At 72.1% G+C, this 56,221-nt stretch carries 49 protein-coding genes and 1 pseudogene (2 of these 50 only partly in view); 29 read left to right on the top strand and 21 right to left on the bottom strand.

All coding sequences use genetic code 11. The features are described 5' to 3' along the window. Positions 1–440: the 3' portion of an ROK family protein gene (locus ACFY1L_RS20500; protein WP_388825834.1), read on the top strand. It extends 718 nt beyond the left edge of the window; only the last 440 of its 1,158 coding nucleotides appear in the window; its start codon lies beyond the left edge, outside the window; the stop codon is at positions 438–440. A 104-nt stretch (positions 441–544) separates the two neighbouring features. On the opposite strand, the gene ACFY1L_RS20495 is transcribed toward ACFY1L_RS20500, so the two are convergent. Together ACFY1L_RS20495 and ACFY1L_RS20490 are read right to left on the bottom strand one after the other, a co-directional pair. Further along, complete coding sequence (locus tag ACFY1L_RS20495) at positions 545–1,306, bottom strand: GntR family transcriptional regulator (protein WP_388825832.1); 762 nt, start codon at positions 1,304–1,306, stop codon at positions 545–547. Between the two features lie 156 nt (positions 1,307–1,462). Further along, positions 1,463–2,347: an RNA polymerase sigma-70 factor gene (locus ACFY1L_RS20490; RefSeq protein WP_388825829.1), complete on the bottom strand. Its 885-nt coding sequence runs from the start codon at positions 2,345–2,347 to the stop codon at positions 1,463–1,465. 111 nt (positions 2,348–2,458) lie between these two features. Between ACFY1L_RS20490 and ACFY1L_RS20485 the strand changes: the two genes are divergently transcribed. Together ACFY1L_RS20485 and ACFY1L_RS20480 are read left to right on the top strand one after the other, a co-directional pair. Further along, positions 2,459–3,112 carry an NADPH-dependent F420 reductase gene (locus tag ACFY1L_RS20485; RefSeq protein WP_388825826.1) on the top strand — a complete coding sequence of 218 codons (654 nt, stop codon included), beginning with the start codon at positions 2,459–2,461 and terminating at the stop codon, positions 3,110–3,112. Positions 3,113–3,221: 109 nt separating this feature from the next. Then, entirely contained in the window at positions 3,222–4,052 is an 831-nt protein-coding gene (locus ACFY1L_RS20480; RefSeq protein WP_388825823.1) for an alpha/beta fold hydrolase, read from the top strand. Between the two features lie 93 nt (positions 4,053–4,145). On the opposite strand, the pseudogene ACFY1L_RS20475 reads toward ACFY1L_RS20480, so the two are convergent. Next, a pseudogene (locus tag ACFY1L_RS20475) lies at positions 4,146–4,934 on the bottom strand (EamA family transporter); the annotation flags it as partial. A gap of 47 nt (positions 4,935–4,981) precedes the next feature. On the opposite strand from ACFY1L_RS20475, the gene ACFY1L_RS20470 reads away from it, so the two are divergent. The 5 genes from ACFY1L_RS20470 to ACFY1L_RS20450 all read left to right on the top strand — a co-directional run bounded on the left by ACFY1L_RS20470 (position 4,982) and on the right by ACFY1L_RS20450 (position 13,856). Continuing rightward, entirely contained in the window at positions 4,982–6,448 is a 1,467-nt protein-coding gene (locus ACFY1L_RS20470; protein ID WP_388825819.1) for a PLP-dependent aminotransferase family protein, read from the top strand. 187 nt (positions 6,449–6,635) lie between these two features. After that, positions 6,636–8,219 carry an alkaline phosphatase D family protein gene (locus ACFY1L_RS20465; RefSeq protein WP_388825816.1) on the top strand — a complete coding sequence of 528 codons (1,584 nt, stop codon included), beginning with the start codon at positions 6,636–6,638 and terminating at the stop codon, positions 8,217–8,219. Positions 8,220–8,360: 141 nt separating this feature from the next. Then, entirely contained in the window at positions 8,361–9,764 is a 1,404-nt protein-coding gene (locus ACFY1L_RS20460) for an SWIM zinc finger family protein (protein WP_388825813.1), read from the top strand. Further along, a complete protein-coding gene (locus tag ACFY1L_RS20455; protein WP_388825810.1) occupies positions 9,761–12,412 on the top strand; it encodes a DUF6493 family protein in 2,652 nt (883 codons plus the stop codon). The genes ACFY1L_RS20460 and ACFY1L_RS20455 overlap by 4 nt, the downstream gene beginning before the upstream one ends. 133 nt (positions 12,413–12,545) lie before the next feature. After that, positions 12,546–13,856, top strand: a complete 1,311-nt coding sequence (locus ACFY1L_RS20450; protein ID WP_388825807.1) for a GNAT family N-acetyltransferase — start codon at positions 12,546–12,548, stop codon at positions 13,854–13,856. On the opposite strand, the gene ACFY1L_RS20445 is transcribed toward ACFY1L_RS20450, so the two are convergent. Further along, the gene (locus tag ACFY1L_RS20445; protein ID WP_388825804.1) at positions 13,834–15,081 is read right to left on the bottom strand and encodes a trans-sulfuration enzyme family protein; all 1,248 of its coding nucleotides are present in this window, start codon (positions 15,079–15,081) and stop codon (positions 13,834–13,836) included. The two genes, ACFY1L_RS20450 and ACFY1L_RS20445, sit on opposite strands and share 23 nt — an antisense overlap. A gap of 59 nt (positions 15,082–15,140) precedes the next feature. On the opposite strand from ACFY1L_RS20445, the gene ACFY1L_RS20440 reads away from it, so the two are divergent. Together ACFY1L_RS20440 and ACFY1L_RS20435 are read left to right on the top strand one after the other, a co-directional pair. Beyond that, on the top strand, positions 15,141–15,611 hold the full coding sequence (locus ACFY1L_RS20440) for an Lrp/AsnC family transcriptional regulator (RefSeq protein ID WP_361272158.1): 471 nt from the start codon (positions 15,141–15,143) through the stop codon (positions 15,609–15,611). 97 nt (positions 15,612–15,708) lie between these two features. After that, entirely contained in the window at positions 15,709–17,400 is a 1,692-nt protein-coding gene (locus tag ACFY1L_RS20435) for a DUF885 domain-containing protein (RefSeq protein WP_388825801.1), read from the top strand. Between the two features lie 9 nt (positions 17,401–17,409). On the opposite strand, the gene ACFY1L_RS20430 is transcribed toward ACFY1L_RS20435, so the two are convergent. Together ACFY1L_RS20430 and ACFY1L_RS20425 are read right to left on the bottom strand one after the other, a co-directional pair. Beyond that, positions 17,410–18,255: an SDR family oxidoreductase gene (locus ACFY1L_RS20430; RefSeq protein WP_388825798.1), complete on the bottom strand. Its 846-nt coding sequence runs from the start codon at positions 18,253–18,255 to the stop codon at positions 17,410–17,412. A gap of 91 nt (positions 18,256–18,346) precedes the next feature. Further along, positions 18,347–18,859, bottom strand: coding sequence for an immunity 21 family protein (locus ACFY1L_RS20425; RefSeq protein WP_388825795.1), 513 nt, complete (start codon positions 18,857–18,859; stop codon positions 18,347–18,349). Between the two features lie 78 nt (positions 18,860–18,937). Between ACFY1L_RS20425 and ACFY1L_RS20420 the strand changes: the two genes are divergently transcribed. Then, positions 18,938–19,723, top strand: a complete 786-nt coding sequence (locus tag ACFY1L_RS20420; protein ID WP_388825792.1) for an ATP-grasp domain-containing protein — start codon at positions 18,938–18,940, stop codon at positions 19,721–19,723. A gap of 16 nt (positions 19,724–19,739) precedes the next feature. On the opposite strand, the gene ACFY1L_RS20415 is transcribed toward ACFY1L_RS20420, so the two are convergent. Further along, positions 19,740–20,216 (bottom strand): rhodanese-like domain-containing protein, encoded by a 477-nt coding sequence (locus ACFY1L_RS20415; protein ID WP_388825789.1) that lies wholly within the window; start codon positions 20,214–20,216, stop codon positions 19,740–19,742. Between the two features lie 94 nt (positions 20,217–20,310). Between ACFY1L_RS20415 and ACFY1L_RS20410 the strand changes: the two genes are divergently transcribed. Next, the gene (locus ACFY1L_RS20410) at positions 20,311–20,757 is read left to right on the top strand and encodes an Lrp/AsnC family transcriptional regulator (protein WP_388825786.1); all 447 of its coding nucleotides are present in this window, start codon (positions 20,311–20,313) and stop codon (positions 20,755–20,757) included. A 24-nt stretch (positions 20,758–20,781) separates the two neighbouring features. Here ACFY1L_RS20410 and ACFY1L_RS20405 read toward each other — a convergent pair whose 3' ends face one another. The 7 genes from ACFY1L_RS20405 to ACFY1L_RS20375 form a co-directional block, all read right to left on the bottom strand. Then, a complete protein-coding gene (locus ACFY1L_RS20405; protein WP_388825783.1) occupies positions 20,782–21,513 on the bottom strand; it encodes a phosphotransferase in 732 nt (243 codons plus the stop codon). A gap of 96 nt (positions 21,514–21,609) precedes the next feature. Beyond that, a complete protein-coding gene (locus tag ACFY1L_RS20400; protein WP_388825780.1) occupies positions 21,610–24,600 on the bottom strand; it encodes an AAA family ATPase in 2,991 nt (996 codons plus the stop codon). Continuing rightward, the gene (locus ACFY1L_RS20395) at positions 24,597–25,760 is read right to left on the bottom strand and encodes an exonuclease SbcCD subunit D (RefSeq protein ID WP_388825777.1); all 1,164 of its coding nucleotides are present in this window, start codon (positions 25,758–25,760) and stop codon (positions 24,597–24,599) included. Before ACFY1L_RS20395 ends, ACFY1L_RS20400 begins: the two co-directional genes overlap by 4 nt. Before the next feature lie 117 nt (positions 25,761–25,877). After that, positions 25,878–26,504: a YigZ family protein gene (locus ACFY1L_RS20390; protein ID WP_388825774.1), complete on the bottom strand. Its 627-nt coding sequence runs from the start codon at positions 26,502–26,504 to the stop codon at positions 25,878–25,880. A gap of 25 nt (positions 26,505–26,529) precedes the next feature. Beyond that, positions 26,530–27,084 carry a SixA phosphatase family protein gene (locus ACFY1L_RS20385; RefSeq protein ID WP_388825771.1) on the bottom strand — a complete coding sequence of 185 codons (555 nt, stop codon included), beginning with the start codon at positions 27,082–27,084 and terminating at the stop codon, positions 26,530–26,532. After that, on the bottom strand, positions 27,081–27,806 hold the full coding sequence (locus ACFY1L_RS20380; protein ID WP_388825768.1) for a hypothetical protein: 726 nt from the start codon (positions 27,804–27,806) through the stop codon (positions 27,081–27,083). Before ACFY1L_RS20380 ends, ACFY1L_RS20385 begins: the two co-directional genes overlap by 4 nt. Before the next feature lie 156 nt (positions 27,807–27,962). Next, positions 27,963–28,775, bottom strand: coding sequence for a GntR family transcriptional regulator (locus tag ACFY1L_RS20375; RefSeq protein ID WP_388825765.1), 813 nt, complete (start codon positions 28,773–28,775; stop codon positions 27,963–27,965). Positions 28,776–29,070: 295 nt separating this feature from the next. Between ACFY1L_RS20375 and ACFY1L_RS20370 the strand changes: the two genes are divergently transcribed. The 6 genes from ACFY1L_RS20370 (at position 29,071) to ACFY1L_RS20345 (ending at position 35,823) form a co-directional block, all read left to right on the top strand. Continuing rightward, positions 29,071–30,504, top strand: a complete 1,434-nt coding sequence (locus ACFY1L_RS20370) for a cellulose binding domain-containing protein (protein WP_388825763.1) — start codon at positions 29,071–29,073, stop codon at positions 30,502–30,504. A 147-nt stretch (positions 30,505–30,651) separates the two neighbouring features. After that, positions 30,652–31,059 carry a CoA-binding protein gene (locus ACFY1L_RS20365; RefSeq protein WP_388825760.1) on the top strand — a complete coding sequence of 136 codons (408 nt, stop codon included), beginning with the start codon at positions 30,652–30,654 and terminating at the stop codon, positions 31,057–31,059. A 109-nt stretch (positions 31,060–31,168) separates the two neighbouring features. After that, a complete protein-coding gene (locus ACFY1L_RS20360; protein ID WP_388825757.1) occupies positions 31,169–32,125 on the top strand; it encodes a formylglycine-generating enzyme family protein in 957 nt (318 codons plus the stop codon). Positions 32,126–32,260: 135 nt separating this feature from the next. Beyond that, positions 32,261–33,898 carry an APC family permease gene (locus tag ACFY1L_RS20355; RefSeq protein ID WP_388825754.1) on the top strand — a complete coding sequence of 546 codons (1,638 nt, stop codon included), beginning with the start codon at positions 32,261–32,263 and terminating at the stop codon, positions 33,896–33,898. A 73-nt stretch (positions 33,899–33,971) separates the two neighbouring features. Then, positions 33,972–35,195 carry a 4-hydroxybenzoate 3-monooxygenase gene (locus ACFY1L_RS20350; RefSeq protein ID WP_388825751.1) on the top strand — a complete coding sequence of 408 codons (1,224 nt, stop codon included), beginning with the start codon at positions 33,972–33,974 and terminating at the stop codon, positions 35,193–35,195. A gap of 76 nt (positions 35,196–35,271) precedes the next feature. Next, complete coding sequence (locus ACFY1L_RS20345; protein WP_388825748.1) at positions 35,272–35,823, top strand: DUF1353 domain-containing protein; 552 nt, start codon at positions 35,272–35,274, stop codon at positions 35,821–35,823. Between the two features lie 10 nt (positions 35,824–35,833). Here ACFY1L_RS20345 and ACFY1L_RS20340 read toward each other — a convergent pair whose 3' ends face one another. Continuing rightward, positions 35,834–36,193 carry an ArsR/SmtB family transcription factor gene (locus ACFY1L_RS20340; protein ID WP_388825745.1) on the bottom strand — a complete coding sequence of 120 codons (360 nt, stop codon included), beginning with the start codon at positions 36,191–36,193 and terminating at the stop codon, positions 35,834–35,836. 62 nt (positions 36,194–36,255) lie between these two features. Between ACFY1L_RS20340 and ACFY1L_RS20335 the strand changes: the two genes are divergently transcribed. Then, positions 36,256–37,329, top strand: coding sequence for a cation diffusion facilitator family transporter (locus ACFY1L_RS20335; protein WP_388825742.1), 1,074 nt, complete (start codon positions 36,256–36,258; stop codon positions 37,327–37,329). 15 nt (positions 37,330–37,344) lie between these two features. On the opposite strand, the gene ACFY1L_RS20330 is transcribed toward ACFY1L_RS20335, so the two are convergent. Continuing rightward, positions 37,345–37,902, bottom strand: a complete 558-nt coding sequence (locus ACFY1L_RS20330; protein ID WP_388825739.1) for a YbaK/EbsC family protein — start codon at positions 37,900–37,902, stop codon at positions 37,345–37,347. Positions 37,903–37,935: 33 nt separating this feature from the next. Next, on the bottom strand, positions 37,936–38,508 hold the full coding sequence (locus tag ACFY1L_RS20325; RefSeq protein ID WP_388825736.1) for a helix-turn-helix domain-containing protein: 573 nt from the start codon (positions 38,506–38,508) through the stop codon (positions 37,936–37,938). Between the two features lie 129 nt (positions 38,509–38,637). Here ACFY1L_RS20325 and ACFY1L_RS20320 point away from each other — a divergent pair, with 129 nt between their 5' ends. Then, positions 38,638–39,495, top strand: a complete 858-nt coding sequence (locus ACFY1L_RS20320; protein WP_388825733.1) for an EamA family transporter — start codon at positions 38,638–38,640, stop codon at positions 39,493–39,495. Position 39,496: 1 nt separating this feature from the next. Here ACFY1L_RS20320 and ACFY1L_RS20315 read toward each other — a convergent pair whose 3' ends face one another. Continuing rightward, complete coding sequence (locus ACFY1L_RS20315; protein ID WP_388825730.1) at positions 39,497–40,264, bottom strand: acyltransferase; 768 nt, start codon at positions 40,262–40,264, stop codon at positions 39,497–39,499. A gap of 179 nt (positions 40,265–40,443) precedes the next feature. On the opposite strand from ACFY1L_RS20315, the gene ACFY1L_RS20310 reads away from it, so the two are divergent. Both ACFY1L_RS20310 and ACFY1L_RS20305 read left to right on the top strand, forming a co-directional pair. Further along, positions 40,444–41,103 carry a hypothetical protein gene (locus ACFY1L_RS20310; protein ID WP_388825727.1) on the top strand — a complete coding sequence of 220 codons (660 nt, stop codon included), beginning with the start codon at positions 40,444–40,446 and terminating at the stop codon, positions 41,101–41,103. Beyond that, positions 41,100–41,552: an RDD family protein gene (locus ACFY1L_RS20305; RefSeq protein WP_388825724.1), complete on the top strand. Its 453-nt coding sequence runs from the start codon at positions 41,100–41,102 to the stop codon at positions 41,550–41,552. The genes ACFY1L_RS20310 and ACFY1L_RS20305 overlap by 4 nt, the downstream gene beginning before the upstream one ends. Here ACFY1L_RS20305 and ACFY1L_RS20300 read toward each other — a convergent pair. After that, positions 41,540–42,952 carry an MFS transporter gene (locus tag ACFY1L_RS20300; protein ID WP_388825721.1) on the bottom strand — a complete coding sequence of 471 codons (1,413 nt, stop codon included), beginning with the start codon at positions 42,950–42,952 and terminating at the stop codon, positions 41,540–41,542. The genes ACFY1L_RS20305 and ACFY1L_RS20300 overlap by 13 nt on opposite strands. Positions 42,953–43,141: 189 nt before the next feature. Between ACFY1L_RS20300 and ACFY1L_RS20295 the strand changes: the two genes are divergently transcribed. From ACFY1L_RS20295 to ACFY1L_RS20280, 4 genes are read left to right on the top strand one after another with little or no spacing between them, the layout of a single operon-like run. After that, positions 43,142–43,561: a hypothetical protein gene (locus ACFY1L_RS20295; RefSeq protein WP_388825719.1), complete on the top strand. Its 420-nt coding sequence runs from the start codon at positions 43,142–43,144 to the stop codon at positions 43,559–43,561. Between the two features lie 18 nt (positions 43,562–43,579). Continuing rightward, the gene (locus ACFY1L_RS20290) at positions 43,580–44,548 is read left to right on the top strand and encodes a polyphosphate kinase 2 family protein (RefSeq protein ID WP_388825716.1); all 969 of its coding nucleotides are present in this window, start codon (positions 43,580–43,582) and stop codon (positions 44,546–44,548) included. After that, positions 44,545–47,277 (top strand): cation-translocating P-type ATPase, encoded by a 2,733-nt coding sequence (locus ACFY1L_RS20285; RefSeq protein WP_388825713.1) that lies wholly within the window; start codon positions 44,545–44,547, stop codon positions 47,275–47,277. The genes ACFY1L_RS20290 and ACFY1L_RS20285 overlap by 4 nt, the downstream gene beginning before the upstream one ends. A 19-nt stretch (positions 47,278–47,296) precedes the next feature. Continuing rightward, a complete protein-coding gene (locus tag ACFY1L_RS20280; protein ID WP_388825710.1) occupies positions 47,297–49,063 on the top strand; it encodes a SulP family inorganic anion transporter in 1,767 nt (588 codons plus the stop codon). Positions 49,064–49,075: 12 nt separating this feature from the next. Here the strand turns inward: ACFY1L_RS20280 and ACFY1L_RS20275 are convergent, their stop codons facing one another. Continuing rightward, positions 49,076–50,563 carry an alpha-amylase gene (locus ACFY1L_RS20275; RefSeq protein WP_388825707.1) on the bottom strand — a complete coding sequence of 496 codons (1,488 nt, stop codon included), beginning with the start codon at positions 50,561–50,563 and terminating at the stop codon, positions 49,076–49,078. Beyond that, the gene (locus ACFY1L_RS20270; RefSeq protein WP_388825704.1) at positions 50,560–53,241 is read right to left on the bottom strand and encodes a glucosidase; all 2,682 of its coding nucleotides are present in this window, start codon (positions 53,239–53,241) and stop codon (positions 50,560–50,562) included. The genes ACFY1L_RS20275 and ACFY1L_RS20270 overlap by 4 nt, the downstream gene beginning before the upstream one ends. A gap of 213 nt (positions 53,242–53,454) precedes the next feature. Between ACFY1L_RS20270 and ACFY1L_RS20265 the strand changes: the two genes are divergently transcribed. The 3 genes from ACFY1L_RS20265 to ACFY1L_RS20255 form a co-directional block, all read left to right on the top strand. Beyond that, positions 53,455–54,006: a DUF1269 domain-containing protein gene (locus ACFY1L_RS20265; protein WP_388825701.1), complete on the top strand. Its 552-nt coding sequence runs from the start codon at positions 53,455–53,457 to the stop codon at positions 54,004–54,006. Further along, complete coding sequence (locus tag ACFY1L_RS20260; RefSeq protein ID WP_388825698.1) at positions 54,006–54,488, top strand: DUF1269 domain-containing protein; 483 nt, start codon at positions 54,006–54,008, stop codon at positions 54,486–54,488. Before ACFY1L_RS20265 ends, ACFY1L_RS20260 begins: the two co-directional genes overlap by 1 nt. A gap of 123 nt (positions 54,489–54,611) precedes the next feature. After that, on the top strand, positions 54,612–56,221 hold the 5' portion of the coding sequence (locus tag ACFY1L_RS20255; RefSeq protein ID WP_388825695.1) for a LuxR C-terminal-related transcriptional regulator. It continues 916 nt past the right edge of the window; only the first 1,610 of its 2,526 coding nucleotides appear in the window; the start codon lies at positions 54,612–54,614; its stop codon lies beyond the right edge, outside the window.

Genomic DNA, 56,221 nt, shown 5'->3' with positions numbered 1-56,221 from the left:
GAGGCGCGGCCGGCGAGATCGGCGCGCTGCACCTGCTGGGCCGCGAGGTGACCCCGGAGACCCTCCTGTCCACCACCGACGAGCCGCTGCACCCCCTCGACGAGCAGGCCGTCGCCGCGGTTTTCGCGCAGGCCCGCGAGGGCGACCAGCGGGCCCGCGCGGCCGTCGACCGGTTCATCCAGCGGCTCGTCCACGACGTGGCCGCGCTGGTCCTGGCCCTCGACCCGGAACTCGTCGTCGTCGGCGGCTGGGCGGCCGGCCTCGACGGCGTACTGGAGCCCCTGCGCAGCGAACTGGCCCGGTACTGTCTGCGCCCTCCGAAGGTGACGCTGTCCCTCCTCGGCGAGGCCGCGGTGGCGACGGGAGCGCTCCGGCTCGCCCTCGACCACGTGGAGGAGCAGCTGTTCGCGGTGGAGGGCACGGTGACGGCGCGACGCTGACGGGCGGCTTCACTGCACCACGCCGACCACGCGACACCCTTCAGGTGAAACGGCTCGCGCCCCGGAGGAGTTCCGGGGCGCGGTCGATGTGGCGGCAGGGCGGCTCAGGAGGCCCGGCGCTCGGGGTTCGGGTGGATCTCCACGCCGCCGGAGTCGCCGAAGGTCAGCCGGCAGGTGTCCGCGCGATACGTGGCGACGGAGAGCGCCGCGGTGCGGCCGTCGGCGATGAAACGGGTGGTGACGACGAGGACGGGCGCCCCGGGGAGCCGGTCCAGTTCCTTGGCGTCGTCCGCGCGGGCCGAGCCGAGCTCCACGGAGCTGTCCCGGCCCTCCAGCTCCAGCCGCTGCAGCTCGCGCAGCACGGCACGCGCGCGTGCCGGTCCGGACGGTGCGTCTATGGCGGAGAGGTCGGGCACCGACGACGCCGGGATGTACAGCAGTTCCGCGGCGACGGGCTGGCCGTGCGTCATGCGCGAGCGGCGCACCGTGTGCACGGACTCGTCCGGGTCGATCTCCAGTGCGGCGGCGACCGCGGCGGGCGGCGCCGTCACGGTGCAGTCGACGGCCTGCCACACGTCACCGGCGGCCCCCGGCCAGGCGTGCTGCTCGGTGCCTACGGCCACGCCCACGCGCGGCGGGGCGACGGTCGTACCGACACCGCGGCGGCGCTGCAGCCTGCCTTCCAGTTCGAGCTGCTCCAGAGCCTGGCGAAGCGTGGCGCGGGCGACGCCGAAGCGGGCGGCGAGGTCGCGCTCGTTGGGCAGGATCTCGCCCACGGAGAACTCGGAGTCCAATGCCTCACTGAGCACGGTCTTGAGGTGCCAGTACTTCGGTTCCGGCACCGATTCCAGCTGCGTGGTCCCCACCCTGTCCTCCGCAATCGCCGTGGTCCGGCGGCGTTTTAGCGCCCTTGTTTATTAAAGGTTGTTGCACTTATCTGCGACCATAGGGCGGCCCAAACCCTTGGTCAAGACCAATCCTCGATCCCACCGGGAAAGACAGAGAGCGGTTGCAGCGGCCCCTCAGGTCGCGGTCAGTGACAGCAGCTTGTCGGGGTTGCGGATGATGTAGACCGTCTGGATGCGGCCCTGGAAGACGTCCAGCTGGAAGACGCTGTCGGGCTTGCCGGCGGACAGCGCCACGAGGGCGGGGCCGCCGTTGAGCTCCATGAAACGAAAGGACGGGTCCGGTACGCCCTTCCGGGCGGCCCCGATGAGGAAGCGGCCCACCTTGTCGGCGCTCTCCAGGACCCGCAGCGGCGCCCGCGACTTGCCGCCGCTGTCGCCCACGAGCCGCACGTCGGGCGCCAGCAGCGCCAGGAGCCCGTCCAGGTCGCCCTCCCCCGCGGCGGCGAGGAACCGCTCAGTGAGCTCGCGACGCCGGGCGGGATCGACCTCGTAGCGCGGCCGCCGCTCCTCGACGTGCTTGCGGGCCCGCCCGGCGAGCTGGCGCACGGCCGGCTCGCCGCGGTCGAGCATGGCGGCGATGTCCGCGTACGGGTAGCCGAAGGCTTCCCTGAGCACGAACACGGCCCGCTCCAGTGGCGACAGCGACTCCAGGACGACGAGGACGGCCAGGGAGACGGAGTCGGCGAGCACGGCCTGCTCGGCGGTGTCCGGGACGGTGTCCCCGAAGTCGGTCACGTACGGCTCGGGCAGCCACGGACCGACGTACGCCTCGTTGCGGGCCTTGACCTGGCGCAGCCGGTCGATGGCGAGGTGTGTGGTGATGCGCACCAGGTAGCCGCGCGGCTCGCGCACGTCGCTTCGGTCGGCGCCGGACCAGCGCAGCCAGGCCTCCTGGACCACGTCCTCGGCGTCGGCCACCCGCCCGAGCATCCGGTAGGCGACCCCCAGCAGGACGGGGCGGTGCTCTTCGAAGACGTCGGTCCCGGTGTCCGTGGTCACCGCCCCATCCCATGCGACGCCTACGGCCATGTCTAGGAAAAATCCGCGTGTCCCGGAGCAGAATGACCCAGAGCCGCCCAGCGCGGGCGGCTGCGCCTTGCGGAGGTAGCCATGCGGTACGCGGTACTGGGCACGGGCGATGTGGGCCGTACGCTCGCCGGCAAGCTGGCGGAGCTCGGCCACGAGGTGACCTTGGGTTCCCGCACCAAGGACAACCCGACCGCCCTGGAGTGGGCGCAGAGCGCCGGTGCGGGCGCGCGGGCCGGCACGTTCGAGGAGGCGGCCTCGTCGGCCGAGGTGGTCGTGGTCGCCGTCGGCGGGCGGGTGGCACTGGCCGCACTCGAGGCGGCCGGGGCGGCGAACCTCGACGGGAAGGTCGTCATCGACGTCTCCAACCCCCTGGCCTTCGAGGAGGGGGAGCTGCGGCTGGCCCCCGTCGAGTCGGACAGTGTGGGCGAGCAGATCCAGCGCACGTTCCCGCACGCGCGCGTGGTGAAGGCGCTCAACACGGTCAACTGCCAGGTGATGGTGGACCCCTCGCTGGTGCCGGGCGAGCACCAGCTCTTCGTCTGCGGCGAGGACGCCACCGCCAAGGAGCAGGTCACCGCGCTGCTCGGGGAGTTCGGGTGGCCGCCGCACCGGGTGCTCGACCTGGGCGGAATCCGGGCAGCACGCAGCGTGGAGATGATGCTCCCCCTGTGGCTCGACCTCTTCCGGCATTTCGGGCACGGGGAGTTCAACCTGGAGGTGCGCAGGGCGCGTTGAGGGCCGTACGACCGCGAGGTCGACCCCAACCAGGGGCTACCCGTCGGTAGCAATTGCTGACAAGCTGTCTACACGGCGTCCGTCAGCGAGCCCCAGACGAGGAGCACCCATGTCCGCCACCGTCTCCTTCAAGGTCCCCTCTGCGGGTGGCCCGCAGCCCGTGACCGTCTCCTACGCGCGCGTGGGCAGCGGCGAGCCGCTGCTCCTGCTGCACGGCATCGGTCACCACCGGCAGGCCTGGGACCCGGTGGTGGACATCCTCGCGACCGAGCGCGATGTGATCGCCGTGGATCTGCCGGGGTTCGGCGCCTCTCCGGGGCTGCCCGACGGGCTCGCGTACGACCTGCCCACGACGACCGCCGTGTTCGGAGCGTTCTGCGAGGCGCTGGAGCTCGAACGCCCGCATGTGGCGGGCAACTCGCTCGGCGGGCTGCTCGCCCTGGAGCTGGGCCGCGAGAAGCTCGTGCGGTCCGTGACCGCGCTGTCCCCGGCCGGGTTCTGGTCGGAGGCCGAGCGGCGCTACGCCTTCGGCGTCCTGCTCACGATGCGGCGCATCTCCCGGCGGCTGCCGCTGCCCCTGGTCGAGCAGCTGTCCCGCTCGGCGGCCGGCCGCACCGTGCTCACGAGCACGATCTACGCCCGCCCCAGCCGCCGTTCACCCGAGGCCGTGGTCGCCGAGACGCTGGCGCTTGCCCAGGCCACCGGGTTCGACGACACCCTCCGGTCCGGCAGCGCCGTCCGGTTCACCGACGACATCCCCGGGCTTCCGGTCACCGTGGCCTGGGGCACCCGGGACATGCTGCTCGTGCGCCGTCAGGGGGTGCGCGCCAAGCGGATCATCCCCCGCGCCCGTCTGGTGCGGCTGCCCGGCTGCGGGCACTGCCCGATGAACGACGACCCGGCGCTGGTCGCCCGCGTCATCCTCGACGGCAGCCGCTGACCTGCCGCGCCGCCGGGTCAACGCGCCGGATCCCAGGGCGACTCCGGCGCCGACCAGGGCGCTGCCGACGGCCTGTGCGGCCCCGTAGGAGCCCGTTCCGACGAGCGGGGCCGTGCAGGCGGCGGCGACCGGGATGAGGCCGGAGAACAGCGTGGCGCGCTCCGCGCCGATCCGCTGCATGCCCATGTACCAGCACACGAATCCGACGACCGTGACGACCGCCGCCTGCCACAGCAGCGCGGCGGCCTCGGTGCCGTCGGGCCGCCGCAGCCACGCCGTGCCGTCCACGACCAGCCCGGCCGCCGCGGACTCGACCGCCGCGATGCCGCACACCGTGGCGGACAGCAGCCGCGGCCCCAGCGGCCGCAGCACGGGCACCGCGAGGACCGCGAAACCGACCTCACCGGCCAGCGCGCACGCCGAGAAGGCGATGCCCACGCCGTCCGTACGCCCCCAGCCCTGCACCGTGAAGGCACCGACGGCGACCAGCAACGCCCCGTACAGGACCAGGCGTTGGGGCCTGCGCCCCTCCAGGAGCGGGACGACGACGGCCACGACCACGGGCGCGCAGCCCACGAAGACGCCCGGTACCGCCGGTTCCGCGGTGCGCTCGGCGGCGATCACGGCCAGGTTGAAGCCGACCATGCCGACGGCGGCGAGCAGCGCCAGGCGGGCCCACTGGCGGGGCACGAGCGCCCGCAGCCGCGCCGCGGCCCCACGGCCGGCCAGCGGGGCGAGCAGCAGACACGCCAGGCCGTAGCGCAGGAACTGGCCGCCCGCGTACGGATAGTGGCCCAGAACGCTGTTGGCCGTGAAGGACCCTCCGACGAGGACACAGGCGAGCGCGGCGAGCAGGGCTCCGCGCGTGGTGGTGGCGTTCATGGCAGCGACGCTAGGTAGAGCAGCGGTCCGGTTTAAGGTCCATTTCCATGACGCCATCGGAGACCAATCGGGACGGCACTCCAGCTTCCGGCCCGGAGCAAGGGCACGCCGCCTCGCCCGCCTGGGAGCTGCTGCTGCCGGCCGCCTCCGCTCCGGCACGCACGCGTGGCCGCTCATTGCAGGCGGCACTGCGGGAGGCGGTGCGGTCGGGGAGGCTGGCGCCGGGCACGCGGTTGCCGTCGAGCCGGGATCTCGCCGCCGACCTCGGGGTGTCGCGGGGGCTGATCACCGAGGCGTACGAGCAGCTGACGGCGGAGGGCTATCTGCGCAGCGGGCGTGGCGCAGGCACTTGGGTCGGCGGTGCCGTGCGGGCCGCGCCTGCACGCGCGCGTGACCTCGCCCCGCACTCCCCCGGCACGCAGGCCGACTTCGTGCCCGGCACGCCGGACCTGTCGCTGTTCCCGCGCACGGCCTGGGCCGCGGCGCACCGCGCGGTGCTGGCGGACCTGCCCCACCGGGATCTCGGTTATCCCGACCCGCGCGGGCTGCCGCAGCTGCGTACGGCACTGGCGGAACTGCTGGCGCGGCGCCGGGGCGTGGTCGCTGACCCGGAGCGGATCGTGGTCGTCTCCGGGGTGGCCCAGGCGACGACGCTGCTCGGATTCGCGCTCCACGCGCGCGGGTTGCGCACCGTCGGCGTGGAGGATCCCGGAAGCCCTCAGCACAACGCGCTGTACGCCTCGGCCGGCGTCACCACCGTGCCGCTGCCTCTGGACGAGGACGGACTCGTCGTCGGGCCGTTGCGGGAGTCGGGCGTGCGGGCCGTCGTGACGACGCCCTCCCACCAGTTCCCCACCGGGATCGCGTACTCCGCCCGCCGCCGCACCGAACTGCTCGACTGGGCGCGGTCGGTGGACGGGTTCGTGCTGGAGGACGACTACGACGGCGACTTCCGCTACGACCGTGCTCCCGTGGGCGCGCTCCAGGGGCTCGACCCGGAACACGTGGCCTACACGGGCTCGGTCAGCAAGTCCCTCGCGCCGGGCCTCAGGCTCGGCTGGCTGCTCGTACCGGAGACGTTGGCCGGCGAAGTCGTCGAGCGCAAGCGGACCATGGATCTCGGCCATCCCACCCTGGACCAGGCGCTGTTCGCCCGCTTCGTGGAGCGCGGCGACTACGACCGCCAGCTGCGCCGCTGCCAGCGCGCCTACCGGGAGCGGCGCGACGCACTCGTGGCCGCCCTGGACGAGCACTTCCCGGGCTCACAGGTGGCGGGGATCGCCGCGGGACTGCACGTCATCGCCGCGCTGCCGGCACGGTACGGGCCGCAGGAGCGCTTCCTCGCGCGCGTGGCCGCGGCAGGTGTGGCGGTGCGTCCACTGACCGACTACACGCACGCGCGTGGCGGGCACGAACGGAGCGAGGGCGTACTGCTGGTCCTGGGGTACGCACACCAGTCACCGGCACGGATCCGGGCGGGTGTACGGCTGATGGCCGAGGCGACCGCCGCATGACCACGGGGTGACCGGCGCGGGAAACGCGCGGGTGGCTCATCCCTTTCGCCACCGGAATCCCCCTTGTCGTGCGCCGGTTCCCTTGTCCCTGCGGTCAGTTGTTCACTTGTGGTTTCCGTGTGCGCTGCGGCGCACCAGTAGTTGTGGCATCGCACACTGGCCGGATCCCGTCCCTGGAGGCGCATCCATGTCACACCGTCCGCTCCCCGGCCGCCGCAGCGTGCTGCGCGGCTCGCTCGCCGCGTCGGCGGCCCTGACCCTGCCCACCGCCCTCGGCGCGGCGCCGGCGTTCGCCCTGTCCGGACGTCCCAAGGCGGGTTGGGGCGTGCAGGCCGGAGACGTGACCACCGACTCCGGGCTGGTGTGGGTGCGTTCCGACCGGCCGGCCAGGATGATCGTCGAGACGTCGGCGACCGAGTCGTTCCGCAACCCGCGCAGATGGCACGGTCCGCTGCTCGGCGCGGACTCGGACTTCACCGGCACGACCCGGCTGCGCGGGCTCCCGTCGGGCGAGCAGATCCACTACCGGGTGCTGCTCGCCGATCCTGACGACCCGCGCCGCACCGGCGAACCGGTGGCCGGCACCTTCCGTACGGCGCCCGTGAAGCGGCGCAGGGGCGTGAAGTTCGTGTGGTCCGGCGACCTGGCGGGACAGGGCTGGGGCATCAACGAGTCGATCGGCGGCTACCGCATCTTCGACGCCATGGCGAAGGTCGACCCGGACTTCTTCCTGTGCAGCGGCGACAACATCTACGCCGACGGCGTGATCTCGGCGACCCAGGCGCTCCCCGACGGCAGCCTGTACCGGAACGTCACCACCGAGGAGAAGTCGCACGTCGCGGTCTCCCTGGCCGACTTCCGCGGCAACTTCCGCTACAACCTGCTGGACGAGGCGCTGCGCCGGTTCAACGCCCAGGTGCCGAACGTCATCCAGTGGGACGACCACGAGGTCCGCAACAACTGGTACCCGGGCGAGGTCATCGGTACCGGCACGCCCTACCCGGCCGGCACGAAGCTGGACGACCTGGCCCTGCGCTCGCGGCAGGCGTTCTCCGAGTACTTCCCGATCTCCACCGTCAGCGGGCGGCCGGACGGCCGGATCTACCGCGTCGTCAACCACGGTCCCCTGCTGGACGTGTTCGTGCTCGACATGCGGACGTACCGCAACGCCAACTCGCCCGACAACCAGACCACCGACCCGCAGGGCATCCTCGGCGCCGAGCAGCTGGAGTGGCTCAAGCGCGAGCTGTCCCGTTCGCGTGCCGTGTGGAAGGTCATCGCCGCGGACATGCCGCTCGGTCTTGTCGTGCCCGACGGAGTCGAGGGCAAGGCGAACATCGAGGCCGTCGCGCAGGGCGACCCGGGCACGCCGCTGGGTCGCGAGCTGCAGATCGCCGAGCTGCTGCGGTTCATCAAGCACCGCAGGATCACCGGCACGGTGTGGCTGACGGCCGACGTGCACCACACCTCGGCGCAGCACTACGACCCGTCGCGGGCCGCGTTCAAGGACTTCGAGCCGTTCTGGGAGTTCGTCTCCGGCCCGCTCAACGCCGGCGCCTTCCCGGCCAACGCGCTGGACGGCACGTTCGGCCCGGACCGGGTGTTCGTAAAGGCGCCGACCGCGTCGAACGTCTCGCCGGCCGAGGGCTACCAGTTCTTCGGCGAGGTCGACATCGACGGCGACAGCGGCGAGCTGACGGTGCGGCTGCGCGAGTACGACGGCACTGTGCTGTTCACGCAGACGCTGCAGCCGGGGCGGGTCGGACAGTAACTCCCGTACGCTCTCATCAGGGCCGCGCACCGGCGTCATCCCCCGGTGCGCGGCGCCGTTCCGTGCCCGCGAACTCCCCTTCCGGCAGGGCGTCTTCGCAGGTCAGGGCCGATTGTCAGTGGTCGCCTCTACGGTTTTTCCATGACGCGATCTTTGCAGGCCGTGGCCTATTGCCGACCCTCCGCGCTGGAGTCCTCGGCGGGTGAGCGACGCCTGGGACTCGAGACCTCCCGGGGCGCGACGCCGTCCGGAGTCGAGGACCATCCCCGGTTCTTCGCCGGGTTCCTGACGAGCCCTCAGGTCGCCTCCGCCGGGCTGTTGGCGGTGGCGGACGTGGCCGCCGCGCGCTACTACCAGCGGCAGCTGCGCGCCTCGCTCGACCCGGTGGTGACGGGCAACGGGGACCGGCTGCGCTTCGAGTCCTTCTCGGGCTGCGGCGGGGTGTACGCCCGCCTGGACGTGCTGGAGGCGGGCCTGGACGGCGGCGAGGTGGGGCACGGCACGACCAACGTCGACGTCAACAACCCGCTGCGCGAGGCTCTCTCCCGCATCGGCTCGGACGACCCGCTCCATCTGCGCGTCGGCCCCGAGGAGTTGGCGGTCACCACGCTGGACGGCCCGGTCGTGGAGAAGAAGGTGCCGCTGCCCGACCGCTGGCTGCGCGGATTCGCCGAGGCCCAGGTCATAGCGGCCGGCTTCGACCTGCGCGCCGAGCTGCCCGCGGGCGAGGCCGTCCGGTTCCTGCGTGCCCTGCCCCGCGGGGGTGGGCGGGGCGTTTCGGCCGGGCCGCGCTGGGTGGTGCCCGCGGGCCGCACTCTGCGGCCGACGACGCGGGCGGTGCCGGGCGCGGTGTGTCTGCCCGGCCCTGAGCGACTGATCGCGCTCCAGCGCGTGCTGCGACACGCGACGGCCCTGCGGGTGTACGGCCCCGCGGCCACCGGCAGCGCCTCCGCGGCGAGCGCCTGGGAAGCCGTGCTGCCGGGGATGCGGCTGACGCTGACCCTCTCGCCGGACGCCTCGCGCGGCTTCTCCGGCGAGGGCGGCGTCCTCGACGCGCTCGCCACCGACGAGGCCGCCGAGGACGCGGAACTCGTCTCGGTGCTCCTGGCGTGGGAGCCTCGCATCGACGTGGCCGACCTCGCCGCCTCCTCGGGGCTCACGGCCGAGCGGGTGCGGGCGGCCCTGGTCCGGCTGGGCACGTCGGGCCGCGTCGGCTACGACACGGCGGAGGCGGCCTACTTCCACCGCGAACTGCCCTACGACGCCGAGCGCGTGGAGCGCCACAACCCCAGGCTGCGCTCGGCCCGGGCGCTGGTGGCCGCCGGCGCGGTCGCCCTGGACGGCGCCCTCGGGACGGTGACCGCGGAGGACGGGCATGTGCACCGGGTGCGGGACGAGGCGGGGGTGTTGAGCTGCAGCTGCCTGTGGTGGGCGAGGTACCGGGGCGGGCGCGGGCCGTGCAAGCACGCGCTGGCGGTGCGGATGGTGCGGCGGGGTGCCGCGGTGGAGCAGGACAGGACGCGGGTCGACGGGGGTGTGCGATGAGTTCGCTGATGGAAGCGGTACGGGCGGGGCACACGGCCACGGTGGTCGACCTGCTCGACGAGATGACGGACGCCGAACGGCGGTCTGTCGTCCCCGAGTTGAAGGCCCTTCGCAAGGAGCTGAGGACGGCACCCTGGGAGGCGGATGCTCGCCGCGCCTACTCGCCGCTGTTCGTGGCCGGGGTGGCCTGCCAGACCGGTGCCGCGGCCGTCGCGACCTGGATCGCCGCGGCCGACATGCGCTGGTCGCAGACCTCGCCGGCCCTGCTGCTGCGCCTCCTCGGCGACCGCTCCCAGGAGTGGCTCGCCGACCTGACGCACCGGCTCGCACAGCGGCCGGCCACGTCCGGGGTGCCGTACGAGCTGATGGCGGGCCTGGTGTGGCTGTCGGGCTGCCCGGTGCCGGCCACGGACGCCTACGTGCGGGGCTGGATGGGCCACCTGAGCTGGGCCGTGCAGCGCAAGGGCACGCTGCTCGACCGCCTGCGGCCGGATCCGCATCTGCCTCAGCTCGTGGCCGCGCTCTTCGAGACGAACGACATCGGGGGTCTGCTCGAGTGGCCGCGCGGGGAGGGACCGGACAGTTGGACCGGGGCGCTCGTCCGCCTCACGGCCGAGGGGGTCCTGGACCGCAAGGTGATGGTCGACGCCTGTGTGGCACGCCTGCTGCGGGGTGGCACAACCACCGAACACCGCGTGTTCCTCCGACTGTTGAAGCTGCTCGAGCTCACTCGGGACGAGGAGCGGGAGCGGACCGCCGACTGGCTGGCCCTCGCCTCCGATGCGGTCTCTCCGGTGGCCTCGCACGCCCAGTCGCTGCTGGCCGCGCCGGCCCTCGACGGCGAGCTGGCGCCGCGTCAGCTGGCGGAGATGTCGGCGGCGGTGCTGTTCCGCACCGAGAAGAAGCTGGTGCGCGCCCAGCTCGTGCTGCTCGGCAAGGTCCTCACCCGGGACGCGGGCACGGCCGAGGAGTTGCTGCCCGCGGTCGCGCAGGCCTTCGGGCACGAGGATTCGGACGTCCAGGAGCGGGCGCTGAAGCTGGTGGAGCGGCACGTCAAGAAGGTCGAGAACGCCGACGTGCACGCCGAACTGGCTGCGGAGGCCGAGCAGTTGATTCCTGGACTGCGGGCCCGGGCGGCTCAGCTGCTGGGCACCGCGCCCGCGGCGGCGGCCCCGGTGGCGTACGAGGAGGTACTCCCGCCCGTCCCTGTGCTCACGCGCCTCGCCCCGGCTCCCGTCTCCGCGGCCGAGGCCGCCGAGGAGGTGGGGGCGGCCATGGCGTCCGAGCCCGGTGTGGCCGGGTTCGAGCGGGCGCTGGACGGCCTGGTGCGCCATGCGTACCGCGACCGGGAAGCCCTGCTGGAGGCACTCCAGCCCGTGCTCGCGCGCCGCTGGTGGAACAGCGCGGACTACGACTCCGAAAGCCGCTTCGACGGGGCCGACTTCGCCGTGTCGGACGCGGAGGACGGCCTGGACCTCCTCCTCGCCACCCTGCGCGGCAGGGTCCGCCTCAAGACACTGCACGCGTTCGTCCAGCACGGGTCCACGGCCCGCGAGTGCGGGCACAGCGGTCTCGCCCGGGCTTTCGCGGCCCGGCTGTGGGAGGTGGCGTACCGGCTGCAGACCGATCCGCTGCCGTTCCTGCTGTCGACCCCGACGTGGAGCACGGGCCTCCTGGAGCCGGACGAGCTGGTGGACCGTCTCGACGAGTACCGGCGCCTGGGCGCGCGGGTGTCGCCGGCGGACTTCGCGCAGGCGTTGCTGCGGGTGCGGCGCGCAGACCGGGCGGCTGCCGTGCGGGCCGCCGAGCGCGCGGCCGCCCTCGGCACGCCGGAGGGCACACGGCTCACCGACTGGCTGAGCGAACCGGGTCCCGGGCTGCCGACGGCCAGACGACGGATCTTCGGCAGTCGCATCCTGCTCGAGTGCGGTGAACTCCTGGAATTGCAGCAGGATTTCCCGGCGGAGTACCGGCCTCTGGGCCGACCGGTGAGCGTGTACGGGGACCGCTGGTACTGCTACCACTGGAGCGACGCCATACGGCAGCACTGGCTTGCCCTGCTCCCCGAGCGGCGCGAGCTCGTGGCCGCTCGGATGCTGCGGGACCTGTCCGCCGTGGCCGTGGACGATGCCCGGGGCGCCGCCGCCGTCCTGCCCCAACTGGCCGAGTCCGGCGGCGAGGCGGGCGAGGCCGTGCATCGGTGCCTGGCGTACGGGCTCGGCGCGCGGCATCCGGAGGACCGGCTCGCCGCCGTGGACGCGCTGCTGACACTGGCTGCACGCGGGCAGCTCGACACGGCGCGGCTGGGCGCGGATCTCGGGCAGCTGGTGCGGCGCGGGGCCGTGAAGCCGCTGCGGCTCGCGGAGTCGGCGAAGGTCGCGGCGGCCACCGGGGCCAACGCCACCATCTGGGAGATGCTGCGGCACACCCTGCCCGTCCTGCTCGCGGAGCTCGCGACCAACGGCACGGCGGCGTCGGCCCGCGGGCTCGGGGAACTGCTGGCCGTGGCAGCAGAGTGCGCCGAGCGGTCCGGGGCGCGGGGGGAGATACCGCACCTGGCGCAGACGGCGGACCGGCGCGGTTCCTCACGGCTGGTGACGCAGGCCCGTCGGCTGCGCAGCGCGCTGTCGCCGGAGGCGGCCGCCTGATGTGAGCGTGACGCCGCGCAAGACAACCGTATAAAAATCAACAAAAGGAGCATAACGACACTTTACCGATCAGTCACAAAGCGTTCGTGATCACGCAACACCCTTCCTTCACAGTGACTGCATGACTCGAGAAATGTCTGATGTGACGCCTGCGAAGCACAGCCGTCCCGCGCACCACTGGCAGAGGAGCGTCGGCGAACTCGCCGCCCTGGTCCACACATGGTGGTCACGCCGCCACGGTCACGCGCCGCCGGCGGACGATACCGGTGCCCGGCCACTGTCTCAGGAGCAGCAGGCCGGGCCGTCCGAGTCGTCGGTGCAGGCGCCGGAGAGCCTGCCCGGGGAGAGCACTCTGTGGCGGATGCGGACGACGGTGAAGGACGAACCGGGGTCGCTGGCCGCGCTCTGCACGGCGCTCGCCGGGCAGCGGGTCGACATCCTCAGCCTGCAGACGCATCCCCTGGCCGAGGGCACGGTGGACGAGTTCCTGCTGCGGGCCCCCGGTGGGCTCATGGCGTCCGAGCTCACCCGGGTGGTCTCGGGGGCAGGCGGCGTGGACACCTGGATCGAGCGGGCCGACGCCCACGACCTGGTGGACGCGCCGACCCGGGTGCTGGGCCTGGCCGCCCGCACCGCCCTGGACGCGGCCGAACTGCCGCTGGCGCTGCGGCAGTTGCTGGGCCGGTGCACCATCCGCCAGCTGCCCGGTACGCCGGTCGGCGGAGGGCGCGGGCCGGACGGTGTGCCGGTGGAGGGAGTTCTCGAGGACACGGTGCTGCGGCTGCGGGCGCCGGAAGGTGGAGTGATCACCGTGGAGCGGCCGTATCTGCCGTTCACGCCGGCCGAGTTCGCCCGGGCGCGGGCGCTGGTGGAGCTGGACGCCCGGCTCGGGCCGCGGGTGCCGCACAGCCAGGACGTGCTGACGCTGCCCGAGGGCAACGAGATCACCGTGCGGCGGGCCGATCCGCGCGACCTGGAGGCCGCGAAGGAGATGCACGAGCGGTGCTCCGCGCGGACGCTCGGGATGCGGTACCACGGGCCGGTCGGTGACGCCGCCCGCTATCTGAACCACCTGCTCAGTCCGCGGTTCGGCCGCACGCTGGCGGTGCAGACCACCTCGGGGCGTCTGGTCGGTCTCGGTCACCTGTTGTGGGACGGGGACGAGACGGAGGTGGCGTTGCTCGTCGAGGACAAGTGGCAGCGGCGCGGTATCGGTGCGGAGTTGCTGGAGCGGTTGGTGGCGATGGCGGTCGAGGCGGGGTGCGAGAGCGTGTATGCCGTGACCCAGGCGTCCAACACCGGGATGGTTGCGGCGATGCGGGGGTTGGGGCTCCCCCTCGACTATCAGATCGAGGAGGGGACCCTGGTGATCACGGCTCGGCTGGACGGGGACGCTCCGCTGGGCGAAGGTGCGGTTCGGGTTACCAACGCCGAAGCGCCGTAGGGGTTGGGTGGTCGTCGGCGTCTGCGGGTGCGTTGTGGATTGTGGCGCCCCGCGGCGGGGCTGCAGATCGACACAGCCCCGCGCCCCTGTCGGGGCGCGCCGGCGCCCCCAATGCCCTGTCCAGGTCCGTCCATAGGTCCTCGACGTCCTCCAAGCCCACCGAAAGCCGAAGCAACCTGTCGCTCACCCCGGCGCCCCGCCGGTCGTCCGCGTCCACGATGCGGTGGCTGATGGATGCCGGGTGCTGGATGAGGGTGTCCACGCTGCCCAGGCTGACCGCCGGGGTGATCAGGTGGACGCCGGCGATGACCTCGTGCGGGTCGCCGGCGGTCTCGAAGGCGATCATCGCGCCGCCGATGCGTGGGTAGTGGACGCGGGTGACGCGTGGGTCGGCGGCGAGGCGGCGGGCGAGTTCGGCGGCGTTCGCGGAGGCCGCCTTCACCCGCACCGGCAGGGTCGCAAGGCCGCGCAGCAGCAGGTAGCCGGCGAGCGGGTGCAGGACGCCGCCCGTGGCGAAGCGGACCTGCCGCAGCCGTCCGGCGAACTCCTCGTCGCAGGCCACCACGCCCGCCATCACGTCGCCGTGTCCGCCGAGGTACTTGGTGGCGCTGTGCAGCACCAGCCGGGCGCCGAGCGAGGCGGGGCGCTGGAGCACGGGCGTGGCGAAGGTGTTGTCCGCCAGCAGCGGGACCGAGCCGCAGGCATGGGCGACGGCCCGCAGGTCGAGTTCGGCGAGCGTCGGGTTGGCCGGGGACTCGACCATCACCAGGCCGGTGTCCGGGCGCAGGGCGTCCGCGATGCCGGCCGGGTCGGTCCAGGTGACCTCGGAGCCGAGCAGCCCGGCGGTCAGCAGGTGGTCACTGCATCCGTACAGCGGTCGTACGGCCACGACGTGCCGCAGACCCATCGACGCCCGTACGAGAAGGACGGCGCTCAGCGCGGCCATCCCGCTGGCGAACGCGACCGCTGACTCGGTGCCCTCGAGGCGGGCCAGCGCGGTCTCGAAGCGGGCGACGGTCGGGTTGCCGAGACGGCCGTAGACGGGCGGGCCCTCGGGCTCGGCGCCGGTGGTGGCGAAGGCGTCGATGCGGGCGGCCTCACCGCGGCTGTCGTACGAGGGATAGGTGGTCGACAGGTCGATCGGCGGCGCGTGCAGTCCCTGCCGGGCGAGGTCGTCGCGGCCCGCGTGCACGGCTTCCGTGGCCAGAGCTCTCGTGGCGTCCATGCGGGAAGAGTGAACAACGACCGGGTCACAGGAATCGAACACCGTGCTACGTTCGACCGATGGCCGAATCTGTCGTACTGGATCCGGTGGATCTTCATCTGCTGCGGCTGCTGCAGAACGACGCCCGGACCACCTACCGAGACCTCGCCGCCCAGGTCGGGGTCGCGCCCTCGACGTGCCTGGACCGGGTGACCCGGCTGCGCCGTTCCGGCGTGATCCTCGGGCATCAGCTGCGACTCGATCCGGCCAAACTCGGGCGAGGGCTGGAAGCCTTGCTGTCCGTGCAGGTCAGGCCGCATCGGCGGGAGTTGGTGGGGCCGTTCGTGGAGCGGATCCGGGCGCTGCCGGAGTCACGGACCGTCTTCCACCTCACGGGCCCGGACGACTATCTGGTCCATGTCGCCGTCGCGGACATGGCGGATCTGCAGCGGCTGGTCCTGGACGAGTTCACGTCGCGTCGCGAAGTGGCCCGGGTGGAAACGCGATTGATATTCCAGCAGTGGGACTGCGGGCCGCTGCTCCCGCCGTAGAGCCTCGGGGCCTGTCCGGCGGATTCCGGCGGACGCGCCCTACGCCCTCGGCTCAATCCGGGTGACGTGCGGCGGGCCGTCGTACGAGGATGGCCGCATGTCTGAGATCAAGAGCCCGCTGCCCCGCGAAGTCGCCGACGCGTACGTCGACGAGCTCGTCGCCCTCGATCCGATCACCGGCACCTTCCTCGGCGTGAAGGAGAGTTCCAGCAGGTTGCCCGACCTCTCGCCCGCGGGCGAGGAGGCGCAGGCCGAGCTGTCGCGCCGGACGCTGGCCCGGCTGGCGGAGGCGGAGCGGCAGCCCGGAGCGGACACTGATGTCGAGCGCCGGTGCGCGCGCCTGTTGCGCGAGCGGCTGCTCGCCGGGCTCGCCGTGCACGAGGCCGAGGAGGGCCTGCGTGCCGTCAGCAATCTGAGCTCCCCCGCCCATGCGGTGCGCCAGGTGTTCACCGTGACGCCGGCGCAGTCGGAGGAGGACTGGGCGGCGATCGCCGAGCGGCTGCGCGCGGTCCCGGCCGCGCTGGAGGGCTACCGGGAGTCCCTCGCCCGCGGCCTGGAGCAGAAGCTGTACGGCGGGCCGCGCGCCACCGCCACGTTCGTCGGGCAGCTCGGCCAGTGGGCCGACGCGGACGGCGAGGGGCACGGCTGGTTCGAGCAGTACGCGGCCGCCGGACCCGAGGCGCTGAGGTCCGAGCTGGACGCGGCGGCCCGCTCGGCCACCGAGGCCGTCGTCGCGCTGCGCGACTGGGTGCGGGACGTGTACGCGCCGGCGGTCGAGGGCGCGCCCGACGTGGTGGGCCGTGAGCGGTACGCCCGCTGGGTGCGCTACTTCAACGGCACCGATCTCGACCTGGACGAGGCGTACGCGTACGGCTGGTCCGAGTACCACCGGCTGCTGGGCGAGATGAAGGCCGAGGCCGAGAAGATCCTGCCCGGCGCGGCCACGCCGTGGGTGGCGCTGGCGCACCTGGACGAGCAGGGCACGCACATCGAGGGCGTCGACGAGGTGCAGCGCTGGCTGCAGTCCCTGATGGACGAGGCGATCGACAAGCTCGACGGCACCCACTTCGACCTGGCCGAGCGGGTGCGCCGGGTCGAGTCCCGGATCGCGCCTCCCGGCAGCGCGGCGGCGCCGTACTACACGCCCCCGTCGGACGACTTCTCCCGCCCGGGCTGCACCTGGCTGCCGACCATGGGCCAGACCCGCTTCCCGATCTACGACCTCGTGTCCACCTGGTACCACGAGGGCGTGCCCGGCCACCATCTGCAGCTGGCGCAGTGGAAGCACGTGGCCGAGAACCTCTCCCGCTACCAGGCCAGTGTGGGCATGGTCAGCGCCAACGCCGAGGGCTGGGCGCTGTACGCGGAGCGGCTGATGGACGAGCTGGGCTTCCTCACGGACCCGGAGCGCCGGCTGGGCTATCTGGACGCGCAGATGATGCGTGCCGCGCGAGTGATCATCGACATCGGCATGCACCTGGAGCTGACGATCCCGGACGACTCGCCCTTCCACCCGGGGGAGCGCTGGACGCCCGCGCTGGCGCAGGAGTTCTTCGCGGCGCACAGCAGCCGTCCCGCGGACTTCGTGGAGAGCGAGCTGACCCGGTACCTGTCGATGCCGGGTCAGGCCATCGGCTACAAGCTGGGCGAGCGGGCCTGGCTGCTGGGCCGTGAGAAGGCGCGCGAGCGGCAGGGCGACGGCTTCGACCTCAAGACCTGGCACATGGCCGCCCTCTCCCAGGGCTCGCTGGGCCTGGACGACCTGGTGGACGAGCTGTCCGAGCTGTGACGCACGAGGTCAACGCCGGAAGCCGCCTTCGGAGTTGATGACCTCACCGGTGATCCAGTCCGCCTCGTCCGTGGCGAGCCATGTGATGAGGCGGGCCGGGTCGTCCGGCATGCCCCAGCGGCCGGAGGGGAAGCGCGCGGCGATCGCCTCGTACGTCTCCCCCGTCGCGTAGCCCGTGTCCACGGGACCGGGGTTGACGGTGTTCACCGTGATCCCCTGCTCGGCGAGCGTGGTCGACAGGGAGCGCGTGATCGAGGCGAGGGCGCCCTTCTGCAGGGCGTAGGCGATCTCGCCGGGCATGCCGTCCGCGATGTCCTGGCCGGAGGTCATCATCACGACGCGTCCGCCAGGGGTACGGGACGGCAGTTCGGCGCGCAGTCGGGCGTACGCCTGGACGAGGAGCAGCACCGAGCGCGTGTCGACCGCCCAGTGGGCGTCGAGCATCGCGGCGTCGATCGTGTCGAGGGTGCCGTCGCTGCCGCTGAGGGCGTGGTTGGCGACGAGGATGTCGAGCCGGCCGCCGAGCGCGGAGGCGGCCGTGGCGATCAACTCGGCGGGCACGGCCGGGTCGGTGAGGTCGCCGGGGCCCGCGACGACCCGCGCCGCGGGGTCGCCGAGTGCCGCACGCACGGAGGCGATCACGTCCTCGGGCCGGTCGGCTCCCCAGGGCATGGCGGTGTCGTGCGGCACGTGGTGGTGCAGATAGACGCTCGCCCCGTACGCAGCGAGCCGCCGGGCGACGGCGTGTCCGATGCCGGCGCGTCTGCTGGCCCCGGTGACCAGGGCGGTACGGCCGCGCAGCGGCAGGGGGTCGCGGCGCAGGTCTTCGGGGGCGGGGTGCGGGAGTCGGGGCATGGACGACCATGATGGGGACCCCGCCGACTCGGCGCACGCGATTATCCGCGCGGGAGCGCCGAGTTGCCTGCTACATCGGCTGCCGCAGGTGCTACGGAAGCCGCCGCAGTTGTACGAGGCCCACCCAGGTCTCCGGTCCCGGCTGGACGTTGGCCGCGCGCACCGCGTATCGCCCCGGTTCGAGTACGACCCTCAGGCGGTCCGTCCGCTCGGTCTCGCCGCCGGGCCAGGCCGAGTCGAACAGCACGACGGCGCCCGGGACCTCCCAGCGGACCTCGTCCTCCCAGTCCGCCGTGGCGAGGGCGGCCGGGACGCCGGCCAGGAGTTCGTCCTCGGAGTTCGCGGCGCACCACCGTACGAAGGTGCCGTGTTCCGGCAGGTAGGCGGTCGAGGCGGGCTCGTCGCCGAGGACCAGGGCGGCCGAGTCGCCGACCGGGAGCAGACCGACGACCCCGTCGACCTCGCAGGCCCGGTCGTAGTCGGAGGCGGTCTCCTCGCCGTCGGCCCCGGCCCAGAAGGGCAGCACCGTCTCCGGCACCGCTATGAGCGGCCCACCGCCCGACTCGACCCACTCCAGCGCACCGGGATCCGCGTATCGCACCATGGCGCAGAACCGTACACGCACGGCGCTCGCACAAATTCGCTGTCCCCCAACCCTCCTCATGCGCCACTCTCGACCCTCATGACCGGCCGCACTCTTTTCCTCTCCCCGCGCGTGACCGCGACGGGCCACGCCCTGGCCCGTGCGGCGCGCGCTCGCGCCCTGCATGTCGAGACGCTGCGCGACTGGCGGGTGCCCGAGCAGTGGAGCGGGGGCGCGTCGCTGTACGCCGGTCCCCTCTTCGCGGACACCGTCGCCGGGGGGCTCGGTCTCGGGCTGCTGGAGGCTCCGGCGGACTGGCTGGCCCGGCTGCCGTACGAACTCACCTGCCGGGATGTCGAGTTCACGACGGTCGCCGAGGCGCGGCGGCTGCGGCGGCCCGCCTTCGTCAAGCCGCCGAACGACAAGAGCTTCCCCGCCCGTGTCTATCCGGACGGGAGCGGGCTGCCGGGCCCCGACGCGGTGGACGACACCGAGCCGGTGCTGGTGAGCGACATCGTGGCGTTCGCCGTCGAGTACCGGCTGTTCCTCCTCGACGGCGAGGTCCGCACCGGCAGCCGGTACGCGACGCGCGGCGAACTCGACGTCGCCCCGCTGGCGGAGGACCCGCGACGGGATGAAGTGCTGGCGTTCGCCGGGCAGTTGGCCGCATCGCAGCTGCCGAGCGCGATCGTGGTGGACGTCGGTGTGCTCGACGGCGACCGCTGGGCCGTCGTCGAGGCCAACGCGGCCTGGGCCAGCGGGCATTACGCCTGTGACGCCGACGCTGCGCTGGACGTGGTGCTGCGCGCGGCCCGCCCGGCGGCGGAGTTCGCCGCGGCGGACCGGCGGTTCCTGCGGCCACTGCCCGAGGTCGTACGGGACTGAGCAGTACGGCGGTGGTTCAGCAGCCGCAGTCCTCCGCGTCCACCGGTGCCGTCAGCGGGTCGGCGGCGCGGTGGTCGCGGCCCTGCCAGGTCTCGTACTCGAAGCCCTCGCGCGCCCAGTACTCGAAGCCGCCGAGCATCTCCTTGACCCGGTAGCCGAGTTCGGCGAGGGCGAGTGCGGCGCGGGTGGCGCCGTTGCAGCCGGGGCCCCAGCAGTACGTGACCACCGGCACCGTCCTGTCGAGGAGCTGCTCGGCCTGCTCGGGGATGAGCGCGGTCGGCAGGTGGATCGCGCCGGGGATGTGGCCCTGGTCCCAGGACGCGGTGGAGCGGGAGTCCACGACGACGAACCCGGGGTCGCCGCCGGCCGCGAGCGCGGCGGCGACGTCGGACACGTCGGCGTGGAAGGCGAGGCTCGCGCGGAAGTGGGCGGCGGCCTCGGCCGGGTCGGCGGGCGCGACGCGGAGTACGGGGTTCACGGTGTCAGTGGTCATGGTCAGGAATCTATGCCGGTCGGACGGTCATCCGAAGTGAGGATCCCTGGGGTTCCCCTTGATCTGCCGGGGAATCCCCTGCTATCTCTCGGCCATGACCACGTTTTCCCCGGACGCCACCGACTGGCGCATTCTCGACGTCCTCCAGCGGGAGGGCCGGGCCAGTTTCGCCGAGCTGGCGCGGGCCGTCTCCATGTCGCCGAGCGCGGTGACCGAGCGGGTGCGGCGGCTGGAGGAGGCGGGTGTCATCCAGGGGTACGCCGCCGTCGTGGACCCGGAGCGGCTGGGGCTGCCGATCCTCGCGTTCGTGCGCCTCAGGTATCCGAACGGCAACTACAAACCGTTCCACGACCTGGTCGCCGTGACGCCGGAGATCCTGGAGGCGCATCACGTGACGGGCGACGACTGCTTCATCATCAAGGTCACCGCCCGCTCCATGCGCCATCTGGAAGAGGTGTCGGGCAAGATCGGCGCCCTCGGCTCGGTGACGACGAGCGTCGTCTACTCGTCACCGCTGCCCCGGCGCCCGCTCGGTCACTGAGCCTCCGCCAACTTGAACACGCGCTCACTGCACTGAGCGTTCCAAGGCAGCCCGATGATCGGAAACCCACTGACAGGCCATCTGAACCTGCCTCACCGCCCCAGCGTCACGGAGCCGGGCCATGGCGGGGTCGCCCGCATCGGCCTGGGTCTCGATGCCCCGCCGGCACCGGTCCTGCCACCACAGGATCGTGGACACCAGGCGTTGCCGGTCGGGCAACCCGTAGCTGTCAACGATCAGCCTCATGCGTCGGGCTGCCTTCTCGACGTCGGTGACCGAAGGGCCCAGATCGAGGTACTGCCAGCAGACATGAGCGACGTCGTGGATCCGCGCGCCTGGTGCCGCAAGGTCCCAGTCGATGAATGCCACTGGGCGAAGCCCGCCACCGGACAGCTGATAGACCGTGTTCTTGGGCGACAGGTCGTTGTGGCACACGACCTCTTGGTCTCCGGCGAGCGGCGTGCCGGCCGTCAGGTCATGGAACTCACGCACGAGCCGGGCGACCGTCACCAGACTCTCGTCCGACGACACAGCAGCAGGTTGTCGCGGCTCCCATGCCACGTGGCCATCGAGGTAAGCGAGGACTTCACGGCCCTCGTCGTCCACACCGAGATACCGCGGAGCACCACCCCAGCCACTGGCTTCGAGCAACCTCAGCAGATCACCCACGAACCTCGCCGAGGCTGGACGACGCACCGTGTCCCCGACGCGAACGACCGCATTGACGAAGCCTCCGGGCAAGAACGACTCAGGCATCCATCCACCCTGCCTGATCGCTACCTCTGGCTCTCACAACTTGCCGACAGACGAGCACACCAGCCCTTCGACCTGCGACGTCAAGTTGGCGGAGGCTCACTGACCGCGCTGCCGCACCACCGACCCCGATCTGCCCTTCACGACCTCGAGTTGGGCATGGATGCGCCGTCTCAGGTCGGCCACGTGGCTGACGATGCCGACGCTGCGGTCGCGTTCGCGCAGGGAGTCGAGCACGTCGAGGACCTCGTCGAGGGTCTGGTCGTCGAGGCTGCCGAAGCCCTCGTCGATGAAGAGGGTGTCCAGGCGGCCCCCGCCCGCCTCGTCCGTGACGACGTCCGCGAGGCCGAGGGCGAGCGCGAGGGAGGCGAAGAAGGTCTCGCCGCCCGACAGGGTCGCGGTGTCCCGCTCGCGCCCGGTCCACGCGTCCACGACGTGCAGGCCGAGACCGCTGCGGCCGCGTCCGGCCCGGTCGTCGGAGTGGACGAGGGTGTAGCGGCCGGACGACATGCGCTGCAGCCGTACGGTCGCGGCGGCGGCCACCTGTTCCAGCCGGGCCGCCAGGACGTACGACTCCAGGCGCATCTTGCGCTCGTTCTCCGCGGAGGTGCCCGCGGTGAGGGAGGCCAGGCGGGCCACCCGGTCGTACTCCTCGCGCAGCGGGGCGAGCCGGCGTACGCCCGCCGCCGACCGGGCGGACAGGCGGTCGAGGTCACTGCAGCGCCCGGCGGCCGCGTCGCGCGCGGAGGCGGCATCGCGCAGCCCCCGCGCCGCGACGGCAGCGGCCCGTTCCGCTGCGGCCGGCTCGGCGGCCGGCTGCTGGGCGGCCGCCGCGGTGTCGGCCTCGGCGAGGACGGCGCGCACGGCGGCCTCCTCGGACTGCCGGGCGTCCAGGCGGTGTTGGAGCTCGCGATGGGCGGCGTCGTCCAGGAGTGCGGCGGCCGCGGCCTGTGGGGTGTCGAAGCCGGCGCGGAAGGCCGCGTCGGCGAGCCGGGCGTCGGCGTCCTTGAGCCGCTGGGCGGTGTCCTCGGCGACGCGCGCGGTGTCGGCGGCCTCGGTGAGCAGGGCGACCCGGCGCTCCAGCTGCGCGGCGCGCGCGGCCACACTGTCCGCGGCGCCCCGCGCCTGCGCCAACTCCTCTTCCAGACCCGCCCGTTCGCTGTCGAGCCGCTCCCGGTGGCCCACGCGTGAGGCGGCTCTGACGGCCGCCTCCTGTCGCACGGCGGTCCGCTGCTCGTGCTCGTGCTCCGTCCGCCGCAGCTCCTCACTCGCGGGGTGCAGCTCGGAGGCGGCACCGCGCGCCTGCGTGTACTGCCGCTCCAACTCCTGGACCTCTTCGGCGAGTCGGTCCGTGGGCGTGTCGCCCGCCTCGGCGGTGGCGGCGGCCAGCGCCTCCCGTACGACGCCCAGGCGCCGCTCGTCCTCGGTGCGCTGTTCGTCGGCGCGCTGGTAGGCGGCGAGGGCGCGCTCCTCCGCCTCGCGGTCGACGTGCCCGGCGACCTTGCGCGCGGGGGCGGGGTGCTCGGTGGCTCCGCAGACGGCGCACGGCTCGCCGTCGGTGAGGTTCGCGGCCAGCTCGGCCGCGATGCCGTTCAGGCGCTGTTCCTTGAGGTCGAGCCAGTGGGCGCGGGCCTCGGTGGCACGTTCGCGGGAGGCGAGCACCCGCGCGTGGGCCTTTTCGGTGTCGCGGGCGAACTGGTCGCGCTGGCGCGCGGCACCGAGCCTGCGCTGTGCGGGCTCGCGCTGCACGGCGAACTGCTCGGCCCTGGTCGCGGCCTCCTGCGCGGTTTCGATCCGGGTCTGCAGTGCGCTCCGGGTGGTCACCCAACCCGCAAGCCAGGCCTCGGCCTCCTGCAGGACGTCCTCGTCGGCGCGCTCCCGCCGGTCGAGGTCGGCGCGCTCCGCGACGAGCTCGGCCAGCCGCTGCTCGGCGCGACGGGCCGACTCCAGGCCGCCGAGCTCCTCGGCGGTACGCCGTGCGGCGGCGGCGAGCCCGGCCGCACCGGCGCCGGCGAAGGTCTCGGGCAGCACCGTACGCGCACGTGCCTCGGCGGCGGCCGCCCGCCGGTGCTCGGCGTCGGCGGCCTCCCTCAGCTCCAGCGCGGGTGCCACCGCCTCGGCCTTGCGGGCCCGCTCCATCCGCGCCTGCGCCTCCCGGTATGCGTCGGCGCCCTCCTCCAGCCGGGCGGCGCGCTCCCGGGCCTCCGTGAACCGCCGCTGCAACCGGGCCACTTCGCGTACATCGCCCAGCGCGCGCTCGGCGGCCGCCTGCGCGGACTCCGCTGCCGTGAGTCGGCAGTGGGCGATCGTCAGCTGTTCGCGGGCGGTGCTGCGGGCGACTGCGGCGGCGCTGATGACGGCCTCGGCCAGGCCGGGCTCGCCCGGTGCCAGCTCCGGCAGTTCCATGACACCGCCCGCCGCCTGCTGCATCCGGTGCGCGTCGGCCAGCAGCGCGGCGTCCCCCTCGCGCACCTGGGCCTCAGCGGCGCGGCGGCGCTCGGCGAGGCGCTTTTCGACCTCGGCGAAGCGGTGGGTGTCGAAGAGGCGGCCCAGCAGCTTGCCGCGGGCTTCGGCGTCGGCGCGCAGGAAGCGGGCGAAGTCGCCCTGGGGCAGCAGCACGACCTGGCAGAACTGCTCACGGCTCATGCCGAGCAGCTGCGTGATCTCCTCGCCGATCTCCTGGTGCGAGCGGCTGAGGTCCTTCCAGGCGCCGGCCGCGGTGTCGTACTCGCGCAGCCAGCTCTGGGCCTTGTCGACGGTCGTGCCTTTGCCGCGCAGCTTCGGGCGCTCCCAGGGTGGCTGCCGGGTGACCTCCAACCGGCGCCCCGCGACGGTGAGTTCAAGGGTGACCTCGGTGCGGGTCGTCGCCGAGGCGTGGTCGCTGCGCAGGTTCATGCCCTGGCCGCTCTGCCGGGCGCCGGGCACGGCGCCGTACAGCGCGTAGCACACGGAGTCCAGGACGGAGGTCTTGCCGGCTCCCGTCGGCCCGTGCAGCAGGAACAGCCCTGCGGCCGACAGTTCGTCGAAGTCGACGGACTGGGAGCCGCCGAAGGGTCCGAACGCCGTGATGTCCAGCCGGTGCAGCCTCATCGCGCCACCTCCCGCACGGCCTCGTCGGCGCGCACCGCGTCGAACGCGTCCCGCAGCACGGCCTGTTCGCGCTCGTCGGGTCCGGCGCCGCGCACATGGCCGACGAAGTCCTCCGCGATCTGCTGGTCGCTGCGGCCCGCGAGCCGCCTGGCGTACGACACGTCGGGGTCGTCCGGCGCCCGCTCCGGGTCGAAGACCAGGCTGAGCGTGTGCGGGAAACGTTCGGTGAGCCGGGCCATGGGATCGGCCGGGCGGACCGGGTCGGTCAGGGTGGCCTCGACCCACGCCTCCTCGTGCCGCGCGAGCCCGGGGTCGGCGAGCAGGTCCTCCAGGGTGCCGCGGATGCGGGCCAGCGCGCGGGGCACCGGGCAGTCGATCCGCTCGGCTCCGGCGAAGCCGTCGGCGTCGAGGTCGACGAGCCACATGGTCTTGCGGTGGTCGGTCTCCGAGAACGAATACGGCAGCGGGGAGCCGGAGTAGCGGACCCGCTCGGTGATGGTCTGACAGCCGTGCAGATGGCCGAGTGCCGCGTAGTCCACGCCGTCGAAGACCCCGGCGGGCACGGAGGCGACCCCGCCCACGGTGATGTCCCGCTCGCTGTCACTGGCCTCGCCGCCCGTGACGAAGGCGTGCGCGAGGACGACCGACCGAGTTGCACGCGCGCGTGTGGCGAGGTCAGCGCGGACGCGGTCCATGGCGGCGGCGAGCACGGCCTCGTGGCCCGCCTTTTCCACCCCGAACTCGTCCTTCACCAGCGCCGGTTCGAGATACGGCAGCCCGTAGAACGCCACGTCCCCGTGCGCGTCGGAGAGCACCACCGGCGTCCCGCACGCCGACGGCTCGGTCCGCAGATGGATGCCCGCGCGCCCGATGAGCCCGGCGCCGACGCCCAGTCGGCGGGCCGAGTCGTGGTTCCCGGAGATCATCACCGTCGGCACGCCCAGGTCGGCGAGCCGGTGCAGGGCGTCGTCGTACAGCTCGACCGCGGCGAGCGGCGGCACCGCCCGGTCGTACACGTCCCCCGACACGACCACCGCGTCGACGCCGCGCTCACGCACGGTCGTGACGAGGTGGCCGATGAACTCGGCCTGGGCACCGAGCATGCTCACTCGGTGGAACGCCCGGCCGAGATGCCAGTCGGAAGTGTGCAACAGCCTCATGATCCCCGACCCTAACGGCCGGGTCTGACATCACGGGCGGTTACTCCCGTATCGGCCCGTCATGGGCCGTCATGAGCCTTGCCAGGACAGTCCGTTACGTCCGTTTCGCTCCGAACGTCAGGCGTCTCCGTAGGCCTCCCCGCCCAGTTCGAAGCCGGCCGTTCCGGCGGTCGCGTCGGCGAGCCAGGCGCGGAAGGCGTCGACGTCGGCGTCCGGCAGTGCGATCTCGATCGTGACGGCCTCTGCGTAACGGACGTCGCGCACCTCGCGCCCCGTCGAGCGCAGGTCGTTCTGAACCTTTCCGGCGCGCTGGTGGTCGACCGTCACCGTTGCCAGCCGGAACCGGCGGCGGGTGAGGGTGCCGAGGGTGTCCAGGGCCTCGCCGACCGCGCCGCCGTAGGCCCTGATGAGTCCGCCCGCGCCGAGCTTGACCCCGCCGTAGTAGCGGGTGACGACGGCGACGACGTACCGCATCTCGCGGCGCAGCAGCATCTGCAGCATGGGGACGCCCGCGGTGCCGCCCGGTTCGCCGTCGTCGCTCGCCTTCTGGACGGCGGCGTCGGCGCCGATGACGTAGGCCCAGCAGTTGTGGGTGGCGTCCGCGTGCTCCTTGCGCACGGCGGCGATGAAGGCCTGGGCCTCCTGCTCGGTGGCCGCCGGTGCGAGGGTGCACAGGAAGCGGGAGCGGTTGACCTCGGTCTCGTGCACGCCCGCGTGGGCGACCGTGCGGTACTCGTCCTGCATCGGGCCAGCCTATGCGGCGCGCGGGCTACTTCTTCCCGCCGCCCTTCCTGCCCCTCGGCACGATCATGCTCGTCAGCAGCGCGGTACCCGGGCCGAGCGCCTGCCAGGTGGTGCCGTGCCAGGCCAGCACCGCGATCGCCGAGGTCGGGAACTTCACCTTCACCTCGTCCAGCGCGTCGTCGAGGCTGTCCTCGGCCAGTTCGAGGACGAGTTCCTCGAGACCGGGGTTGTGCCCGACCAGGAGCAGCGTCTCGACCTCGGCGGACACCTCGTGCACGACGGCCAGCAGGTCGGACACCTCGGCGGCGTAGAGCCGCGGATCGTGCCGTACGGGCGGTGGGGTGCCCCACTGGGCGGAGGCGAGGTCCCAGGTCTGGCGGGCGCGTACGGCGGTGGAGCACAGGGCGAGGTCCGGAAGGCAGTCGATCTCGGCGAGCGCGCGACCCGCGGCCGGGGCGTCCCGGCGACCGCGGGCCGCGAGCGGGCGCTTGTGGTCGTGGACGCCCGCCGGCCAGTCCGACTTGGCGTGCCGCAGGACGACCAAGCGACGCAGCGGGCCGGCTCCCGCGCGCGCGATCATGCCGGGGTTCCGAGGTCGCGGGTGAGGTCGAGGCCGAGCAGCCGGTCGGCGTAGGCGTACGTCTCGAAGCGGGCGCCGTCCGGCAGGCCGGGTGCGGACTCCACCCAGGTCAGCACGTCGAGCACGGCGGGCACGTCCAAGTCGTCCTCCCAGGCGGTGCGCAGGCGTGTGCGCGCCTCGTCGGGGATGGGCCGAGACGGCTGCCGCGCCCAGGCGGCGACCGCACGGCGTCGGCGTACGAGGGTGTCATGGGCCTCGCTCAGGACGGCCGCGTCGAGCCGCATGGGCGTGCTCCGGTGCGGGGAAAGCAGCGCCAGGCGCAGCGCGGTCGGGTCCGCGACCTGCGCCGCGTCCGGCACGTCCGAGTGCACAGGAGCGACGGCGACCCGCACCCCGTCGGGGGTCGAGCCGCCCTCCTGCACCACATGGATGACCTGTGCCTCGCCCAGGCCGGGGCCGATGTCCCTCCTGTCCTCGAGGGGCCGGATGCCGAGCGCCGCGACCGCGACCCGCAGTTCCGCGTGCTGCCGCTCGCCGGTCAGCACTCCCCACACCGGGGTGCCGCCGAGTTCCAGGGCGCGTACGAGAAGGTCGGCGACGAGCAGCACACGCAGGGCGCCGGTGTCATAGCCGGGCACATGGGCCTCGACGCGGGTCAGCCCCCGGCGGACCGGGGCGGGGTCGACGGACTCGCCGGTTCGGGCGTCGGTGATGCGCAGCACCCGCCGAGCGTAGGCGGGTGGACGCCCTCGCGCAGGTATCCGGCACGAATTCCGGACAAGATGGCGGGATTCAACGAGCTGCGCGGACGCATACGCGCGCGTGCCGCGAGGGCAGCGAACGTACGGGGCCGCCGGCCGCCACGAAACTCGCCTGAATCACCGGGCCGTGTGGACGTCGCCCTGGGCCGTGAGGACGACGGGTTCCCGTTGGGCGAAGGCCCCCGCCTGGTCATGACCGGTCGACGGGCCCAGGGCCAGGCGGGTGACGATGCGGTAGCGGTCGCCCCGGTAGAGGGAGTGGACGTATTCGACGGCCCGGCCGTCGGTGTCGCTGGTGAGGCGCTCGAAGAGGAGCGCGGGAGACAGGTGGGGCACGCCGAGGATCTTGGCCTCGGCCTGGCTGACGACGGTTGGCTCGACGGTCTGCACGGCCTCGCTCACCTGGACCCCGTGCCGGTCGCGGAGGTGCTCGTACAGGTCGCCCGCCTCCAGTTCCTGTGCGGTGAGCGCGGGCACCAGGCTTGCGGGGATGTGCAGGTGCTCGATGGCCATGGGGGCACCGTCGACGAGCCGCAGGCGCGCCACGTAGACGATCTCGGCGGCGGGTGACAGGCAGAGTTTCCGGCCGACCCTGGCGCCGGCCGCGATCGTGGTGAATTCCAGCAGCCGGCTCGTCCAGACGCCGGAGGCCTGCGGAAGGGCCATGGCCTGTTGGTCAGGGACGAGTTCCTGGGTGATCTTCTCGGGTGCCACGAACATGCCACGGCCGTGTTCGCGCACGAGGAGCCCCGCCGCGACGAGTTCGTCGACGGCCGCCCGCAGGGTCGGCCTGGAGACGTGCAGGGCGGAGCACAGGGACCGTTCGGAAGGGATGGCGTCGCCGGGGCTGAGCGTCTCGATGAGCTCGAGGATGTGGTCCCGGACGCGTTCCCGCTTGAGAACGACCCCCGATTCGCCGCCACCGTTCATGTTGCCGCTCCTGCCCCCACCGTCCGCGAAATCACCTGACCAGTCCCCTCACTGCTTACCACTGGCCGGGAACTGGTCAGGCGCAGTGTAGCCACCTTTCGCCCCCTACTGCACGAGCCTACGACGGCCGCGCGGTCAACAACCAAGCAAGCGCGGAGGGTTGACGCCCACATTGGTCTATGCCACCTTCATCGACCAGAAAGAGGTCACCTGACCAGTTGCCGAACTGGTCAGATTCCATGCCCCCGCGCCGGCCGTGCTCGTACGCCAGACCCCCATCGCGGAAGGAACCTCCATGAAGCCCCGACCCGTTCCCAGCAGAATGCGCATCGCCGCAGCCGCCGCCGTTGCCATGGCCATGGGCACCGCCGGTCTCGCCGCCATGACCGGCACCGCGAGCGCCGCCGGCGACTCCGTGACGGTCCAGTACCGGACCAGTGCCACGGGCGCCACGGCGGACCAGGCCGAGCCCTGGCTCAAGGTCAGGAACACCGGCGACGGCTCCGTCCAGCTCAGCAGTGTCAAAGTGCGCTACTACTTCAAGGCCGACTCGGCCGCGGCCACCTACCGCTTCGCCTGCTCCTGGGCGGTCAGGGGCTGCGCCAACATCACCGGCACCTTCGGCACCCTGGCCAACCCCACGGCCACCGCGGACCGCTACCTGGACATCCAGTTCACCCCGGGTGCGGGCACGCTCTCCCCCGGCGCCGACACCGGGGACATGCAGTTGCGCTTCTACCGCTCGGACTGGCAGCCGCTCGTCCAGAGCGACGACTACTCCTTCAACGCCGCGCAGACGTCGTACGCGGACTGGCCGAAGGTCACCGCCCAGCTGTCCGGCAGCACCGTGTGGGGCACGGCCCCCGAGGGCAACGACCCGACGGATCCGCCGACCGACCCGCCCACCGATCCTCCGGCCGGTGGGCAGAGTCTGTTCGACGACTTCAACTACACCGGCTCCGGCGACCCGAAGATCTCGGCGAACGGCTGGAGCGTGCGCTCCAACTCCGGTGGACCCGGGGTGCCCGGCGCCACCTGGTCCCCGGAGAACGTCACCTTCTCGAGCTCCGGCGGCAACTCTGTCATGAACCTTCGGACCTCGACCGCGGGAACGGCCGAGAGCACCAAGCAGACCGAAGTCCTCACCAAGTCCGTGAAGTTCAAGAACGGCACCTACGCCGCCCGGGTCAAGTTCTCCGACGCACCGGTGTCCGGACCCGACGGCGACCACCTCGTCCAGACGTTCTTCACCATCAACGACCTCAAGGCGCCCATGGCCGACGACTACTCGGAGTACGACTTCGAGTACCTGCCCAACGGCGGCTGGGGCGAGCCCTCGAACATCCTGTACACGACGTCCTGGGAGACCTACAACCCCGACCCGTGGCAGGCCGTCAACCAGCACACGGAGTCCCGGCAGAGCTACGCCGGGTGGCACGATCTGGTGCTCACCATCGACAACAGCAGCATCAAGTACTACATCGACGGACTGCTCTTCGGCACACACGACGCCGCCTACCTGCCCGAGCGTCCCATGTCGATCAACTTCAACCAGTGGCTGATCGACCTCGCGGGCCAGACCGGTACGACTCCCCGCGCCTACGACGAGCAGGTCGACTACGTCCTGCACGTCAAGGACCGGGTTCTGACTCCGGCCCAGGTCACCGCCAAGGTCGGCGCCTATCGCACCGCAGGCACCACCTTCGAGGACACCGTCCCCGGCACCTAGCCGGTCGCAACAGGCAGCAGGGCGCGGCCGGTTGGTGCCGGGGCCCTGCTGCCTGCCGCCGAGCACCCGCAGTCATGAGGAATCACCGCGCTCCGCCCACTGTTGTCGGGCACAGCAGCTCTTGCACGCATCCCAGGGAGGGCGAACGTGTACGGCGACCCAGCAACGATCCGCAAGATCCTCACCGAGTCCGGCGACACCTGGGCGGTGGTGGGCCTGTCGTCGAACCGGGCGCGTGCCGCCTACGGCGTCGCCGAGGTCCTGCAGCGCTTCGGCAAGCGCGTCGTGCCCGTCCACCCCAAGGCGGAGACCGTGCACGGCGAGCAGGGGTACGCCTCCCTCGCCGACATCCCCTTCGACGTGGACGTCGTCGACGTGTTCGTCAACAGCGACCTCGCCGGACCGATCGCCGACGAGGCGGTGGCGAAGGGCGCCAAGGCCGTCTGGTACCAGCTCGGCGTGATCGACGAGGCCGCGTACGACCGCACCCGCGAGGCGGGCCTCGACATGGTGATGGACCGCTGCCCCGCCATCGAGATACCGAGGCTGCGCTAGCGGCAAGGGCGCGGGAGTCGGCCGGTCGCACAGGAACTTCCCGTACACATGGGATCGCCCCCGCACGGGGCCGCCCCACAAGTCGCCTGCGCACAAGGAACTCCAGCGGATGCACGAGCCCGGTTCGCCCGCCCCCTGCTGCATGCCGCCTGGCGGCGGCGGTGCCGAACCCGCGCGGATCTCACCGCCCGCGGCCCGGAGCGGCTCTGCCGATCCTGAGGGGACGGTCCTGCTGCCCGGCGGCGAATTCCTGATGGGCGCGGAGGACTCCGAGGGGTTTCCGGCCGACGGCGAGGGACCGGTGCGGGCCGTACGGCTCGACCCCTTCCGTATCGACGCCTGCGCGGTGACCAACGCGCAGTTCGCCGCCTTCGTGGCCGACACCGGTCACGTCACCGACGCCGAGCGCTTCGGGTGGTCGTACGTCTTCGCCGGATTCCTGCCCGGCACTCTGCGGCGCGGCGCACCGCGGCCCGAGGCCACGCCCTGGTGGTGCGGTGTCGAGGGTGCCGTATGGAACCGTCCTGAGGGTCCCGGCAGCACGGTCGACGACCGGGGTGACCACCCGGTGGTGCATGTGTCCTGGAACGACGCGGCGGCCTACGCCACCTGGGCCGGAAAGCGGCTGCCCACCGAAGCGGAGTGGGAGCACGCTGCGCGCGGCGGCCTGGAGCAGAAGCGCTATCCGTGGGGCGACGAGCTCGACCCGGGCGGCGAGTACCGCTGCAACATCTGGCGGGGCACCTTCCCCACCAAGAACACCGCCGCCGACGGCTACCGCGGCACGGCCCCGGTCGGCGCCTTCGAGCCCAACGGCTTCGGGCTGTACAACACCTCGGGCAACGTGTGGGAGTGGTGTGCCGACTGGTGGACCACCGACCACGGCACCGCGCACCCGGTCCACAACCCCACGGGTCCGGCCACCGGCACCGCGAAGGTCATCCGCGGCGGCTCCCACATGTGCCACCGCTCTTACTGCAATCGCTACCGGGTGGCCGCGCGCAGCGCGAACTCTGTGGACAGTTCCAGTGGTCACACAGGTTTCCGCTGCGTACAGAGCCTCTGAAGGGCTGTTCAGGAACCCCCCGGGCATTGGTCAAAACTTCACCATCTGTCTTCTGCTCGACCGCCACTGTTTCCTAATCTGCGACGTCGCACGCACTGAAAACATGTATTCATCTGGTGAGAGGTCGCTGAAAAAATGGTGAGCGTGGAGCAGACCTCCGTGGAGGAGGCCAGGGGTCCCGGCGGCCTCAGGCGTGACGTCGGACTGATCGGTCTGATGTGGGCCTCCGTGGGTTCCATCATCGGCTCCGGGTGGTTGTACGGCGCCGAGAAGGCGGTCGTGGCCGCCGGTCCCGCGGCGATCATCTCGTGGGTGATCGGCGCGGTCGCGATCGTCCTGCTGGCCCTCGTGCACGCCGAACTCGGCGGCATGTTCCCGGTGGCCGGTGGCACGGCGCGCTATCCGCACTACGCCTTCGGCGGCCTGGCCGGCCTGTCCTTCGGCTGGTTCTCCTGGCTGCAGGCGGCCACCGTGGCGCCGATCGAGGTCGAGGCGATGATCGGCTACGCCGGTCACTGGAGCTGGGCGCAGGGTCTGGAGCACAAGGACCAGACGCTGACGGCCTCCGGGATCGTCGTCGCCATCCTCCTGATGGCTCTCTTCGTCGCGGTCAACTTCTTCGGCGTACGGGCCCTGGCGCACACCAACAGCGCCGCCACCTGGTGGAAGATCGCCGTCCCGCTGGGCGCGATCTTCGTCATCGCCGCGGGCAACTTCCACCCCGCCAACTTCCACTCGGAGGGCTTCGCCCCGTTCGGCGCCAAGGGCGTGCTCAGCGCCATCAGCGAGAGCGGCATCATCTTCGCGCTGCTGGGCTTCGAGCAGGCGATCCAGCTCGCCGGAGAGAGCCGCAACCCCAAGCGGGACCTGCCCCGGGCGACCCTCGGCTCGGTCGCCATCGGCGCGGTCATCTACGTCGCCCTGCAGATCGTGTTCATCGCCGCGCTGCCGCACAGCACCTTCGCGAAGGGCTGGGCCCACCTCGACTACGTGGGCATCAGCGGTCCCTGGGCGGGCCTCGCAACCCTGGTGGGCCTGGGCTGGCTGGCCTTCGTCCTCTACGCGGACGCCATCATCTCCCCCGGCGGCACCGGCCTGATCTACACCACCGCCACCTCCCGCGTCTCCTACGGTCTGGCCAAGAACGGCTACGCGCCGAAGATCTTCGCCGCGACCGACAAGCGCGGTGTGCCGTGGTTCGGCCTGATCATCTCCTTCGTGACCGGCGTGGTCTGCTTCCTGCCCTTCCCGAGCTGGCAGCAGCTGGTCGGCTTCATCACCTCCGCGAGCGTCCTGATGTACGCGGGCGCGCCGCTGGCGTACGGCGTCTTCGCGGACAAGCTGCCGAACCACGAGCGCCCGTACCGGCTGCCCGCCGGCAAGGTGCTCTCGCCGCTGTCGTTCATCGTCGCCAACCTGATCATCTACTGGGCCGGTTGGGACATCCTGTGGCGCCTCGGCATCGCGGTCGTCCTCGGCTATCTGCTCCTCGGCGGCTACGCCTGGTGGGCCAACGCCACGGGCCAGCCCGACGCGCCCCGGATGGACTTCAAGGCCGCCCAGTGGCTGCCGGTCTACCTGCTGGGCATGGGCGTGATCTCCGCGCAGGGCGGCTTCGGCGGCACGGGCAACATCGGCCTGTGGTGGGACATCCTGGTCATCGCCGTCTTCTCCCTGGTCATCTACTACTGGGCCCGGGCCACCGCCTCCCAGTCCGAGGAGATCGAGCGGAGCATCGACGAGGTCGTGGTCACCGACGCGCCCGCGCACTGACCCGTCATCCCGTCCTGGCCCGTCGGCCGCGGCTCCCCTGCCGTGGCTGACGGGCCACCGTCATAATGCTCGCGTGACTTCCACGACCCCCCACCCCAACTCCCCTTCCCCGCAGCACTTTCCGGTCGTGATCGTGGGCGCCGGGCCCGCCGGTCTCACCGTCGGGAACATCCTGCGGGCCGCGTCCATCGACTGCCTGGTGCTGGAGGTGGAGACGCGCGAGTTCATCGAGCATCGGCCCCGGGCCGGCGTCATCGAGGAGTGGGCCGTCCGCGGGCTCGAACAGCGGGGCCTGGCGGCCAACCTGCTGGAGCGGGCCCAGTTGCACACCCAGTGCGAGTTCCGCGTCGGCGGGCAGCGGCACCGGTTCTCCTACACCGAGCTGACGGGGCATCACCACTTCGTCTATCCGCAGCCGTTGCTCGTCACGGATCTCGTACGGGAGTACGCGGACGTGCGCGGTGGTGAGATCAGGTTCGGCGTGCGGGACGTCCAGCTGCACGACCTGGACACGGAGCGGCCGTCGGTGTCGTACACCGATCCGGAGACCGGTCAACACCAGTTGGTGCACTGCGAGTTCGTCGCGGGATGCGACGGGGCGCGCGGGGTGACGCGGAGCGCGCTGCCGCCCGAGCGGGCCCGACTCGCCCGGCACGACTACGGCATCGGCTGGCTGGCGCTGCTCGCTCAGGCGCCGCCGTCCAGCGACTGCGTCGTCTTCGGCATCCATCCGCGCGGCTTCGCCGGACACATGGCCCGCAGCCCCGAGGTCACCCGCTACTACCTGGAGTGCCCGCCCGGCGACGACCCGGAGAACTGGTCGCACGAACGCGTCTGGGCCGAACTGCAGGAGCGGCTCGGCGCGGCCGACCGGCCGCCGCTCACGGAGGGGCGGCTGATCGAGAAGCGCGTCCTCGACATGCACAACTACGTCGTCGAACCCATGGTGTTCGGCCGGCTGTTCCTGGCCGGGGACGCCGCCCACCTCACCGCGCCCATCGCGGCGAAGGGCATGAACCTCGCCCTGCACGACGCGTTCCTGCTCGGCGACGGGCTCGTCGCGTACCTCACCAAGGGCGACGCCGGCACCCTCGACGGCTACTCGGCGGCGTGTCTCGGGCGCGTATGGGACTACCAGGAGTTCTCGCAGTGGCTGTCGGAGGTGTACCACGGCACCTCGTCGGGCGACGCCTACCGCGCGGGCACCACGCTCGCCCGGCTGCGCCGCCTCTTCGAATCCCCCACCGCGGCGGCCGCGTTCGCGGAGCAGTACCTCGGCAAGGATTCCGGTTCCTGACAGGGCGACAGAACGCACAAACCGCGCTACACCGTCCATAGGGCATCCAACGGGGGACGCCCGCGGTCAGGGCGAGGTGGTCCGGATACCTTTCACCGAGGGCGAGTTGGCCGTCAAACAGATCGACGCCAAGACCTGGGAGCTACTGGAACCGCTGGAGTACCGGGGCCGGAAGGACCCGTTCACCGTCCCCGCCGGGTTCCGGACCGACTTCGCCTCGGTCCCGGATGTCTTCGTCTGGCTGATTCCGCGGTACGGGGCCTACACCAAGGCCGCGATACTGCACGACCACCTGTGCCGGACGGCATCGGTGAACCGCAGTGACGCGGACGGCCTCTTCCGGCGCGCGCTGCGCCAGCTGGGCGTCTCGGTCCTGCGCCGGTGGATCATGTGGGCGGGCGTGCGGGCCGCAAGCCACGTGTCCGACGCCGGGTGGGGGCAGCGGGCCCTGTGGCTGCTGGTGACGCTGCCCGCCGGGGCGTTCCTGCTCGTGCCCGCAGTGGTCCTGACGGTCTGGTTGGCCCTCTTCTGGGTCCTCGAATGGATTGCGTTCGCCGCCACCCGGCAGTCCGCCCCCACGGCAGCCAACCCGCCGCGCTTCACTGGCGCTCCGAGCCCGGAGTCCTGAGACAGGGCCCTCAGTCGTGCAGCGGCCGGTCGCTGAGCCGGTGGTCCGCCACCTTCAGCGCCTCGTCCACCAGCCGCCGCAGATGGCCGTCGCGCAGTGAGTAGACCACCCGCCGGCCCTCCTTGCGCGTGTTCACGAGCCCGGCGAGCCGCAGCCGAGCCAGGTGCTGGCTGACCGCGGGCCGGGCCGCCCCGCACGCCTCCGTGAGGGTCGTGACATCGGCCTCGCCGCCGGTCAGGGCGTGCAGCAGGGCGAGGCGGGTGCGGTCGCCGAGAAGGGCGAGGAGTTCGGCGGCGAGGGCAAACTGTTCCTCGCCCGGGGTGCGCGGATGCGCATCGTGCGCAGTTGATAGGTGCATGCGTGCGCTCATACGCACATAATGGCCTCGTGGGCGTCCCGCGTCCACACCCGCGCGCACCGGAAGGGGCCATCGTGAGCGACCGGCACCACCATCACGACCACGATCACGACCACGGCGAGCATCAGCACACGCACTCCCACCCGCACCCCCACGCCCACACCCGTCCCCGCTCCAGGCTGCGCCACCTCCTCGCCCCCCACTCCCACGAGAGCGCCGACAAGCTCGACTCCGCACTGGAGTCCTCGGCCCGCGGCATGCGGGCGCTCTGGGTCTCGCTCGCCGTCCTCGGCGCAACGGCCCTGGCGCAGGCGGTGGTTGTGGTGGTGTCCGGGTCGGTGGCACTGCTCGGCGACACGGTGCACAACGCCGCGGACGCACTGACCGCCGTACCGCTGGGCATCGCCTTCGTGCTGGGGCGGCGGGCCGCCACGCGGCGCTTCACCTACGGCTACGGGCGGGCCGAGGACCTCGCGGGGATCGCGATCGTGCTGACGATCGCCGCGTCGGCGGCGTTCGCGGCCTGGGTGGCGGTGGAGCGGCTGCTCGATCCGCGTCCCGTCGCGCACGTACCGGCCGTGGCGGTGGCCGCACTGGTCGGGTTCGCCGGGAACGAGTGGGTGGCGCGCTACCGGATCCGGGTGGGCCGGGAGATCGGCTCCGCCGCGCTGGTCGCCGACGGGCTGCATGCCCGTACGGACGGATTCACGTCACTGGCCGTGCTGTTGGGCGCGGGCGGCTCGGCGCTGGGGTGGCAACTCGCCGACCCGCTCGTGGGGTTGGCGATCACCGCGGCGATCGCGCTGGTGCTGCGGGACGCGGCACGCGAGGTGTTCCGGCGGGTGATGGACGCCGTGGACCCGGAGTTGGTGGACCGGGCGGAGCGGGCGCTGCGCGAGGTGCCCGGTGTGCGGGAGGTCGGTGAGCTGCGGCTGCGCTGGATCGGGCACCGGCTGCGGGCCGAGGTCGCGGTGGTGGTCGACGGCGAGGTGACGGTGCGGGCGGCGCACGGGACAGCCGTCGAGGCCGAACATGCGCTGCTGCACGCCGTACCGCGCCTCACCGCCGCGTTGGTCCATGCGGATCCCGCGCCGGTGCCGGGCGAGGCGGACCCGCACATGGCCCTCGCCCACCACACGACGGCGTGAGACACCGGCGCCGGGTCAGGCGACGCCCAGCCCCTCCAGCACCACCGCGCCCGGCAGTTCCGCGAACGCCTTGCCCGGGACCAGGAGCTTGCCGCGGCGGCGGCCGCTGCCGACCAGGACGTACGGGAGGTCGACGACGGCCGAGTCCACCAACACCGGCCAGTCGGCGGGGAGTCCGATCGGGGTGATGCCGCCGTACTCCATGCCGGTCTCCCCCGTCGCCGTGTCCATGGACGCGAACGAGGCCTTGCGGGCGCCGAGTTGGCGGCGGACGACGCCGTTGACGTCGACCCGGGTGGTGGAGAGCACGATGCACGCCGCGAGGTTCGTCTCGCCGCCCCGCTTGCCCGCGACCACCACGCAGTTCGCCGACTGCTCCAGCAGCTCCCGGCCGTAGTGCTCCACGAAGACGGCGGTGTCGGCCCACTGCGGGTCGGTGTCGACGTAGACGATCTGGTCGGCGGGGACGCTGCCGGTCCAGTGGCGTACGGCGTCGGCGACGGGGCGGGTCAGCTCGTCGAGGGCGTCGGGGGCAGCGATGGCGATGTCGAAGTGTCCGATGGGTGCGCGCATGCCCCGCACGCTAACAGGACCGCCGGACCGCCCTCAGCGAACGGGCGGGACCGAGACCGCCATGACCATCTCCATCGGTACGTCGCCCTCGTTGCCGTAGATGTGCGGGGTGTTGGCCTCGAACGAGACGCTCGCGCCGGCCGGGACGCGGTACTTCTCGCCGTCGACCGTGAGCGTCAGCTCCCCCGCGGTGACGTGCACGAGCTCGACCGTGCCGGTGGGGTGCGGGTCGGACGGGCTGCGGTCGCCGGGCATGAGGCGCCAGTCCCACATCTCGAGCGGGCCGGGCGCCTCGGTGCCGGCGAGGAGGCGGTTGTAGCTGCCCGCGTCGGTGGACCACAGCCGGACGGCCTGCTCCGCGGAGACGATACGGACCTTGGGGCCCTGCCCGTAGTCGAGCAGCGTGGTGATGCTGATGCCGAGGGCGTCGCCGATCTTGACGACCGTGCCGATGCTCGGGTTGGTGCGGGCCTGCTCGATCTGGATCAGCATGCCGCGGCTGACTCCCGCGCGGGCGGCCAGCGCGTCCAGTGTGAAGCCGCGCTCGTTGCGCCAGCGCTTGACGTTGCGCGCCAGGGACTGGGTCAGCAGGTCGAGGTCCGACACATTCCGTCCAACTCTTCAGAGCTCGAGGACCATACCCTCGAGGGCAATATTCTGGATGACAGAGTTCACTTCACTGAACTACCGTGTGGTGCACCCGATCATTCACCGAACTGTACTGCGAGGCGAATCGTGACAGCACTCTTCGCCCTGGCCACAAGCCTCCTGTGGGGTCTGGCCGACTTCGGCGGTGGGCTGCTGACGCGGCGCACGCCGGCGCTGACGGTCGTGGTCGTCTCCCAGACGATCGCGGCGGCCGTGCTCGGCGCGGTCGTGGTCGTCACCGGTGGCTGGAGCGAGGCCGGTCCGCGGCTGTGGTTCGCGTTCGCGGCGGGTCTGGCCGGGCCGGTCGCGATGATCTGCTTCTACAAGGCGCTCGCCCAGGGCCCGATGGGCGTGGTCTCCCCGCTCGCCACGCTGAGCGTGGCCGTGCCGGTCGGCGTCGGGCTGTTCCTCGGCGAGCGGCCGGGGCTGCTGCAGGCCGCGGGCATCGCGGTCGCCGTCACCGGCGTGGTGCTCGCCACCGGGCCGCAGCTGCACGGAGCCCCGGTGCAGCGGCAGACCATCCTCCTCACGCTCGTCGCGGCGCTCGGCTTCGGCACCGTCTTCGCGCTGATCGCCGAGGCCTCGACCAGTGTCACGGGCCTGTTCCTCGCACTGTTCGTGCAGCGCGTGACGAACGTGCTCGCGGGCGGCGCGGCCCTGTACGTCTCGGTGCGGCGGGGCAACCCGGCGCTGCCGGACGGCCGTTTCCCCTGGGCCTCCGTGCCGGCGCTCGCCTTCGTCGGCCTCGCGGACGTCGCGGCGAACGGCACGTACTCGGTCGCCGCCCAGCACGGCCCCGTCACGGTGGCCGCCGTGCTCGCCTCGCTCTACCCGGTGGTGACCGCGCTCGCCGCGCGCGGCTTCCTCAGCGAGCGGCTCCGCGGCATCCAGGCGGCGGGCGCGGGCCTGGCCCTGGTCGGCACGCTGCTGCTGGCGACGGGTTGACTCAGGACTCGACGTCGTCCAGCTCGGCCAGCCTCGCCGCCGTCTCCTCGTCCAACTCCGAGAGCGCGCGCAGCTGTTCGGGGGTGACCCCGTCGGGGATCGGCACCGGCGCGGGCGTCCGAAGCGGCGGCTGCCAGCCCTCCGCGGCCGTCCAGCGCCGTACGACACGGGCCGGCGCCCCCGCGACCACCGCATGGTCCGGCACCACGCCTCGTACGACCGCCCCCGCGGCCACGACCACGTTCCGCCCGATCCGCGCGCCCGGCAGGATCACCGCGCCGGTGCCGATCCAGCAGCCGGGGCCGATCTCCACCGGCTCCATGCGCGGCCACTGCTTGCCGATGGGCTCGTGCGGATCGTCGTACGAGTGGTTCGTGGACGTCACGTACACATACGGCCCGAAGTAGCAGTCGCTGCCGATGGTGACCGTCGTGTCTGCGATGACGTGGCTGCCGCGGCCCAGGACGACGCCGTCGCCGATACGCAGGATGGGGTCCGGGCCCAGGTCGAGGTCGGGCATGAGGCCGGCGGTGAGGGTGACCTGTTCGCCGACGATGCAGTGGGAGCCGATGTGGATCCAGGGTTCGCCGAAGACCGTGCCGAGCGGGAAGGCGAGCCGGGTGTGCGGTCCCAGTGCGCCGAAGCGGAAGCGTCCCGGGTGCTCCGCGGTGACCGAGCCGGTGCGCTGCACCCAGGCCCAGCCCGCGTGGACGGCACGCTGGGTGAGGCTTCGCCGCCAGGATGAGAACGTGTTCTTGCGCTTCGGCACCCGCTCACCGTACTCAGCGTGAGGTGCGGCCAAGAGGTCGAGGAGCTGTGATCTTCACCCCACAAGGCCCCCACCGGGCCCCGCCGGAGCACAGGCCGCCGCGGTCCGGTTCACCCGCAATGGATGAGGTGGGGGTGCCGGGGCCGTGGTGCGCTGGTGAGATGACCCGGTGCAGCATCGTGAGACCCCTCGACCTCGTGGGACGGGTGGCGGGGTTCGCGCTGGGGACCGCCGGCTCGGTTGCCGACCGGGTCGTCCGGACGGTGATGTCCGCCGTCGTGGACCGTCTCGACCTGGACGAATTCGCCGCCCGGATCGACGTGAACCGCATCGCCGACCGCGTGGACGTGATGCGCGTGGCGGGGCGGGTCGATGTCGACCGGATCGCCGATCAGGTGGACGTCGACCGGATCGCCGACCGGGTGGACGTCGACCGGGTCGCAGTGCGGGTCGATGTGGACCAGGTGGCGGGGCGGGTCGACGTCGACGGCATCGCTGAGCGCATCGATCTCGACCGGATCGTCGAACGCATCGATCTCGACCGGATCGCGGCCCGGATCGACGTCGACCGGATCGCCGCGCGGCTGGATGTGGACGCCGTGATCGCCCGGGTCGATCTGGTCGCGCTCACCAGGGCCGTGTTGGAGGAGATCGACGTGGGCCGGATCGTGCGGGAGACGAGCGGCGGGATGGCCGAGGAGACGGTCGACGGGCTGCGGTCGCGGAGCATCCGGGCCGACCGGGTGGTGAACCGTGTCGCCGACCGGCTGCTGCACAGATCCGGCGCGGCCCCGGCGCAGGTCGACGGCCACGGACCGCAGCTCGGGCCGGCGCCGTGACCCGGGAGGACGACCGGGAGCAGGACCCGGAGGGCGATGCGGCGGGTGTCGTGTCGCGGTGCCTGGCGGGGTTGGTCGACGCGTTGGTGGTGGTCGGGGTCGGTCTCGCCGTCCAGTTCGCGGTCGGCGGTGTCCGGCTGCTGGTCGCGGGGCCGCCGTTCCGGATGCCGGATCCGCCCGCCTGGGCGACGGGCGTCGGCGGCTGGGCCATCGCCGTGCTGTATCTGGGCGGCAGTTGGGCCCTGTCCGGCGGCACGGCCGGAGACCGGCTGCTGGGGCTGCGGGTCTCCGGACGCGGCGGGCGGCTGCTCGGCACCCCTCGAGCGCTGCTGCGGGCCGCGCTGTGCGTGGCGTTTCCGGTGGGGCTGCTGTGGATTCCGCTCAGCAGGCGCCGTGCGTCGGTCCAGGACCTCGTGATCGCCAGCGCCGTCCGGTATCACCGGTTCTGAGCTGGCACTCTCCCGTGCGGCAGCAGGGCCGCGGTGCCCAGCCCACCGAGTCCGATGACGCCCAGCACGATCATCGCGGTGTCGTACGCGCCGAAGGCGGGGTCGGCGACCAGGATGGTGCCGGCGATCGCCGTGCCGACCGACGAGCCGAGGTTGGACACGCAGCGGGACAGGCCGGAGATCTCGCCCTGCCGCTCCTCCCCGAAGCTGGACTGCACCACGTTGACCGAGGGCGTCAGCATCACCCCGAGCCCCAGGCCGATCAGCAGCAGCCCGGGCACGAACGCCCAGGCCCCGGGCGCGTCCCGGGCCATGGCGACGAGCACCCCGATACCGCAGACCGTCACCGCGAATCCGGCCATGACGAGGGTCCGCTGCTCCCGCCGTTCGGCGAAGCGCTCGGCGGCGAGCGAGGAGGCGAGCAGGCCGAGCGTGGCGGCCGTGAAGACGACTCCGGTGCCTATGGCGTCGTAGTCACGTACGACTTGCAGGTAGGCGGCCGTCACGAACGAGACGCCCATCAGTATCAACCACTGGAGATGCTGGGTGACCAGGCCCAGGTTCGAGGTGCGGTTGCGGAACAGGCTCAGGGAGAGCAGCGGTTCGCCGCCGGTGCGTTCCTTGACCTTCGACCAGCGCAGGAACCCGGCCAGGACGAGCGCGCCGCCCAGCAGCAGGCCGACGGCCAGCCAGCCGTTGTCGTCGGTGGCCAGGATGCCCATGACCAGCAGGACGAGACCGGCGGCCGACAGGACCGCTCCGACGGTGTCGAAGTCCCGGCCGGGGTCCGGCGGCAGCGGGTCCTCGACCCGGCGGCTGAGCACGATGATCACCGCGACCACCAGTGCCTGGAAGACGAAGGCCGCCCGCCAGCTCAACACCGAGGTGATCAGGCCGCCGATCAGCGGTCCGGCGGCGGCGCCGACACCGCCGAGCGCCATGATCGTGCCGAACGCGCGGGCGCGCGAGGTCATGTCGGTGAACAGCAGCGTGGTGAGGATGTAGACGGGCGGGATGAGCAGGGCCGTACCAACGCCCTCGAGGATCGAGTTGCCGAGGATGAGTACGCCGAGGCCCGGGGCGGCGGCGCTGAGCAGGGCACCGACGCCGTACACGACGAGGCCGGTCACCAGGCACCGTTTGCGGCCGTAGCGGTCGGTGAGTTTGCCGCCGGGGATCATCAGAGCCGCCATGACCAGCAGGAACACCGTGATCGCGATCTGTACGCCCTGCACGGTGGTGTCCAGGTCCTCGCTGATGTCGGTGATCATCACGTTCATGTTGGAGCCGGCGAAGCTGCAGATGAACTGCGCCAGGGCGAGCGGGGCGAGGATCCGCCGCGCGGTGCTCCGCGGCGGGCCGGGGCGGCCCGCGGAGGTGGGGATGGGCGGCACCGGCATGGCGGCTCCCGGGCGTCGGCCTTGAGCGTCCGAAGGTCCGCTTCCGAGCGCTCGAAACCCTGCCATCGTCCAGGGCCGTCGATCACCCGTCATCACCCTTGCGAGGTGACGCCGGGGCCTCGGGTCCGGCGTAGAAATCATGCAAGAAGGGCCGCGACCCGCGGCCGTCCCGAAGACGGAGGCCCTGCCATGGCCACCACCACTACGAAGCACCATCGCTCGGAAGGCACCCTGGCGGCGGCCGGCGGACTGACGGCCTTCGCCTGCGTGATGCTGATCATGTGCGGCATCCTCGACATCTTCCGCGGCATCATGGCGATCGCGGACGACGAGGTCTTCCTCAACACCCGCAACTACGTGTTCAAGTTCGACCTGACGAGCTGGGGCTGGATCCACCTGGCCCTCGGCGCGATCGCGGTGGCCGTCGGCATCGGCCTGGCCATGACGGCGACCTGGGCGCGGGTGATGGGTGTGGGCATCGCGGCGCTGCTGATCATCGCCAACTTCCTGTCCATCCCGTACTACCCGTTCTGGTCGCTCACCCTGATCGCGCTGTACGCCTTCGTCATCTGGGGCCTGTGCGTGGTGAAGCGGGACGCGGAGTACTGAGGTCCGGAGGCGGCACGCATGGCGGACGAACGGGCCGAGCGGATCGCCGAGTTCATCGCACCGCTGCGGGTGCGGCCGGGGTCGAAGGTGGACCTGTCCACCGACTTCGACCCCGGCTACAAGGCGGGCATCGCCGGCAAGAAGGACGGCCGGGAGCTGCTGCGGACCGGTGTCACGCTCCTGGCCGACTACCAGCGGCGGCTGGCGGCCGAGGGCAGATACGGGGTGCTGATGTGCCTGCAGGCCCTGGACGCCGGCGGCAAGGACGGCACGATCCGGCACGTGATGAGCGGGGTGAACCCGCAAGGCGTCCATGTCGCGAACTTCAAGGTGCCCTCCAACGAGGAGCTCGACCACGACTACCTCTGGCGCTACGCCTGCCGGCTGCCCCGGCGGGGCGAGATCGGCATCTTCAACCGCTCGCACTACGAGGAGGTCCTGGTGGTGCGGGTGCACCCCGAGCACCTGGACCGGCAGCGGCTGCCGGACGAGGCGAAGCGCAAGGGCGTGTGGCGCCGGCGCTACCGGGAGATCAACGACTGGGAGCGCTATCTGCACGACAACGGCTTCCGGGTGGTGAAGCTGTTCCTGAACCTGTCCAAGGAGGAGCAGCGCACCCGCTTCCTCAAACGGATCGACGTGCCGGAGCGCAACTGGAAGTTCTCGGCGGCGGACGCCCGTGAGCGCTCCTGGTGGGACGACTACCAGATGGCGTTCTCCCGCATGCTCTCCGCCACCAGCACCCGCTGGGCGCCCTGGTACGTGATCCCGGCGGACCACAAGTGGTTCGCGCGGATCTGCGCTGCCGCGGTGCTCGCCCACACCCTGATCGACATCGACCCCCAGTACCCCGAGGTGAGCGAGAAGGCGCGGCACGAACTGTTCGTGGTGAAGGAGGAGCTGATCGCCTCGGCACCGCCCGGTGCGCCGGCCGATCCGTACGCGGCGAAGGCCGAGGCCGACGCGGAACGGAGGCACGGACGATGACCTCCTCGGCGGACGCACGGCCCGGCCCGGCGGAGCCGGCCGAGCCCTGGTACACGCAGCCGCCCGATGCGGTGGCGAAGGCCCTCGGCGTGGACCCGGCCGTCGGCCTGAGCACCGCGCAGGCGGCCGAGCGGCTGAACCGGGACGGTCCCAACGCCCTCCCCGAGGAGCAGCCGAGGCCGACCTGGCTCCGGGTGCTGGACCAGTACCGCAGCTACATGCAGATCATCCTGGTCGCCGCGGCGATCGTGTCGCTGTTCATCCAGGAGTGGGCCACCGCGGTGCTGCTGCTCGTCCTGACCGTGATCAACGCGGTCATCGGCATGCGGCAGGAGGGCAAGGCGGAGAGCGCCATGAACGCCCTCAAGTCGATGATGAAGGCGACCGCGCGGGTGCGGCGGGACGGTACGGAGAGCGAGCTGCCCGCGGAGGACGTCGTCGTCGGGGACGTCGCGCTGATCACCGCCGGGGACGACGTGCCCGCCGACGGACGGCTCGTCACCGCGAGCGCCCTGCAGATCGACGAGTCGGCGCTGACCGGCGAGAGCACACCCGCCGCGAAGGACAACGGGACACTGCGGGGCACGGGGCTGAGCCCCGGGGACCGTACGAACACGGCGTTCATGAACACCCCGGTCACGCACGGCAGCGGCACCATGATCGTCACCGGCACGGGCTCCGGCACCGAACTGGGCAAGATCTCCGGGATGTTGTCGGCCACCGAACGTGAGGCGTCGCCGCTGACCAGGGAGTTGGACCGGCTGACGCTGTGGATCGCGAGCGCGGCCGGGCTGACGATGATCGTGATGTTCGTGCTGGGGCGCAGCCGCGGCGACGCGTGGGACGCGCTGTTCGTGAGCGCGGTGTCGCTGGCGATCGCAGCCGTCCCCGAGGCGCTGCCGACGGTGACGCAGACGATCCTGTCGCTCGGCGGCCTCGACCTGGCCCGGCACCACGCGATCGTGAAGGACCTGCCGTCGGTGGAGACGCTGGGCTTCACCTCGGCGATCAACTCCGACAAGACCGGCACGCTGACGCTGAACCAGATGACCGCCGTGGAGGTCGTGGACGCCTTCGACCGCTACACCGTCTCGGGCACGGGTTACGGCCTGGACGGGCGGGTCCACCACGCGGCCGGGCGCTCGTCCGACATCGAGGACGCGATCCTGCCGTACCTGGTGGCGAGCGACGCGAAGCTGGTGGCCGGCCGGGTGGTGGGCGATCCCACCGAGGGCGCCCTGCTGGTGCTCGGCCACAAGGCGGGCCTCGACGTCGAGGCGACGCGCGAGCGGTACCCGCGGCTGGCGACCCTGCCCTTCGACCCCGCGTACAAGCTGATGGCCACCTTCAACGCGGCCACCGACGCACGCGGCCGGGAGGTCGTCCGCTGCTTCGTGAAGGGTGCGGCGCCCGCCGTGATGGCGCGGGCCGCAACAGCCCTGTCGGACGGTACGGCGATCCCGTGGGACGCCGATCTCGACAAGCGGGCGCACGAACAGATGGAGCGGATGGAGCGGGCGGGCCGCCGGGTGATGGCCGCCGCCACCCGCGACCTGGACCCGGACGACTTCACGGCCGACGACGACCTGCTCGCGCACGTCACCGGGCTGCAGATGACGAGCCTGGTCGGCATGGAGGACCCGCCGCGCGAGGAGTCCCGGCAGGCGGTGGAGGGCGCCCGGGCGGCCAACATCCGGGTGCGGATGGTGACCGGCGACGACGTCATCACCGGTGCCGCGATCGCCGAACAGGTGGGCATCGAGGGCGACGCGATCCTGGGCGCGGACTTCGCCGCCCTGTCGGAGGCGGAGCGGCTGGCGCGCATCGACGAGATCGGCGTGATCGGCCGGGTCGCCCCCGAGCACAAGGTGCTGCTCGCCGACACCCTCAAGCAGAAGGGCGACGTGGTGGCCATGACCGGGGACGGCGTGAACGACGCCCCCGCCATCAAGGCGGCGGACATCGGGATCGCCATGGGCTCCGGCACCGAAGTCGCCAAGAACGCCGGCCGGTTGATCCTGTCCGACGACAACTTCGCCACGATCGTCTTCGCGGTGGAGCAGGGCCGCAAGATCTACGACAACCTCACCAAGTACATCCGCTTCGTACTGGTCCTGCTGGTCGTGTTCGTGCTGACCTTCCTCGGCGCGACCCTGTTCAACATCGCGGAGGGCGAGCCGTTCACGCCGCCGCAGGTGCTGTGGATCCACTTCTTCGTCAACGCCGCGTTCGGCTTCGCGCTGGGCTTCGACCGGGTCAGTCCGGGGCTGATGGCGCGCAGTCCACGGCCGCGCGGCGAACCGGTCATGACGCCGGGCCTGATGGTCACGGTGGGGCTCGCCGGTCTGACGATCACGATCGGCCTGCTGTTGATGATCAAGCTCGGCGAGGCGCGCTTCGACAGCGCCGCCGTCGGCAACTCGATCGCGTTCACCGCGTTCGCGTTCTGCCTGATCGTGGCCGCCCTGGAGTGCCGCAGCGAGACCGAGACGGTACTGACGACGTCGACCTTCGACAGCAGGCAGATGAACTGGGCCGTGTTCGGCGAGTTCGTCCTCGCCGTGCTGGCGACCCAGACGGACGTCTTCAACCGGCTGCTCGGCACCACCCCGCTCACCGTGGGCCAGTTCGGGTGGGCGCTACTGCCGGCCCTCGCCCTGCTCGGGCTGTGGGAGGCGGGCAAGGCCGTCGCCCGCCGAAGGCAGCCGGCACCCGTCCCGGAGGGCTGAACTCCCCGCGGAGGCCGCGATGTCAGCTGAGGAGTCAAGAGGCCGATTCGTCCCGCCCGGACTGCGCACGCTTGTGACCTACCGGCGGGAGTGGCTCGTCAAGGACGTCGTGGCGGGCGTCGTCCTCACCACGCTGCTGGTGCCGCAGGGCATGGCCTACGCGGAGCTGGCGGGGCTGCCCGCGATCACCGGGCTGTACACGTCGGTGCTGTGTCTGCTGGCCTACGCCGTCTTCGGGCCGTCCCGGATCCTGGTGCTGGGCCCGGACTCCTCGCTCGGCCCGATGATCGCGGCGACGGTCCTGCCGCTGATCGCGGCCGGCGGGGACAGCGGGCGGGCGGTGGCGCTGGCCTCGATGCTCTCGCTGATGGTCGGCGCCATCACGGTGCTGGCCGGGGTGTGCCGGCTGGGCTTCATCGCGGACCTCATCTCCAAGCCCACCATGATCGGCTACATGAACGGGCTGGCGCTGACCATCCTCATCGGGCAGTTGCCGAAGCTGTTCGGCTTCAAGACGGACGCCGACGGGCTCCTGGAGGAGTTCGGCGCCTTCTTCCGGGGCCTGGCCGACGGCAAGACCGTGCCCGCCGCACTCACGGTCGGGGCCGCGGGGATCGTGCTGATCCTGGTGCTGCAGCGCCGGCTGCCCAAGGTGCCCGCGGTGCTCGTCATGGTGGTCCTCTCGATCGCGGCGACCTCGGTCTTCGACCTGGGCGGGCACGGCGTGAGCCTGGTCGGTGAACTCCCGCAGGGATTCCCGCCGTTGACGTTCCCGGACGTCGAGCTGGACGACCTCGCCGCGCTGTTCGCCGGGGCGCTGGGCATCGCCCTGGTGTCCCTGGCCGACACGATCTCCAACGCCTCGGCGTTCGCCTCCCGCACCGGCCAGGAGGTGCGCGGCAACGAGGAGATGACGGCGATCGGCGCGGCGAACCTGGCGGCCGGGCTGTTCCAGGGCTTCCCCGTCAGCACCAGCGGATCGCGGACCGCCGTGGCCGAGCGCGCGGGCGCCAGGAGCCAGCTCACCGGGATCGTCGGTGCGGGCCTGATCATCCTCATGCTGGTCCTGCTGCCGGGGCTGTTCCGCAATCTGCCGCAGCCGGCGCTCGCCGCGGTGGTCATCACGGCCTCGCTGTCGCTGGCCGATCTCGCCGGCACCGCCCGGCTGTGGAAGCAGCGCAGGACGGAGTTCCTGCTGTCGATCTCGGCCTTCCTCGGGGTGGCGCTGCTCGGCGTGCTGCCGGGGATCGCGGTGGCCGTGGGCCTGTCGATCCTGAACGTCTTCCGGCGGGCCTGGTGGCCGTACAACACCGTGCTGGGGCGGGTGCCGGGGCTGCCCGGCTTCCACGACGTGCGGTCCTACCCCGGTGCCGAGCAGCTGCCCGGTCTGGTGATCCACCGCTTCGACGGGCCGCTGTTCTTCGCCAACGCCAAGGCCTTCCGCAACGAGCTCATGCGGCTGACCCGCGACGAGCCGCCGCCCCGCTGGGTGCTGCTCGCGGCCGAGCCCGTCACCGACGTGGACACGACCGCCGCCGACGAACTGGAGGAGCTGGACGAGGCGCTGAACGAGCGGGGCATCAGCCTGGTGTTCGCCGAGCTGAAGGACCCGGTGCGGGCCAAGATCGAGCGCTATGAGCTGACCCGCACGATCAACCCCGACCACTTCTTCCCGACGCTGGAGGCGGCGGTCGCCGAGTTCCAGCGCCGGACGGGTGCGGAGTGGACGGCGGTCAGGGCCGAGCGGCCACCGGCGGGTACCGCCGCCGAACAGCCGCCCGGCTAGGACGACTTGGGCTCAGTCGCCGTCCGGTGCGATCGACAGCACATGCGTGCCCCACGCCGCCAGGTCGACGAAGAGCCCGGGCCCGGTCAGCTCGTCGCCGTCGCGGGTGTACCGCAGGCTGTCGAGCAGCCCGGTCAACGTCCAGGTACCGGCGGCGAGTTCGGGCCACGGCAGCCGGACCCTGCCCTGGGACGGGGCGTCGGAGAGGTTGACGACGGTCACGAACCGTCCGGCCGGGCCCACCCAGCCCGAGGCGATCAGACTGCGGTGGGAGTCGTTGTCCGGCCAGCCCTCGCAGTCCAGGAGCCGCCAGCGTCCGCCGCGCATCCCGCTGCGATGGACGGTGGCGAGCAACCGCTCGTGAAATGCGCGCAGTTCGGCGTCGGCGGGCTCGTCCGGGCGGCGGTCCAGGAAGACGGGCAGGCGGGTGCGGCGGCCGGTGAACTGCCCCTCGTGCCACAGCGTGGCCCCGGGGAGGGTGGCGATCAGCACGGCCGCCGCCCGCTCCTTGGCGGGGTGCATCGTGTGTGCGGCGCGCGGCTCGTCGTGGTTCTCCAGGAACCGTACGAGCCGGCGCTGGTAGGCCTCGTCCGCGAGCAGGTGCTGCCGTACCGCTTCGGGGCTCTCATGCAGTACGCGGTCGTAGAGCCGCTTGTCGTAGCAGAAGTCGAACCCCTGCTGCTGGAGGGCCCATTCGAGGTCCCAGTACGCCTCGGCCAGGAAGGTCATCCCGGGGTGCCGGGCACGGACGCCGGAGATGACCGTGGGCCAGAACTCCTCCTGGGGGCGCGGTCCGGCCCGCCCTCCCCAGGTCCGTTCGAAGACGTCGTTGGTCAGCAGCATCGCCATGTCGCAGCGGACCCCGTCGCACAGGTCCCCGATGTGTCCGAGCACGTCCGTGGTGGCCGTGCGCAGGGCGGGCGCGAAGGCGTTGAGCTGGACGACGTCCGGCCAGGGCGGGAAGAAGGGGTCGCGGCCGCGGGCCAGGACGTTGCCGGCCACCGTGAGGAAGGCGGCCGGGTCGCGGCGGGCGTCTTCGTCGCTGCCCCGCACGAAGTACTCGGGGTGCTCCCAGGTCCAGGGGTTGTCCGGCGCGACATGATTGGGCACGTGGTCGAGCAGCAGCCCCACGCCCCGGCGGTCGAGTTCGGCGCGCGCACCGGCCAGGCCCGCGGCTCCGCCGAGGCTCGCGTCGACCTCGTAGCGGCGGATGCAGTACGGCGATCCGGCGATCTCCTCCTCGCGGATGTCCGGGACGGCGTCGGTGAACGCCTCGCGCAGGGCCGGGTCGCGCAGGGCGATGGACCGGCCCTCGGGGCTGCGTTCCCACACGCCCATGAGCCAGACGGCGTCGACGCCGTGCGGGGTGATCTCGTCCCAGGCGTCCTTCGGTACGTCGCGCAGTCCCGTGATGCGCCCGGTCCGGGCCGCGATCTCCCGTAGCCAGACACGGGTGTTGACCTCGTGGACGACGGGCTGGGCGGGAAGCTCGCCGGTCATCGCTTCGTCCTCCTGCCTGCGGGGTCGGCGAGGAAGTCGCCGGGGGTGAGGGTGCCGAAGACCGTCATCAGGGTGGCGACGAGGCCGGTCCAGCCGGTCTGGTGGGCCGCCCCGATGCCGGCGCCGTTGTCGCCGTGGAAGTACTCGTGGAAGGAGATCAGGTCCCGCCAGTGCGGGTCGTCCTGGAACTTGCCCTGGCCGCCGTAGACCGGCCGGCGCCCGTCCTCGCCGCGCAGGAACAGCCGGGTGAGCCGGTCGGAGATCTCCCGGGCCACCTCGAAGAGGGTCATCCGGGTGCCGGACCCGGTCGGGCACTCGACGGTCAACTCGTCGCCGTAGAAGCCGTAGAGGTTGAGCAGGGCCCTGATGACGAGGGCGTTCATCGGGAACCACACCGGGCCGCGCCAGTTCGAGTTACCGCCGAACATGCCCGTGTCGGACTCGGCGGGCAGATAGCCGACCCGGTACTCCTCGCCATGTACCCAGAAGCTGTAGGGGTGTTCGGCGTGGTGGCGGGAGAGGGAGCGGATGCCGTACGGGCTGAGGAACTCGTCCTCGGACAGCAGGTGACCGAGCACCCGGAGCAGCTTCTTCTCGTCGACGACGGACAACAGGCGCGGTCCGCCCGCCGCGCCCGCCTGGGCCGAGGCGAGCGTCACGGAGAGGGAAGGGTGGCGGTCCGCGAAGCGGCGCAGCCGCTCCCCCAGGCCGGCCACCCTCGCCAGCTGCTGCGGGCGGAAGACCGTGGCCGCGCACAGCGGCAGCAGGCCGACCAGCGAGCGGACCTTCAGCCGTACGGCCTGGCCGTCGGGCAGTCGCAGGACGTCGTAGAAGAAGCCGTCCTCCTCGTCCCAGAGTTCGTCGCCGAGGTCACCGACGCGGTCCATGGAGGCGGCGATCCACAGGTAGTGCTCGACGAACTTGAGGACCAGTTCCTCGTACGACGGGTTGTGCTCGACGAGTTCGACGGCGATCTGCAGCATGGACTGGCAGTACAGGGCCATCCAGGCGGTGCCGTCGGCCTGTTCGAGGGTGCCGCCGGTGGGCAGCGGGGCACTGCGGTCGAAGACGCCGATGTTGTCGAGGCCGAGGAAGCCGCCCTGGAAGACGTTGCGGCCGCCGGGGTCCTTGCGGTTGACCCACCAGGTGAAGTTGGTCAGCAGCTTCTGGAAGGCGCGCTCGAGGAAGGCGTGGTCGGCGTGGCCGGTGGTGCGCTCCTCCATCAGGTAGACGAAGTAGGCGGCCCAGGCGTGCACGGGCGGGTTGACGTCCGCGAAGTTCCACTCGTACGCCGGGATCTGGCCGTTGGGGTGCAAGTAGGCGTCGTTCAGGAGGAGTTCGAGCTGTTCCTTGGCAAGGCGGAGGTCCACGACCGACAGGGCCACGGTGTGGAAGGCCAGGTCCCAGGCCGCGAACCAGGGGTACTCCCACTTGTCGGGCATGGAGACGATGTCGTCGCTGACCATGTGGAACCACTCGCGGTTGCGCACGCCGGGGCGTGGCATGGACCAGGGGTCCAGGCCGTGCTCGTTCAGCCAGGCCTCCAGGTCGAAGAGGTAGTACTGCTTGGTCCAGAGCATCCCGGCGAGCGCCTGCCGCAGCACGCGCGCCTCGTCCTCGCTCGCGCCTTTGGGGGTCAACTCCTGGTAGAAAGCGTCGGCTTCGGCGATGCGGTCCTTGAACACCGAGTCGAAGCCGCGGGAGAGGGACAGCTTGGAGCCCGAGGGGCCAAGGCGCAGGCGGAGGGTCTCGGAGCCGCCGGCGGGGATGGTGAGGGTGTGGTGCGCGGCGGCCTTGGTGCCCTCCCGGGCCGGGTTGACGGCGCCGCTCTCGCCGTCGACGACGTGGCGGCCGATGCTGTCCTTGACGTACGCGGAGCCGTTGGGCGTACCGAAGATCCGTTCGCTGTTCGTCTCGTTCTCCGTGAACAGCAGGGGCACGGCGGCGGCGAACCGGCAGTCGTAGCCGCCGAGTTCGGGATGCTCGGCGTGGATGGTGACCGTGTCGCGCGGACCGTCGACCGCGCTCAGACGGGGCTTGTCGGCACCCACCTCCCAGGACCACGTGTTGCGGAACCAGAGCGTGGGCAGCACATGCACGGTCGCCTCGTCGGGGCCGCGGTTGGCGACGGTGATGCGGGCCAGGACATCGTCGGCGGCCGCCTTGGCGTACTCGACCGTCACGTCGAAGTAGCGGTCCTCGTCGAAGATACCGGTGTCGAGAAGCTCGTACTCGAAGTCCTGCCTGGTCCGGGAGCTGTTGACGGCGACGAGGTCGTTGTAGGGGAACTCGGCCTGCGGGTACTTGTAGAGGTACTTCAGGTACGAGTGACTGGGCGTGCTGTCGAGGTAGAAGTAGTACTCCTTGACGTCCTCGCCGTGGTTGCCCTCGCTGTTGGTGAGGCCGAAGGCGCGCTCCTTGAGGATCGGGTCGCGGCCGTTCCACAGGGCCAGCGCCAGGCACAGCCGCTGCTTCTCGTCGCAGATCCCGCCGAGGCCGTCCTCGCCCCAGCGGTAGGCACGGGAGCGCGCGTGGTCATGGGGGAAGTACGACCACGCGTCGCCCCCGTCGCTGTAGTCCTCGCGGACCGTGCCCCACTGACGCTCACTCAGATACGGCCCCCACAGCCGCCACCGTCCGCCGTCATCGCCCCTCGGGCCGATGCGCTCACCGCTCATCCCCACACCCCCTGCCGCAGATCCACCGGGCGGCGCCAGTCTGTTGGGGACTCCGGCCGGGTGCCTCACCTGCCGTGGGTGAGACCGCGCGACGCGCGAGAAGGGTGACCGAAATCTCGTAGGGGCCCTCACCTCCGGCGGGTGACGCGGAGCGGGCGCGGGCGCGGCTGGATGGAGTGCCACCAGCTCGCCATCACGTCGAAGGGAGCGGCCATGGCCGGGATCGGGCCCGTACAACTGCTGACGGTCGAGTTCGGGCCCCACGCGAAGTTCGAGGGAAGGATCGTCGACGAGCTCTGGGCGCTGGAGCGCAGCGGCCAGATCCGTGTGCTCGACCTGCTCTTCCTGCAGAAGGAGCCCGGCGGCGACCTCGTCACCGCCGACTACCAGGCGGAGGGCATGGGAGACACCGTGGCCGCGCTGCTCGGCATTCCGCGCCGGGCCCTCAGGGAGGCCGCGGCGACCTTCCCGTCCCTGTCCGAGGGCAACGCCTTCGGACTCGCCCTGGACGAGATCCGCGACCTCGCGCGGGAGTTGGACCCGGGCACCGCGGCCGGGTTCGTACTGCTGGAGCACAGGTGGGCCGCCGACCTGCGGGAGGCGGTCCGCGAGGCCGGCGGAGTGCCCGTGGCGGAGGGCTTCCTCACGGAGGAGGCCCTCGAGGCGGTGATCGCGGAGCTCGCCGCCGCCCTGGAACGGCTCGACGACGCCGAGGAACACAGCCATGCGGGCCGGGGGTCCGGCCCCGACACCAGGAGGTCCTGATGACCGAACTCGTCGTGCTCGGCTTCTCCGACAAGGACAAGGCCGAGGCCGTGCTGCGCCTGTCGCAGGAGCTGTCCCGGCAGGAGCTGCTGGACCTGGAGGACGGGGCGCTCGCCTGGCGCACCCAGGACGGCAAGATCCATGTCCGCCAGTCCTTCAGCCCCACCGCCGCCGGTGCCGCCGGTGGCGCCCTGTGGGGGACGCTGTTCGGCCTGCTCTTCCTGATGCCGGTGTTCGGGGCCGCCGTCGGCGCCGCCACCGGGGCGGTCGCGGGAAAGCTCACGGACGTCGGCATCAACGACGCGTTCATCAAGGAGATCGCGGGCACGCTGGAGCCCGGCCGGGCCGCGGTCTTCGCACTCGTACGGCGCTCCACGCCCGACCGGGTCCGGGAGGCGCTGCGCCCGTTCCGGCCCACCGTGCTGCGCACCTCGCTGACCAAGGACCGGGAGGAGGAGCTGGTCTCCGCCCTCCAAGGGTGAACAACTGAGCGTTGTACCAACTTCACCCGGGTGAGATGGGGTGTTCGACATGGGCCGCCCCGCCCGGGTGGGACCAGACTCGTCTGACGTGCACCAGCAAGCTCCGAGAGCGAGGTGCCGGCAATGGACGAGTGGCGGAAGCGGCAGCGGCCGCCGGGGACGCACGCCACCTCCCCGGCGACCGCTCTCCCGGCCCGGATCGGTGTGCCTCCGCTGCCGGCGTGGCTCATCCCCCGGCCCCGGCTGACGGACCGTCTCTCCCGTGGGGTGCTGGGGCCGTTGACGGTGGTGGTGGGACCCGTGGGCGCCGGCAAGTCGGCGCTCGCCGTGGAATGGGCGCGCACCCGGGACGCGCCCGGCCCGGTGGCCTGGGTCACCTGCGACGGCGCGGGCGAGCAGCCCGACGTCTTCTGGTCCCGGGTGCGGGCGGCCCTGCGCGAGGCGGGCGTTGGCCTGCCCCCGCTGTCGGGCGTACCGCATCCCCGGCCGGGCGAGGCGCCTCTGCCCGGCACCGAATCCCGCGTCTCCCCCACCTCCCCCACCTCCGTCAACTCCCTCGCCTACCCCGCCTCTCCTACGCCCCCTGCCCCCACCTCCGCATCTGCGCCCGCCCCCGCCTCCACCTCGGTCTCCCTCGCCGCCTCGGCCTCCGCGGCCGATCGGCCCCTCCAAGTCGCCGCACTCGCCACCGCGCTCGCCGCCCGCGAGGACCCCGTCGTGCTCGTGCTGGACGACTTCCAGCCGGAGACCGGCTCGCCGGTCGCGCAGGGGATGGTCAGTCTGCTGCGGCACGCGGCCCCCGTACTGCGCCTGGTCGTGGTCTCGCGCCGGGACCCGCCGCTGCACCTGCACCGCCACCGGCTGGCCGGTGAACTCGCCGAGGTGCGCACCGCCGACCTCGCCTTCGACGACCGGGAGACGGCCACCCTGCTGGCCCAGCACGGCGTCGAGGTGCCCCGGCAGGTGATGAGCACGCTGCGGAAACGGACCGACGGCTGGGCGGCGGGACTGCGCCTGGCGGCCATGTCCATGGAGGAGCACCCCCAACCCGAGAAGTTCGTGGCGCAGTTCGCGGGCGACGACGAGGCGGTCGTCAGCTACCTCGTCGAGGAGGTCCTGGACGGCCAGAGCCCCGCCATGCGCAGGCTGCTCCTGACCACCAGCGTCCTGGAGCACCTCAACGCCGAACTGGCCACCGAGCTCGCCGGCAAGGAGGCCGGAGCGCACTTCGCGGCCCTCGTGCGGCAGAACTCCTTCCTCCAGTACGCCGGCAACGGCTGGTACCGCTGTCACCGGATGTTCGCCGACGTGCTGCGGGTGCGCCTGCGCCACGAGGCGCCGGGCCTGGTCCCCGGTCTGCACGGCCGGGCGGCCGCGTGGCTGGGCGAGCACGGGCTCCTCGCGGAGGCGGTACGGCACGCACTCACCGCGGGCGACTGGTGCTACGCCAGCCGTCTGGTCGTGCATCAGCTGGCGATCGGACAGGTCCTCGCCCTCACCGAGGCCCGCCTGCCCGGCGAACTGGTGCGGCTGACCCCCGCCGACGTCCGCGGGCTGCCCCTGCACTCCCTGGACCCCGAGTCCGCGCTCGTCGCCGCGGCGGCCGCCCTGCGCCGCGGCGAGGAACCGGCGTGCGCCAAGGCCCTGGAGCTCGCCGACCGTCTGCTCGGTGAGCTGCCCCGCGAGGAGGCCGACCGGATCGCGCGCTGCCGGCTGTCCCACGCCGTCATCCG

Origin of the sequence: Streptomyces sp. NPDC001663 (assembly GCF_042893105.1) — a bacterium.
Taxonomy (GTDB): Bacteria; Actinomycetota; Actinomycetes; order Streptomycetales; family Streptomycetaceae; genus Streptomyces.
This window is presented reverse-complemented; position numbering and strand designations above follow the sequence as displayed.

Excerpts from the sequence above, each read along its gene's own strand:
- ACFY1L_RS20485 (WP_388825826.1), top strand. The coding sequence starts at position 2,459 with ATGCGGTACGCGGTACTGGGCACGGGCGATGTGGGCCGTACGCTCGCC.
- ACFY1L_RS20480 (WP_388825823.1), top strand. The coding sequence starts at position 3,222 with ATGTCCGCCACCGTCTCCTTCAAGGTCCCCTCTGCGGGTGGCCCGCAG.
- ACFY1L_RS20470 (WP_388825819.1), top strand. The coding sequence starts at position 4,982 with ATGACGCCATCGGAGACCAATCGGGACGGCACTCCAGCTTCCGGCCCG.
- ACFY1L_RS20465 (WP_388825816.1), top strand. The coding sequence starts at position 6,636 with ATGTCACACCGTCCGCTCCCCGGCCGCCGCAGCGTGCTGCGCGGCTCG.
- ACFY1L_RS20460 (WP_388825813.1), top strand. The coding sequence starts at position 8,361 with ATGACGCGATCTTTGCAGGCCGTGGCCTATTGCCGACCCTCCGCGCTG.
- ACFY1L_RS20455 (WP_388825810.1), top strand. The coding sequence starts at position 9,761 with ATGAGTTCGCTGATGGAAGCGGTACGGGCGGGGCACACGGCCACGGTG.
- ACFY1L_RS20450 (WP_388825807.1), top strand. The coding sequence starts at position 12,546 with ATGTCTGATGTGACGCCTGCGAAGCACAGCCGTCCCGCGCACCACTGG.
- ACFY1L_RS20445 (WP_388825804.1), bottom strand. The coding sequence starts at position 15,081 with ATGGACGCCACGAGAGCTCTGGCCACGGAAGCCGTGCACGCGGGCCGC.
- ACFY1L_RS20440 (WP_361272158.1), top strand. The coding sequence starts at position 15,141 with ATGGCCGAATCTGTCGTACTGGATCCGGTGGATCTTCATCTGCTGCGG.
- ACFY1L_RS20435 (WP_388825801.1), top strand. The coding sequence starts at position 15,709 with ATGTCTGAGATCAAGAGCCCGCTGCCCCGCGAAGTCGCCGACGCGTAC.
- ACFY1L_RS20430 (WP_388825798.1), bottom strand. The coding sequence starts at position 18,255 with ATGCCCCGACTCCCGCACCCCGCCCCCGAAGACCTGCGCCGCGACCCC.
- ACFY1L_RS20425 (WP_388825795.1), bottom strand. The coding sequence starts at position 18,859 with ATGGTGCGATACGCGGATCCCGGTGCGCTGGAGTGGGTCGAGTCGGGC.
- ACFY1L_RS20420 (WP_388825792.1), top strand. The coding sequence starts at position 18,938 with ATGACCGGCCGCACTCTTTTCCTCTCCCCGCGCGTGACCGCGACGGGC.
- ACFY1L_RS20415 (WP_388825789.1), bottom strand. The coding sequence starts at position 20,216 with ATGACCACTGACACCGTGAACCCCGTACTCCGCGTCGCGCCCGCCGAC.
- ACFY1L_RS20410 (WP_388825786.1), top strand. The coding sequence starts at position 20,311 with ATGACCACGTTTTCCCCGGACGCCACCGACTGGCGCATTCTCGACGTC.
- ACFY1L_RS20405 (WP_388825783.1), bottom strand. The coding sequence starts at position 21,513 with ATGCCTGAGTCGTTCTTGCCCGGAGGCTTCGTCAATGCGGTCGTTCGC.
- ACFY1L_RS20400 (WP_388825780.1), bottom strand. The coding sequence starts at position 24,600 with ATGAGGCTGCACCGGCTGGACATCACGGCGTTCGGACCCTTCGGCGGC.
- ACFY1L_RS20395 (WP_388825777.1), bottom strand. The coding sequence starts at position 25,760 with ATGAGGCTGTTGCACACTTCCGACTGGCATCTCGGCCGGGCGTTCCAC.
- ACFY1L_RS20390 (WP_388825774.1), bottom strand. The coding sequence starts at position 26,504 with ATGCAGGACGAGTACCGCACGGTCGCCCACGCGGGCGTGCACGAGACC.
- ACFY1L_RS20385 (WP_388825771.1), bottom strand. The coding sequence starts at position 27,084 with ATGATCGCGCGCGCGGGAGCCGGCCCGCTGCGTCGCTTGGTCGTCCTG.
- ACFY1L_RS20375 (WP_388825765.1), bottom strand. The coding sequence starts at position 28,775 with ATGAACGGTGGCGGCGAATCGGGGGTCGTTCTCAAGCGGGAACGCGTC.
- ACFY1L_RS20370 (WP_388825763.1), top strand. The coding sequence starts at position 29,071 with ATGAAGCCCCGACCCGTTCCCAGCAGAATGCGCATCGCCGCAGCCGCC.
- ACFY1L_RS20360 (WP_388825757.1), top strand. The coding sequence starts at position 31,169 with ATGCACGAGCCCGGTTCGCCCGCCCCCTGCTGCATGCCGCCTGGCGGC.
- ACFY1L_RS20355 (WP_388825754.1), top strand. The coding sequence starts at position 32,261 with ATGGTGAGCGTGGAGCAGACCTCCGTGGAGGAGGCCAGGGGTCCCGGC.
- ACFY1L_RS20340 (WP_388825745.1), bottom strand. The coding sequence starts at position 36,193 with ATGAGCGCACGCATGCACCTATCAACTGCGCACGATGCGCATCCGCGC.
- ACFY1L_RS20330 (WP_388825739.1), bottom strand. The coding sequence starts at position 37,902 with ATGCGCGCACCCATCGGACACTTCGACATCGCCATCGCTGCCCCCGAC.
- ACFY1L_RS20300 (WP_388825721.1), bottom strand. The coding sequence starts at position 42,952 with ATGCCGGTGCCGCCCATCCCCACCTCCGCGGGCCGCCCCGGCCCGCCG.
- ACFY1L_RS20295 (WP_388825719.1), top strand. The coding sequence starts at position 43,142 with ATGGCCACCACCACTACGAAGCACCATCGCTCGGAAGGCACCCTGGCG.
- ACFY1L_RS20290 (WP_388825716.1), top strand. The coding sequence starts at position 43,580 with ATGGCGGACGAACGGGCCGAGCGGATCGCCGAGTTCATCGCACCGCTG.
- ACFY1L_RS20285 (WP_388825713.1), top strand. The coding sequence starts at position 44,545 with ATGACCTCCTCGGCGGACGCACGGCCCGGCCCGGCGGAGCCGGCCGAG.
- ACFY1L_RS20280 (WP_388825710.1), top strand. The coding sequence starts at position 47,297 with ATGTCAGCTGAGGAGTCAAGAGGCCGATTCGTCCCGCCCGGACTGCGC.
- ACFY1L_RS20275 (WP_388825707.1), bottom strand. The coding sequence starts at position 50,563 with ATGACCGGCGAGCTTCCCGCCCAGCCCGTCGTCCACGAGGTCAACACC.
- ACFY1L_RS20270 (WP_388825704.1), bottom strand. The coding sequence starts at position 53,241 with ATGAGCGGTGAGCGCATCGGCCCGAGGGGCGATGACGGCGGACGGTGG.
- ACFY1L_RS20265 (WP_388825701.1), top strand. The coding sequence starts at position 53,455 with ATGGCCGGGATCGGGCCCGTACAACTGCTGACGGTCGAGTTCGGGCCC.
- ACFY1L_RS20260 (WP_388825698.1), top strand. The coding sequence starts at position 54,006 with ATGACCGAACTCGTCGTGCTCGGCTTCTCCGACAAGGACAAGGCCGAG.